We start from the raw sequence: 47,910 nt of genomic DNA, 5'->3' as shown, positions 1-47,910 counted from the left end.
AAAAGATTTAGAATACTAAGTGAACGCTATCGAAATAGACGGAAAAGATTCGGTTTACGCATTAACTTAATCGCTGCACTGGTAAACCGGATGAACTTGCAATAACGACTTTCGCAAGAGATCTATTTAACTGATTTAGAAACAAATCGTTCAAAAGTAAGAAATGATAAGCAATTAATTGCTGCGGAAGATTGTTTAAAATTAATAAAAGTATTTAATAAAACAAATTTCCTGATTCAAATACTAATAAGAATTAATTTTAAAAAAGTATATGCTGAAAAAAGAGAATTAGAATTACAAGGGGTTAGTGAGCAGCTATACCGTGACTGCAACATTGAAAATATTTTAAAAGAAATTAAAGACTTAAATAGTGATTTTATAGACCTTTATTTAGATCATCAAAGTTTAAATAGTTTGCGTATTTTTCAGGGAATAACAGTTACTGCAATAACATTAATAGCGGCTTTTAAAGACAGAACCACAGAATTTTTAAAAAAAGAAGATAAAGAGCTTGTTGAACTAATAATTAAAGACTTACCAAGTACTAAAAGTTCATTTGAGAAATATGGTGACGAGTATATGTTTATTTGGCACGACTATTTTTATGAGAAAACTTTAATCTCATTACGCAGTTTTGTTAGTGGTGAAAAAATCAATGATGATATCGTCAATATTCAAAAAATAACAATGACAACTAGAGAAATTTATAATAATTTACCTGATGATTTAAAAGTGCAAAGAAGTTGAAGTAATCAATGCCCAAACAATCCCGATTCCTCTGTATTGGTGGGTTCCTCAATGGAACCCAAGTCAAAGACCAAGGCGACAGTTTTATCTGTGTCGAAAATGGTAAACAGGTGACTTACCATAAAAAGGAAATCTTCCATCAAGATGCTTGGGATCATGATTATTATGTTTGTGAAAGTACGACAGACCAGCAAGCACACAATTGGGTTTATGATATTCCATCGTATTAATTGAATCTATTTGGGACATAAATTAAACAATTACTAGAAACAATAACTTGCATAACATTTCTAAAATTGATTTTTCATACTGTTTTCCTAAAACTGTATGAAAATAAAGCCAATAGGGAATGTTATGAATTATGAAATCGATGCCTTTGGCACCTTGGTGATTGCGGTTTTTTTTCTGTTTATTGGGCGGTATCTTGTTAGTAAAATTGGCTTCTTTAGAAACTATAACTTACCTGAACCTGTAATCGGTGGTCTAATCGCAGCGATTACAGCTTTTATTCTCTATAAATTTTTTAATATCAGTGCCACATTTGACTCAGAAATTCAAACCATTCTGATGCTGATGTTCTTTACCTCTGTGGGTTTAAGTGCAGACTTTACCAAGCTCAAAGAAGGCGGGAAATCGCTTCTGATCTTTCTGGTCTGCGTCATTCTATTCGTAGTTGTACAAAATGCGGTTGGCATGAGCTTAGCCACAGCACTTGGGCTTGATCCATTGATTGGTTTGATTGTTGGTTCTGTTACTTTAACAGGGGGTCATGGTACTGCCGGTGCTTGGGGTGAAGTGCTTGAAACTCAATATGGAATCCAAGGGGCAATTGTTCTTGGTATGGCCAGTGCTACTTTTGGTTTGATTATTGGTGGGCTTGTGGGTGGTCCGGTTGCCAAATTCCTGATTAAACGCAATCAATTGGCAGAGACAGTAGCGCAAGAGACCAATGAACAACAACTCGATACTAGCATCAACACCGCACCCTTCGAATATCCAAAGAAAACCCGACTAATTACAGCCAGTAATGCGGTGTCAACTTTAGGGATGTTTGCGCTATGTATTTTTGTTGCGAATGAAATGACAGAAATCAGTCAGGGAAGATGGTTTGAACTGCCGACCTTTGTTTGGGCCTTGGGGACAGGGGTAATTGTACGTAACTTCCTGGAGCATGTGCTGAAAGTCGATATCTTCGACCGTGCCATTGATGTATTTGGCAACGCGTCATTGTCCCTGTATTTATCTATGGCCTTACTTTCACTGCAACTCTGGCTGCTGGCCGATTTGGCAGGCCCGCTCATTACCATTTTGTTTGCGCAGACAGCGGTACTGATTTTATTTACCGCAATTGTGACCTTTAGGATTATGGGAAAAAATTACGATGCAGCGGTATTGGTAGCAGGACATTGTGGTTTTGGTATGGGAGCAACACCGACTGCGATTGCAAATATTCAGGCGGTCACAAATAGTTATGGTCCATCACATAAAGCATTTTTAATCGTACCGCTGTGTGGTGCATTTTTTATTGATATTGTGAATGCTGTGGTGATTCAGAGTATCATTGCATTTTTCGGTTAAATTTTAATACGACTTTAAAATCATATAGACATTAAAAAGCCCCATGGTTAGGGGCTAGTCGTATGCACATCTGAGGCACATACTGTAAGAGGCTCATCTCATACTGAGTCTATTAAAGCACATTAACCTCTCAATAGCCATTTAAATCATCTTTAGGCAGATAACTGTTGCTCAATGACTGGCCATAAGTTTTGATGTGACTTCTTGAACATCAGCATATGGCCAATCCCTTTATGACCATATTCTTGGGGTTTTAGTTCAATCATTTCTGTGGCTGCTTTTGGATATAAGCGTAGCAAGTCTTTGACATTTGCTTGAGTGGCAATTTCATCATCTGAAGCCCAGATTGAGGTAATCGGGCAGGTGATCTGGGCATGATAGTCATGTGCTGGTGCGATCTTTTTACCAATCGCATTGATGACATAACCCGGTCTACTACAAAATTCTGCCCATTCACGTGCCACATCTTTTGGCAGGTTTTCACCCATTCCAATGGCTTGGGTTGGGCCATAGCCTTTGGTGATACGTGCCAATGGAAAAATGATATTGAACATCACTGGCGCTAGTAATTTAGTGCGACCCCTTAAACCTTTAACATGACCAGTCGATCCGGCAATGGCCACGACTTTTTCCACTTTGGCATAGTTTGGGACAATACCCAGAAGCTGTCCACCAGCACTATGACCGAGTAAGATGACCTTTGCTGCCTGAGTTTTAGCTAATAGCGCATCAATTGCAGCCGGAATGTCCAGTTGTCCCCATTGCACAATACTGGCTTTAGACTGCTTAACCGAACCTTTTAAAGATTCCCCAATACCTCGAAAATCAAATACCAGCACTGCATAACCCTGAGCTTGCAGCCAGCAGCTAAAACTATGATAAAACTGTTTGGTAATGCCAGTCGCAGGGCAGATTAATATAGGAGATTTCTTGCATTCAGCATCAGTAGCTGGATAAAAACGTGTACTTAATTGATAGCCATCCTGGCACTTTAGAGTCAATGTTTCGAATTCAGACATGGGCTACACTATATTTTTGAATCAGAATGAATGCTTAAATTTACCTGACTTCTTCAAAGAAACTTGTTAAAACAATGACTAAAAAGTCAGTACGATGATAAAAACGGAATGAAAATATGCAGGGAATCGAACTTGATCTGGCAGTAAAGATCGCGATTATTTTTAGTGGAATATTCTTATGGGTGGGGATGTTAACCGGAGTATGGAAGTATTGGCAAATCCGCCAGTCTGTCAATTCACGGGCGCATTATTATGTGGATATTGCGCATCGCAGCAGTCTGCTTTATGCCCCTGCGACATTGATTCTGGCGGTATTGGCTTATTATTCAGCACTATCTTCGCAGATTAATTTGATCTGTGTATTGATCAATATTCTCTTTTTCAGTTTCTCGATTGGCGCTTATATCTTGCATGGGTTTTTGAAAGACACCACTAATCAGTTTAAGCGACCGCATCAACTAGGTAAATTTCAGTTGCCGGGCGTGCTTATGACTTTGGCAATGTTAGGTTTAATTATTGCAGAATTAGGAGGAACAAGTGTGCTTCTTTATGGGGCGGCGGTCGGATTATTCTAATTTTTTAATAGTTGATTTTATTTTTTGAGCTTTAAGCTCAATTTATTTCTTTTTTGCCAGATGGATGACTGGCCAGATCATCCACTGGGGTATAAATTTATTAATAAATTATCGGTATTTCTGGTCAATCACAGCCCATAAGAAAAAGGCTGCCGACACAATCAAGGCATAACCGACGTACTCAAATTTTAAATTGCCTTGAATTAAACAATGCACAATCAAGGTCAGCATAAGCGCAACCGTGGTGCTCAAGAAAGTCACCAGATTGGTATTTGCCTTAAGAGCGTCAATGAAGACTTGCTTTTTGAAATGTACTGATAACATCTCCATCCCTCCCGTTTATTTGTATTATTGAAGAGTAAATCTTATTGATTTAGTCTGAATTGAATATACAGTTGTACTTCTTAATTTCAACCTTTGCAACTATTTAAGTGAACTTTAACAGTTAAAAAAGGCCTCCTTTAGTCGTATTACTGCACTAATCAATGATTGCCTCCGAATCATCATCTTAAACATTTCAGCGAGGGCAGTTCGACTGAAGTGTGCAAGCGATCATTCATTGCTACCATAGGGAAAAGCAAATTCTACGCCAAAGATTTGTAGAGATAATCCAGAGAATGTAAGTCTATGTAGGATGATGAAGGTGAGTTGGTTTCATCAGGAAACAATATGTTTTAAAAACAGTAAAATACAGAGTTGTGTTGATCTTCTGCTAAAGAATGAAAATGGAAGTAAGAAAGAAGATAATTAAAATAATTGATTAAAAGTCTATAAAGCTTTTTAAAATACAATTTAGCTGTGATCATGATTAGAGGATGTAAACAATAAATGTCGGTTTGGGTAAAACCTGACAGTTATTGATCACGCTAAAACCGGATTTTGGGTAAAAATACGATTTTTCTGACCTCTTAGAAAGATTAATTTCTGATGCGATCAATCACAGCGGCAATGACAAGAACAATAAGAGATGGAATCAGCCATGCCATATTTTGTTCAGAAAGCGGTAAGTTCTGTAGCAATTCAGGTAATTCAAGGCCAGCAACTTTAAGGCCATCAAAAACACCGAAAATAAATGCAACCAGTGTGGTCGGTGCAACAACTTGAGCAGGCTTTCTAAAGAAATGACCGCAGAAGCTTAGCAGGATCACTGCAATTGCAGGCGGATAAATCGCGCTCAATACAGGCACAGACACGGCAATCAATTTAGTCAAACCAAGATTTGAAATCACCAGCGAGAAGCCGACCAATACAAAGACAAAGGCTTTATAAGGCAATTTAGTAATAGACGAGAAATATTCAGCACATGCACAGGTTAAGCCAATCGCAGTCACCATGCAGGCAACAAAGATCATGGTAGCAAGGAAATAAGCACCCATATCACCAAAAGCATGTTGTACATAGGCATGCAGAATAATCGCACCATTGGCAGCATTAGGTGCAACATCGTGACTACCTAAGCCTAGTTTAAACAGGCTGAGATAAACTAGAGTTAGACCAATCCCTGAAATGATCGCTGCATTGACTGCATATTTGGTAATCAGCTTGCGATCCGTTACGCCACGAGAAGTAATCGCACGGACAATCACAATACCAAAGACCAATGCACCTAAGGTATCCATGGTCAGATAACCATTAACGATGCCTTCAGTGACTGGACTTGTAACATAGTTACCCACTGCAGCAGGTGGTTTGCCGGCAGGAATCAACACTGCAGCGCCGCCTAAAATGATCAATGCGATAATTTTTACTGGAGACAGGAAGTAACCAACCGTATCCAAAATCTTATTTGGATAAAGAGAAACCAGAGTCACTACAGCAAAATAGATCACACTATAGATCAGCAGGTTGCTAGGTGCATTGCCAAAGTATGAAGAGAAGCCGATTTCATAAGAAACGGTTGCGGTACGTGGTGTCGCGAATAAAGGTCCAACCGTCAGATAACACACAACAGTCAGTAAAAGACTGGCAGCTTTACCTAATGGAGAACTTAAGATCTGGATTGAACCTTCAACACGTGACAATGCCACGATGGTGATAACAGGTAGGCCAACTGCCGTAATCAGGAAACCTAGGGCAGCTAACCATACATGCTCACCGGCTTGTTGAGCCACAATCGGTGGAAAGATAATGTTGCCCGCACCAATAAACAGTGCAAAGGTCATAAAACCTAAGGCCACAATATCTCTTGTACGGAGACTTGTCATAGAGGGAGAACAGATAAATAAAAGAAAGCGATTTTAGTGTATATATGATGATTTTTGGAGTTTAATTTAATGCTGAAAGCCTTGATTTTACTGATCTTGACGATCGGATAATGTGAACTTTAAAAGCTTGGTAGAAATATATCTTTGATATTCAGTTGAAAAAATTATAATTTATTTTTAAATAAATAAATCATTTAGGCTCCATTTCATCATTTTAAGCTTATTGTTTGTATAAATAAGCAGCATTGAGATTCTCTAGAGCAAGTTTTAAGAATTGTCATGCAGAGCGAACAAATGCGCATCTTGGCTGAAAAAGGACTATAATTTCCCGATTCACCTTGAGGATAGATCCATGCGAGCTCCAGCGATTACTCTGAAAACCGAACAAGATATCGAAAAATTACGTATATCTGGGCGTTTGGCTGCACAGGTTTTGGAAATGATCGGGGAGCATGTCAAGCCGGGTGTCACAACTGAATATCTGGATGACATCTGTCATGATTTTATCGTCAATACACTAAAAGTGACGCCAGCTAATATTGGCTATTATGGTTATACCAAAACCACCTGTATTTCACCGAATGAAGTGGTTTGTCATGGTATTCCATCTCCGAATACGGTCTTGCAAGATGGCGATATTATTAATATTGACGTTGCGATCATTAAAGACGGTTATTTTGGCGATACCAGTCGAATGTATTATGTCGGTACACCAACTCCTGAAGCCAAACGTCTGGTCGAAACCACTTATGAAGCTATGGTTGCCGGGATTCATGCCGTTAAACCGGGCGCAACCCTAGGCGATATTGGTTATGCAATCCAGTCTGTTGCACAGCGTGAAGGCTACACCATTGTGCGTGAATATTGTGGTCATGGGATTGGTAAAATTTATCACGAACAGCCAAACATTCTGCATTACGGGCAACCAGGTCAGGGCATCAAACTGGTACCCGGCATGGTCTTTACCATTGAACCTATGGTCAACATGGGTAAAGCGCGTGTTAAAGAGCTGAAGGACGGCTGGACAGTGGTTACTGCGGATAAATCCTGGTCGGCTCAATGGGAACACATGGTAGTTGTGAATGACACAGGTTTTGAGCTGTTATCGCCGTGGCCAGAAGGTACAGGCGAGTATCCGAAAATTTAAATTATTTTTCATGTTATGCATTGAAATACAGTAGCTTACATAAATTACAGCTTGCTTGCTATTGGTGACGAAAGCCTACAAAACACTACATGAAGAAGTGGTTTAACCAGCCAAATTCTCTTAATCTATTTATAGTTAGTTGATGTTTGTTTTGTTAGATGTTTGATTGCTTTATATTAGATTTGGCTTAGTGGTAGTAGTTTCCTTTCGTTCACTTCATGCTGTAGTGAATCGTTTTTATTAGCTCATTTTTCCCCAAGAATGAGCTATTTTTTTGCCGGAAATATGTCTATTTATACAAGATGCAAATGCTCAACCAGATAATCAATAAATACTCTTACAGCTGGTAACAGACCACGACGGGAAGGATAAACCAGATGGAAAATTCCATGTGCCGTTTTCCAGTCTGAAAGTACCCGAACCAGTTCGCCCCGTTCTATATATTGCTGCACGACATTATCGGGCAGTAAGGTAATACCACAGCCTGAAGCTGCCAGCTGTGCCAGCATATTCAGGTCTGATCCCATTACAGTTGGGCTGATCCGGATTTTCTTCTGTTGCTGCTGCTCATTCTGCAACACCAGGAACTGTTCAGTATGTTCCTCAGCCATGCTTAAAATTTTATGTTCAGAGAGTTGTTCAGGCGTTTTCAGATCGCCAAATTCATTTAAATAGCCCTGACTGGCAAACAGATGCTGTTCAATTTTTTCAAACTGACGAATCACCAGATTCGGATCATCATCCAGGCTGGTCCGTACCCGTAGGGCCAGATCAAAGCCTTCATTAATAATGTCTACACGTCGATTGGTGATCATCATCTGGACTTTAATTTCAGGATATTTTTTCAGGAAATCCGGCAGGATTTTTGCCATTTCATTCTGGGCAATGGAGACGGGTAGGCTGACTTTGATGGTGCCACGCGGTTCAGTACTGAGATGATCTACCAGATCGTGTGCAGCCTGTGCTGCACTGAGCATCACTTGTGCATGTCGATAGATATTCATGCCAATATCGGTGACGGCAAAATGGCGAGAACTACGCTGAATCAGGCGGACGCCAAGGCGTTCTTCCAGATTATAAACGCGGCGGCTGAGCTTGGATTTGGGAATATCGGTAGCACGTTCAGCCGCACTAAAGCCGCCATGTTCCACGACCTGCGCAAAACAGTAAAAATCATCCAGATCAGTCAGCATCGTTTAATTCCATTCCTGCAACAATAGGCTGATTAAAAAATGATTGTTGCATACTGTCAACTATAGAATACGAATTTTGAATGATGATTAGATCTTAGACTCAAGTAATTTAAGTAAGGTTTTCATGCCTTCTGTGGCTGTCTGGGAAATCTTGTGAAACTGAACTGGTAAATGCTGTTGATCTGCTTTGGGATCAATATAATAAGCTGTGCAGTGAGCTGTAATCTCATGGATTAAGCCAGCAACAGGATATACTTGCAGACTAGTTCCAATAACCACGAAAATGTCAGCATCCTGTACACAATCTTGTGCTTCTTCATAAGCAGGTACGGCTTCGCCAAACCAGACCACATGTGGACGTAATGGATAGCCCTCCTTACAGAAGTGTTTAGTTAAATCTAATTCAGACCCTTCAATCGGATAAAACTCGGTGGTGTACTGGCAATTCGGGCCTGAGGTTTTGGCTAGGCGGATATTGCCATGCAGGTGAATAACCTTGGAACTTCCGGCACGTTCATGCAGATCATCAATATTTTGAGTAATCACATGGACATCAAAATCATCTTCAAGTTCGGCAATGAGTTGATGAGCTGCATTTGGCTGCGCTTCCAGAATGTTTTTACGTCGGGCATTATAAAAGCGTTGCACCAGTTCCGGATTTTTAGCCCAAGCTTCGGGTGTCGCCACTTCTTCTATACGATACTGTTCCCAAAGCCCATCACTATCACGGAAGGTGTTGATCCCACTTTCCGCACTCATGCCAGCACCTGAAAACACCACCAGTTTTTTCATGATTTCTTCTCCTGAATCTTTAGGCCGCTGAAGAACTGTATTGAGAATTTTCTTTTAGAAAGGTATCGAGCTCCCTGGCAAATTTGAGTGGTTCGGTCAGTAAGGGGGTATGGCCAGATTTCGTGAAAAATACCTGTTTAGCCTGAGGCAGGCTTTGGGCAATTAGGCGCTGACCTTCCACAGGATAAAGTTTTGACTGCACACCGCTAAAGAAAGTTACTGGACAAGTAAGCTTCGTCAGAGCTTCACGATAATCTTCCTGATGATATAAATAATTATTGATGTACCACGCCATATAATCCACCCGGCTAGAAGGAAGGAGCAGACTTTGCAGACGAGGTTGGTTCAGGATGAACTTAAATACTTTCAAACTGGCTGGACGATCATTTTGTAGCTGGATAAAGCGCAGCCATAATGCTGCAATTTGCTGTCGTACTGAATTATCCAGATCCCGAATGAGTTCAATATGCTGATGTTCTGCAAGTAATGTTGAAAGCTGCTGCAAAATTTCAATAAATTCCTGATGGCGTGGACCAAAAAGTCCAAATGCCCAGGCATTATCGACCGGAATCTTCGGTGTTTGGTCAATATGCAAATAAGCTGCTATGTGTTTGGAAAAATCTCCATAGCACAAGCCATGCATGGTAGTGGTTGCGCCCATAGAGTAAGCAATTACAATGAATTGATCTAAATTGAGCTGCTGGATCACCGACTGAACATCAAGCCAGTGACTGGAAATCGCATCCAGGTCTTGCGGGATTTTGCAGTGACTAGACTCCCCAAAACCGCGCCATTCAGGAATGATAAAGCGGAAATTTTTCTGATGTGGATAGAGAAAAGCTGCCCATTGCCAGCTCAACATGCCCAGACCTGATAAGACTAGTACAGGTTGACCCTGACCGTATTCACGTACAAATAACTGTTCGCCATCTGCCATGGTATAGAAGGGCATGCATATCTCCGTATTTATAATTTTTCTACATCGAATTGTTTAAGTCTGGGAATAACCTGTTCCAGCCAGGCAATCCAGCCCAGTTCCTGATCAATACCCAGTTGCAGAATCATTTTATGAATATACAGGGTTCGGTCATTTTCGTCAGCTTGAGCAAAGTCTTTGGCGAAAATATGCTGATAGGTTTTAAGCTTTTCTTTATGTATTTCTAGATGGCGTTCCAGTTCAGGTAAGGTGTTGTTGCCGCCAAGCTGGGCTTCTGCACGCAGACGAACCATCAATTCTTCACGAAGCTGTGCAGGAGAACTATGCTCCAGCATCCAGTTAGCCAGTTCTTCCCGGCCGAGTCGTTCTACCTGATAGGTTTTTTTACGGCTATGAGAATCTTCCTCTTCTATGGTCGAAATCCAGCCTTTTTGCAGCATGGCATTCAATTCACGATAGATCTGCTGATGGGTGGCATTCCAGAAGAAACCCATGGAGCGGTCAAAACGGCGTGCTAGCTCAATGCCGGTACTCGGTTTCTCAATCAGGCTGGTGAGTAAAACATGTGATAAAGACATAAACGTCTCAAAAAAGTGACTCGGGATTATTATGCAACATGTTGCATAAAAATCAATTCTGCACTATAAATTAGTGCAACAAGTTGCATAAGGCTGATGCTTGATGGAAATAAATCAGTCAGCCTGAATAAAAATAGCCAGCACATCTGCACGCTAGGGAGTTGAAATGTCTAAATATCCGAATTTACTTGCCCCACTGGATCTGGGTTTTACCACGCTTAAAAACCGTGTCTTGATGGGCTCTATGCATGTGGGCTTAGAAGAAGCACCAGGTGGTTATAATCGGATGGCCGCCTTTTATGCAGAACGCGCCAAGGGTGGCGTAGCATTAATTGTGACAGGTGGTATCTCACCGAATGATCATGGCGTCACTTTTCAGGGCGGTTCCAAGCTCGACACGATTGAAGAAGCTGAAAAGCATAAAGTGATTACCCAAGCTGTACATGAGGCTGGCGGGAAAATTGCCATGCAGATCCTGCATACCGGCCGTTACTCTTATCAGGCGGAAAATGTCGCGCCGTCTCCAATTCAGGCACCGATTAATCCAGTCAAACCGCATGCTTTAAGCTCTGCTGAAGTGCAGCAAACCATTGATGACTTTGCCAACTGTGCCAGACTGGCTCAATACGCCGGTTATGACGGTGTCGAAATCATGGGTTCAGAAGGTTACCTGATCAATGAGTTCATCGCAGCGCGTACCAATCATCGTGATGATGAATGGGGTGGTAGTTATGAAAACCGTATCCGTTTCCCGATTGAAATTGTACGCCGTACCCGTGAAATGGTCGGTGAGAATTTTATTATTATCTATCGTCTTTCCATGCTGGATCTGGTTGAAGGCAGTTCAACTCTAGAAGAAGTAATCCAACTGGCCAAAGCCATTGAGAAAGCGGGCGCGACGATTATTAATACCGGTATTGGCTGGCATGAAGCGCGTATTCCGACCATTGCTACCAAAGTGCCACGTGCGGCCTTTACTTGGGTTACGCGCAAGCTAAAAGGTCAGGTGAATATTCCTCTTATTACCTCTAACCGTATTAATACGCCGGAAATGGCAGAATATGTCCTGGCTACAGGCGATGCCGATATGGTGTCAATGGCACGTCCAATGCTGGCAGACTCTGAGTTTGTCTTAAAAGCAGAACAGGGCCGTAGTGATGAAATTAATACCTGTATCGGTTGTAATCAGGCCTGTCTGGATCATATTTTCTCGATGAAAATTGCTACCTGTCTGGTGAATCCACGCGCGTGTTATGAAACTGAACTGATCTTTAAAGAAACCAATGTAGCGAAAAATATTGCAGTGATTGGTGCAGGACCAGCGGGTTTAAGCTTTGCCATCTATGCAGCAGGTCGTGGTCATCATGTCACTGTATTCGAAGCTTCAGCGCAGATTGGTGGGCAATTTAATATTGCGAAGACCATTCCAGGTAAGGAAGAGTTTTATGAAACCTTACGTTATTTCAAACGTCAGATTGAGTTGCAACCACGTATTCAATTGAAATTAAATTGCACCGCGACCTTTGATCAGCTGATTTCAGCCGAATTTGATGACATTGTGGTTGCCACTGGGGTGACACCGCGTCAGCTCGATATTCCTGGAATTGATCATCCTAAAGTGTTGTCTTATCTGCAGGTGCTAAGAGAGCGTAAACCAGTCGGCCAGCGTGTGGCGATTATTGGTGCAGGGGGTATTGGCTTTGATACAGCCGAGCTGCTTAGTCATGGGACCGAAAGTGGTAGTGTCAATCCGGAAAAATTCTATGATGAATGGGGAATCGATACTAACTATGAAAATGTTGGTGGACTCAAGACCGCCAATGTAGAACAGCCTGAACGTGAAATTTATTTATTGCAGCGTAAAGCAGCTTCTGTCGGTTCAAGTCTGGGTAAAACCACAGGCTGGATTCACCGTACTGGCTTAAAACACCGTAATGTCAAAATGATTGCCGGTGCAAGCTATGAAAAAATTGATGATCAGGGCTTGCACGTTATAGTGAATGATCAACCTGCAGTATTAGACGTAGATAATGTCATTATCTGTGCTGGTCAGGAATCTTATACTGCCATGTTTGATGAACTAAAAGCTGCCAGTAAAAACGTGCATCTCATTGGTGGTGCGAAAGAAGCTGGCGAGCTGGATGCTAAACGTGCGATCCGTCAGGGTGCTGAATTGGCTGCGGTAATTTAATTGATAAAATTTAAAAGATGACAGTTTTTGCTTTCATGCGAAATTGTCATGAAAGAAAGTTGATTGTTCCCTCTCCTTTGTTAAAGGAGAGGGTTAGGGAGAGGATTCTATTCTGAAACACCAGAATCCCCCTAAATCCCCCTTTAGTAAAGGGGGAAATTTCATTATTAAAACGAAGAAAGCGTATAGATGGAACTCTAAAAATAAAAGGAATCTAAAATGACAATTGAAACAACAAAACAGGCCATTACACGCTGGCATGAAATGTTAGAAACACGTGACATGTCCATATTGAATGAACTCCTCGCGGATAATGTCGTATTCCGCTCGCCCGTGGCTTTTCAGCCTTATCCCGGGAAACAGGTTGTATTTTTTATCTTGACCAATGTGATTCAGGTCTTTGAAAACTTTACTTATCACCGCGAATTTCTTAGTGAAGATGGTAACAATGTTGTACTTGAGTTCTCAGCCAATGTCGGCGATAAGAAACTTAAGGGAATCGACATGATTCAGTTCAATGATGAAGGTCAGATCATTGATTTTGAAGTAATGATACGACCGAAATCTGGACTTGAAGCCTTAGCTATAGAAATGGGCCAGCGGATTCAGGCTTATCAGGCTAATACTTAATTTCCTAAAATTGATTCAAGTCGGCATGAAGTTTGTACATCACTGATAGAAAACTAGAGGGGAATACAGATGAAAATGTGGCTTAAAAAAATGAGTCAACTTTCAAGTGAATATCTGGACCGCTTTAGCGGAGCAGATCTTCCAACACTTTATTATAATCCGAATGGTTTATTTTCTGGTGTGATTGAACGTTTACCACTTTTAAAACAGAAATATCGTCCAACACCGTGGTTATCGAATGCGCATGCGCACATTCTATATCTGGACTTGATAAAAAAACGCACGATTAAGCTGCAATATGATGTACTTGAGCAGCTGAATATGTCCGATGGCGGCATTACTGGCATTGCCTGGTATGGTTTAGATTTACCGCCAAGTACACCTACCATTGTGCTATTGCATACCATTACCGGCTCTCCGGAATCCATGCGGGAGCTGGTGCGTGACCTACATAAATATACAGGCTGGCGTGTTGCTCTGTGTTTGCGCCGTGGTCATGCTGACCTGCCAATGCCTGTGCCAAAAATGAACTTGTTTGGTTCAACCCAAGATCTGCGTGAACAGTTGCTCTATATTCAGGACAAGTTTCCTCAATCCGATCTCTATGGTGTGGGTTCCTCTGCAGGGACAGGATTGCTGGTTCGCTACTTGGGTGAAGAGGGCGAGCAGACCCCGCTCAAAGCAGCCTTTGCCTTATGCCCAGGCTATAATACCGAAACCGGTTTTGCCTATGTGCATCCGTTTTATAGCAAAGTGATGGCTAAAAAACTGATTAAACGTTTTATCCATCCTTATCAGGAAACCTGGCAGATTTATCCTTCATGGAAGCAATTGCTTGAGGTGAAAGACTTATCTGAATTTGAACAACGCTATTATGAGCTGGCAGGCTTTTCAGACTATGAAAGCTATACCAAGGCCACCAACCCGATTTATGTCTTTGAAAATGTCAAAATTCCATTGATGATTTTGAATTCGGAAGATGACCCGGTCTGTCATATCCAGAATCTGGAACCGTATAAGGATGTCATTCGAGCCATGCCAAATATTGTGGTCGTCACCACTAAAAAAGGTAGCCATTGTGGCTTTTATCAGGGCTTAATGCAGACAGAATCATGGGCCACTCGTCTGATGGCAGATTATTTACTGCAACTTTCCGATACTCCAACGGCAGCTTGAAAGAGATTTTTAAACCATAAAAAACCCAGCATAAGCTGGGTTTTTTTGATGAAGGATTATATTAGTTTTCAAGTGCTGGCATAGCAGCAGCAATTGCATCTGCAACTGCATCATCTTCAGACTTATTTGCAGAAGATGAGTTGTTTTTAGGAGCGGCTGGTGTTGCTGCAGGTTTTGCAGGCTGCTCAGTGCTTGAATTTGTTTCAGCTGCAGGCGCAGGCTCTGATTGAGCAGGTTCCGGTTTTTTAACTTCACGGCGAATTTCAGTCGTAGTATTCGCAGTTTGTTCGCGCTGGATTTCAACAGTCGGTGCTGCTGGTGCTTCTTCAACCGGTTCAACTGGTGTTGATTCTAATGGTTCAACAGGCTCAAGTTGTACAGGTTCCGGAGCAACCACTTCAGATGCTGGAGTAACTTCGGTTTGTTCTTCTTCTTTTGGAGCTTCTTTTTTTACACAACCAGTCAGTGTAAGGCCAGTCAGGATCAGGGTACAGATTAAAAGTTTCTTCATCATCATTGCATCAAACAGAATAGTGTAGGGTGTGAATGTTCCTATTATAGCAGCAAAATGCAATATATAAATCATATGAACTTACTGTAATTTTTTTCAGGAATTGCTGTTAGAATAGTCAATTGTTTATTGTTCTTTGATTTGATGCGGATTGACTTTGCTTTATTGGTACAAGGTAAAGTAAAATTGCGCAACATTGCAGGCCGATTTAGGCTCGATTGTACGAGAAACCCAATGACCCATTTTATTTTCGTGACTGGTGGTGTTGTTTCATCACTAGGTAAAGGTATTTCAGCTGCTTCTGTTGCTGCACTTTTAGAAGCCCGTGGTTTAAAAGTGACCATGGTAAAAATGGATCCATACATTAATGTCGATCCAGGGACTATGAGCCCATTCCAGCACGGTGAAGTTTTTGTTACAGAAGACGGTGCTGAAACAGACTTAGACTTGGGTTACTACGAACGTTTCTTGCGTCGTGCGAAAATGACCAAACTGAATAACTTTACATCAGGCCGTGTTTACCAGGATGTTCTGAATAAAGAACGCCGTGGTGACTACCTGGGTGGTACTGTACAAGTTATTCCACACATTACTGACAACATCAAAGAACGTGTACTTCGCGCTGGCGAAGGTTATGACGTTGCGATCGTTGAGATCGGCGGTACTGTAGGTGACATTGAATCTCTCCCATTCATGGAATCTGTACGTCAGTTAATGGTTGAACTTGGTCATAAACGTACGATGCTGATGCACTTAACGTTACTCCCATACATTAAGTCTGCAGCAGAATTAAAAACTAAACCAACTCAACACTCAGTAAAAGAACTTCTGTCTATTGGTATTCAACCAGACATTTTGATCTGCCGTACTGAACATGATGTTGATGCAGATACGACGCGTAAAATTGCCTTGTTCACTAACGTAGAAGCGCGTGCAGTAGTCGTGTGTAAAGATGCACGTACGATCTACCAGATTCCACGTACTTTCTATGAACAGAACGTTGATGATCTCATCTGTGAACGTTTCGGCTATGACAATCTTCCAGAAGCAGACCTGTCTGACTGGGATAATGTGGTAGAAGCTTTACTGAACCCTGAATACACTGTACGTGTTGCGATGGTGGGTAAATATGTTGAACTTCCAGATGCCTATAAGTCTGTGAACGAAGCACTTTTACATGCCGGTATTCAAAACCGCGTGAAAGTTCAGATCGACTATGTCAATGCTGAAGAGCTTGAAAGCCAAGATGTCAATGAAGTATTGAAAGATGCGGATGCGATTCTGGTACCAGGCGGTTTCGGTGAACGTGGTACTGAAGGCAAAATGCAGGCGATCAAATACGCACGTGAAAACGGTGTTCCATTCCTGGGCATCTGCTTGGGTATGCAGCTTGCAGTGATCGAATATGCACGTAACGTGGCGGGTATCACTGATGCGACTTCAACAGAATTCAACCGTTCAACCAAATCTCCATTGATTGGTTTGATCACTGAATGGTTGGATGAACGTGGTGAAGTCCAACAGCGTTCAGTAGATTCTGACCTTGGTGGCACCATGCGTCTAGGTGCACAGAAGTCTGAACTGGTACCGGGTACCAAGACTGCTGAAGTGTATGGTTCGGATGAAATTATCGAACGTCACCGTCACCGTTACGAGATGAACAACCGTTATATCCCAGTGCTGGAAGAAAAAGGCATGAAGATTTCTGGTTATTCTCCAGTGCAACACCTGGTAGAAACTGTTGAAATTCCTGCACATCCTTGGTTTATTGCAGTACAATTTCACCCGGAATTTACCAGCTCGCCACGTGATGGACATCCATTATTTGCCGGTTTCATTGATGCTGCGAAAAAACAGTACCAAAAAACCAAATAATGCGAGTTTAAGACACAACTAGGAAGTTTAAATGTCACAATTAAAACCACAAGAAATTGTACGTTTAGGCGATATACAAATGGCAAACCACTTGCCATTTGTACTATTCGGCGGCATGAACGTACTTGAGTCGAAAGACTTAGCTTTTGAAATTGCAGAGACTTATGTTGATATCTGCAAACGTTTAGATATTCCATATGTCTTTAAAGCAAGTTTTGACAAAGCCAACCGTTCAAGCTTGAACTCATTCCGTGGGCCTGGCCTCGAAAAAGGAATCGAGTGGTTAGCCGACATTAAAAAACATTTTAATGTGCCAATTATCACTGATGTACATGAGCCGTATCAGGCTGCTCCTGTGGCAGAAGTTGCTGACATTATCCAGCTACCTGCATTCTTAAGTCGTCAGACTGACCTGGTTGAAGCGATGGCAAAAACAGATGCCATCATCAACATCAAAAAAGCCCAGTTCCTTGCTCCGCACGAAATGCGCCACATTTTGCATAAGTGTCTGGAAGCAGGGAATGACAAGCTGATTCTTTGTGAGCGTGGTTCAGCTTTTGGTTACAACAATCTGGTTGTAGACATGTTGGGCTTCGACATCATGAAAGAAATGAACGTGCCAGTATTCTTTGATGTAACACATGCATTACAAACTCCAGGCGGTCGTGCTGACTCTGCCGGTGGTCGTCGTGCACAGATTACTACACTGGCGCGTGCCGGTATGGCAACAGGTCTTGCAGGTTTGTTCCTGGAAGCTCATCCAAATCCGGATGTGGCAAAATGTGATGGTCCTTGTGCCTTGCGTTTATCTCAACTAGAACCATTCCTGGCTCAATTAAAAGAGCTGGATACTCTAGTGAAAGGATTTGAAAAATTAGATACCCATTGATGCAGTTTTAAGCATCCTGTTATTAATCAACTGAGGAATTGTTCATGAGCCAAATCGTTGACATTCGTGCACGTGAAATTTTGGACTCTCGTGGTAACCCAACCATCGAAGCAGACGTTATCCTGGCATCTGGCGTAGTTGGCCGTGCATGTGCACCATCTGGTGCTTCAACTGGTTCTCGTGAAGCTTTAGAACTTCGTGATGGCGATAAAGCACGTTACCTAGGTAAAGGTGTTAAAACTGCGGTTAACAACGTAAACACTCTGATTCGTGATGCGTTAGTGGGTAAATCAGTATTCGAACAAAAAGACATCGACAATACGATGATCGCTTTAGACGGTACTGAAAACAAAGAAAAATTAGGTGCAAACGCAACTTTGGCGGTATCTCTTGCTGCTGCGCGTGCTGCTGCTGAAGAAAAGAAAACGCCGCTTTACCAATATATCGCAGATCTTCGTGGTCAAAAGATTTTGACTATGCCTGTTCCAATGATGAACATCCTGAACGGTGGTGCTCACGCAGACAACACTGTTGATATTCAGGAATTCATGATTGAGCCTGTAGGTTTCACTTCATTTTCTGAAGCGTTACGTGCGGGTGCTGAAATCTTCCATTCTTTAAAATCAGTTTTGAAGAAACAAGGTTTGAACACTGCTGTTGGTGATGAAGGTGGTTTTGCGCCAAACCTTCGTTCTAACGAAGAAGCTATTACTGTGATCCTGTCTGCAATCGAGCAAACTGGTTACAAGGCTGGTTCTGATATTATGCTTGCGCTTGACTGTGCATCTTCAGAATTCTACAAAGATGGTCAATATATCCTGGCTGGTGAAGGCAACAAATCGTTCACAAGCAACCAGTTTGCTGACTACCTTGCAGGTCTGGTAAATCAATACCCTATCATCTCGATTGAAGATGGTCTGGACGAATCTGACTGGGAAGGCTGGTCTTACCTGACTTCTATCCTTGGCGATAAAATCCAGTTGGTGGGTGATGACCTGTTCGTTACGAATCCTAAGATTCTTCAACGCGGTATCAACGAGAAAGTAGGTAACTCAATCCTGATCAAGTACAACCAGATCGGTACATTGACTGAAACTTTAGATGCAATCTACCTTGCGAAAGCAAATGGTTACTCTACTGTAATCTCTCACCGTTCAGGCGAAACTGAAGATTCTACTATTGCAGATCTTGCAGTAGGTACAGCAGCAGGTCAAATCAAGACTGGTTCACTTTGCCGTTCTGACCGTGTAGCGAAATATAACCAATTACTTCGTATCGAAGAATTGACTCAAGCTGCATATCGCGGTAAAGCTGAGTTCAAAGGTTTGAACTAAGCGACTTATGTCAATGTTAAATGTATTCGACTCCTTGATGAGTAAAGTACTGTTGGGCCTTGCGATCGTTTTGATCGCAGGGTTTCAATATTTATACTGGTTCGGTGAGGGTGGTTATAATGACCATCAGGCATTGACCCAGAAAATTCAGCAACAAGTAGAATTGAATGAAGAACTGAAAGAACGTAATCGCGTTCTGGCCGCAGAAGTTTATGATTTGAAGAATGGTATTGAAGCCATCGAAGAGCATGCCCGTCTCGATCTAGGTTTGATCAAGCCGCATGAAACCTTTGTGCAAATGAGCACTATTAGTACTCAATATAAACCGATTTATCTTAATCCGAATAAAGTAGACCTGAGAACCAATGAATCAGCTGATGTTCCAACAACACCATAAATTGTGGGTCACTTTACCAGCTGCAGGTTCCGGTAGCCGATTTTCCAAAACCGAACTTAAACAATACCAGATGATTCAGGAACGGACCGTTCTTGAACACACGGTTTCCCGTCTGAATCAATTGCCATTAGCAGGTTATGTCCTTGCGATTGGTGCACAGGATGATGTTGCCAAGACTCTGCCACTTTCTCATCTGGATAAAGCACATTTTTGCTTGGGCGGTGCAGAGCGCGTCAACTCTGTACTAAATGCCTTGGAATATTTATCTGAGATTGCTTCAGAAGAGGATTGGGTATTGGTGCATGATGCAGCCCGTCCTTGTGTGAGTCAGAGCTCTTTGATTGATCTGGTCAATACAGCAATTCAAACCGATCAGGCGGCGATTCTGGGTATTCCGGTACGAGATACCTTAAAGCGTGTCGTAAAGGATCATGGTATTGAAATGACAGTAGATCGTTCGACATTATGGCAGGCGCAAACACCACAAATGGCGAAACTTGGAACCTTAAAACGTGCGATTCAGCAGGCACTCGCAGATGGTGTTACCATTACCGATGAAGCCAGTGCACTGGAACATATAGACGAACCAGTTCAAGTAGTACAAGGTCGCTCTGACAATATTAAAATTACCTATCCAGATGATCTGGAACTGGCCAAGCTGATTCTGGCTGCCCAGCGCTAAATATATTGCAATAAAAATGGAATAAATCGGTCAATGGCGATTTATTCCGGAGCACTTTAACTTATAATTTTGCCATCATGAATTTTCTACCCGTGGGCCAATGATCCCTTCACAGCAGTATCGTTTTTTGCGGCAGTCCGCACGCGATGGACGTAGTATTAATCCCCAGAATGCCTCCCGATGGACCAAGTTGCACCTCGATCCATGGCTGCTTTGTTTCCTGATTTTAAATGCGATCTTGGGTCTGATGGTGGTTTACAGTGCCACCTCTGAAGATTCGGGGATGGTAATTCGCCAGGCGATCAGTTTTGGTGTGGGCTTTGTGGTGATGTTTATCTGTGCACAGGTGCCACCGAAGGTTTATCAGGCTGCCAGTCCATATTTTTATATGTTCGGTATCTTTATGCTACTGCTGGTCTTTGTGATTGGTGAAAAGCGTCTGGGGGCAACACGCTGGATTACATTGCCGGGTGTGGGGAGCATGCAGCCGAGTGAGGTAATGAAGTTTGCCATGCCACTGATGATGGCCTGGTACTTTGCCCGTAAACCTTTCCCTCCAAAGTTTCTGGATATTGTCGGTGCCTTGGTGATTTTAGGCGTGCCTTTCGTACTGGTGGCATTACAACCCGATCTAAATATCGGTCTGGTGATTCCTGGAATCTTTGTACTGTTCCTGAGTGGCATGTCATGGCGTCTAATTGCTGGAGCCTTTGCTGCTTTGGCCGTTGCAGTGCCGCTACTGTGGATGTTCTTGTTGCAGGAATATCAAAAGAAACGGATTCTGACTTTATTCGATCCAGAATCGGATGCCTTGGGCGCAGGCTGGAACATTATCCAGTCCAAAATTGCCATCGGTTCGGGCGGGATTATGGGAAAAGGTTACTCACAAGGTACGCAGTCTCATCTAGGTTATCTGCCTGAACATCATACCGACTTTATTATGTCGACTTATGCAGAAGAATTTGGCTTTATCGGGGTGTTTCTGCTATTCAGCCTGTTTACGGCCATTATTATTCGCTGTTTGATTATTGGCATGAATAGCTTTCATAACTTTGGCCGTTTGTATGCCGGTGCGATCGGACTGACTTTTTTCTTCTTTGTATTTTTAAACTCAGGCATGGTCAGTGGGATTTTACCTGTGACGGGTGACCCTTTGCCATTGATGAGTTATGGTGGTACAGCTGTGATTTCCATGTTGGCAGGGATGGGTATTGTGATGTCAATTCATACTCATCGGTAGAAAATTCAATGAAGTAAGTTTTCAAAGCCGGACCAGTTCTGGCTTTTTTATTGCTCGTATTTATTAAAAGTAGCTTTATGCTATAAATATTCAATAACTTAGATAAATCGTATGTAATTTTTATTGTTGAGGGGAAAATGCATAAATTAATTATAGCCATTGGAATTTTGGGCTTATCTGTTTCAGCTTGGGCCAAACCACTGAGTCAGGCTGAATTTAAGGCGCAAACCAAACAAAAATATGATGAGTTAGAGCTAAAACTTGCCGTGTTGAACTCATCGGTAGACCGACGTGAGCATCCTGCACTTATGATTGCTAAAGCCTGTGAATATGCAACCGGTTTAAAGCAGTTAAAGTATCTATCAGAACAGAATCTGCATCTTGCGACAGCGCAGGATGAATTCCGGTTTGTGAGTACACTGGATAATCAGTTTACTCAATCCCTTCAGGATTTGGGAACTACCTATGAAACAGGCTGTGTTTCACAAAAGAAATAAAGAACAAAAAGCCCTCAAATGAGGGCTTTGTTTTTGGCTGTTTAATACCTAATTAAGAAACCAGGTGTAATAACCCCATAGCATTAACGGCCAAGCCAGAAACGGACTAAATAGCCATTTCCAGAACCAGTGCTGAGGGATAAAGCCAACCCCGTGAATAAAACCGCCTGAAATGCCGATCATGATAAACATCATGGCGCGGTGGCTATATTCCCCGTTGGCATCCAGCATTGCAGCAGGATGAACCAGCAACACCGCTGCGAGTGGAAAAGCCAATAGGCAAGAAATCACCATTGCAAAAGGGTTAGATTTTTTTTCTATCTTTACTTGTTCAACTGCAGCGTCTGTCATCTCTTATTTCTCATCCAGGTCTTGATGATTTTCAATATATAGTGCACTGAGTACACCAGCGAAACAGGCCATCAAAATGCCGAGAATCCATGCGAAATACCACATAATTTTATCTCCTAAGACACAGCCTTAGTACAGGCTGTGTGAATTCTCTTGAATATGTTTTTTGGTAATCACGCCCCACATCTTGTAGTAACACCAAGTGGTGTAGCACAGAATCAGTGGAACGAAGATGCATGCAGCCACAGTCATCACAGTTAAGGTATTTTGGCTGGAGACCGCATCCCACATGGTTAAGCTTGCAACCGGATTAATGCTTGAAGGCATCAGGAATGGGAACAGGGCAAAACCGGCAGTCAAAATTGCACCGATCACTGCCAGGGATGAACCCAGGAAGCTCAGGCCTGCTTTATTTTTACCTGCTGCCAGTACAATGATCAAGCCACCCAAAATGCCGGCAATTGGAGCAGCCATTGTGATTGGATAAGTCGAATAGTTGTTCATCCAGCCTGGATTGGCATTGGTCATCACTTCTTTGGCAAGCGGGTTGGCAACACCATTGGTATCAAAAGGTGTAACCAGGGTGTAGCCTTGAATACCACCAAAGTACAGCCAAGCGCCTGCAGCCAGGAAAGCTACCAGATAAACAATCCCCATGATTTTGGTTGCTTTGGCAGAACGTTCACGTAAATCGCCATCTGTACGTAGCATCAACCATGCACCACCGTGTGCACACAGCATAGATAAGCTGACAACACCACATACCAGTGCAAATGGATTGAGCAGGGCAAAGACGCTGCCAGAATAAGTCGAACGAACTGTTTCGTCTAATGTAAATGGAACACCCAGGAACATATTGCCGAATGCGACACCGAAAACCAGTGCAGGCACAGCACCACCAACTGCCAGGCCCCAATCCCAGGCATTACGCCATTTGGTATTTTCCAGTTTGGAGCGATAGTCGAATCCTACTGGACGCAGGAATAAGGCAAACAGAACAAGCAGAAGTGCCCAGTACATACCAGAAAAGGCAGTTGCATAAACCATTGGCCAGGCAGCAAACAGGGCACCACCCGCAGTAATAAACCAGACCTGGTTACCATCCCAATGCGGGGCAATCGTATTGATTGCCGCACGACGTTCTTCATCATTCTGACCCACGAATGGCATGATCGCCATGGAGCCCATATCAAAGCCATCAGTCAGGGCGAAACCAATCAGCAAGACGCCAACCAGTACCCACCAGATTATTTTGAGTAATTCATATTCGATCATGCTTGAGCCTCCTCATTTGCCTTTTTTGCAGCTTCAAGTTTCTCGAAGTGGTATTTACCAGTATGTAGAGAACTTGGGCCAAGGCGTGAGAATTTAATCATTAAGTACATTTCAATGATCAGCAGTACAGTGTAGAACGCTGCTAATGCAATGATTGAACCCCATACATCGCCTGTGCTTAAGCTTGAAGTCGACAGGTGTGTAGGCAGAACCTCACCAATGGTCCAAGGTTGACGACCTACTTCAGCGACAAACCAGCCAGTTTGTGCCGCAATCCATGGAAGTGGTAGTGCAAATAATGCAAATTTTAATAACCAAGGTTTGTTTTCTGCATTGCGTTTAGCCACCGCAAAAGTTGCAAGAACAAATAGAACCAGCATCAGGAAGCCAGAAGCGACCATGGCACGAAATGCCCAGAACAGGCTTGGTACATGTGGAATAGTATCTTTTGCCGCTGCCTTAATTTGCTCGTCAGAAGCATCTACAACATTTGCAGTATATTTTTTCAGAAGCAGACCGTAGCCCAAATCTTTTTGAGTTTCTGCAAATGCAGCTTTCAGCTCAGGAGACTGATCGCCAGCACGTAGTTTTTCCAGTTGTTCATAAGCCACCATACCGTTTCGGATACGACCTTCATGTTCTACCAGCAGGTCTTTAATACCGGTAACAGGAGTATCTACAGAACGTGTGGCGATGATCCCCATAACATAAGGAATTTTCACAGCATAATCGGTAGACATGGTTTCTTTATTTGGGAAGCCAAATAAAGTAAATGCTGCAGGCGCTGGTTCAGTTTCCCATTCTGCTTCAATCGCAGCCAGTTTGGTTTTCTGTACATCACCAATTTCATAACCAGACTCATCGCCCAGCAGGATCACTGAAAGTGTAGACGCTAAACCGAAAATGGCAGCAATCGCAAATGAACGGCGTGCAAATGGCAGGTCACGTTTTTTCAGCATGTAGTAACTTGAAATTGCCAGTACGAAAATGGCACCAGTCACATAACCTGCAGAAACAGTATGTACGAATTTAACCTGTGCAACAGGGTTAAAGATCAGTGCTGCAAAGTCCACCATTTCCATACGCATGGTTTCATAGTTGAATGCTGAACCGACCGGGTTTTGCATCCAGCCATTGGCAACCAGAATCCACAGTGCAGACATGTTAGATCCCAATGCTACTAACCAGGTCACGCCCAGATGCTGTACTTTGGATAAACGGTCCCAACCGAAGAAAAATAAACCAATGAAAGTAGATTCAAGGAAGAAGGCCATCAAACCTTCAATAGCCAATGGTGCACCGAAAATATCACCCACATAATGCGAATAATATGCCCAGTTGGTTCCGAACTGGAACTCCATGGTCAAGCCTGTGGTTACCCCTAAGGCAAAGTTAATCCCGAACAGTTTTCCCCAAAACTTAGTCATGTCCTTGTAAATTTCTTTGCCGGAAATCACATAGGTGGTTTCCATGATGGCAAGCAGAAATGCCAGGCCTAAGGTCAGTGGAACAAAAATAAAGTGATACATCGCAGTCATAGCGAACTGGAACCGCGAAAGATCGACCACGCTTTCAGAAATCATCAACGTGTCTCCTTGATTTGGGAAGGATTGCCGGCGATACGCTCGGCGACTTGAGTGTCAAAATCTTTTGGAATAGTAGGCGCATCAAACCAAATATTTTTAATTACCAGAAGTAGAATGATCTTGATAATTAAAATCGCAGTAATCTCTCTTACTGTTTTTTGGTTTAAGTTTTTAGAAACTAAGCTCATGTGAACAAGCCTATTATGTGGTTTGTTATATATTATTAATCGATTGTAACTAAAAAATAAATAGACTAAATAGTTTAAATAAACATATATTTATAAGTTATTGAAAATATTAATAATATACTATTAAAGGTTTGATAATTATTCTAAATATTTGTGATTATTTTGTGTAAAAAACAGATTATTTAAATCTGACTAAAATGCTTATATTTATATTTTTAAAGTGGATTAATTTGCTTGGTTTAATTATTAAATAGATAAAATTAATCTGATTAAAATGGTTGGGATTTATTTTTTAATCTTATTAAATCTGACTATTTTGCTGGGGTTTTTATTTGGTTTTTATTCTAATTAAAATAGTCAGGATTAATTAAAAAATAAAAAAGAACCAGCATCAGGCAGGCTCTCTTCTAATATGAAATTGGGGAGGTTTTAGAAGTCGTAACGCATACCTAGAGAAAGACCTAGGCTGTCTTCACCGCGTACGCCACCTACAGCATTGGTACGAGCTTGTGCCCAAGGGGTAAGGTTTGAGTTTTCATCATTTAATACAGTTGCTATGTTGCCATAAACGCGAACTGTTGGATCTAAACGGTGCTCAAGTCCGATTGCCAGTAAAGTTGCATTCGCATCGTCCGCATCGACATCGCGGTGGAATACTTCACCACGGAATGAGGTTTTTGGTGCAAATTTATACTCACCGGCTATACCAAATACTTGTGCATCTGGGTTTGCTTCAGAATTATCGTGTTGAAGGAATTGGTATAAACCACCCAAGTTGAATTCAGGTGTGATTTTGTAAGCACCTGCGATACGGAAACCATCGCGCTCACCACGGGCAGCTTCTTCTTCATAGTGTTCATATGCAGCGGCGAAATCAACTTTACCTTCTTTATAGGTTAAAGCGAGGTCATAAGCCTTATCTTTATCTTTTTCACCATCCTTAGATGCATCCGGGCTGTTGGCTTCATGTAGGGAAAGTGCACCCAGAACATTAAATCCGTTGCCGAATTTTGGTGATTTATATTCAATCGTATTGGCATTACGTTCATCAAAACGCAGGTTGCCTACACGCGTGACGTTACGAACGTCACCAACCATATCACCAAAGAAGTTGACCGGGCCACGTGCTACTTTGAATGGGCTGTCAAAACGGCCGATACGCGCTTGACCGAAATCACCTTTTAAACCAACAAAAGTATCACGAGTTGCAAATTCAACATCATCGTTTGCAGAACCACTTGCAAAGTTAATTTCCTGTTCGATTTGACCAAATACGGTCATACCATTTTCTAGTTTTTGTTCAGCTTTAAAGCCTAGGCGTGAAGAGTTTGAAGAAAGACCTACTTCGTTATAATCCTGGCCATCATCCAGATAATCTAAAGAAACGTGTGCACGACCATACACTTTAACATCAGCAGCAGCTGCCATTACTGGTGTTAAAATTGTTGCCCCGATTGCTAATGCAGATAACGTTTTTTTCATGTGTTGCTCCAATAAAGACTTTTTTATTCATCGTCTTAAAAACAAGTTTCAGTATTGTTTTGAAACATCTACTGCTCTATTGGTGCCAAGTATTCATTACAAATAAGTCAATATGATTAAGGAAATATTTCAGAAATATTAAAGACAATCATTGTCTTATTTTTTTATAGAATTGTGAGTGGGATAAGCAGGATTGATACAAATACAACTAGGCTCGGTGTTTGCTGTAAAACCTAAAAATAGGCTAGGTGACTTTTATTAATATTTTAGTGGCTTAATTCAAGGTGAAATACATCAAACATAAAAAATGGAGCCGAAGCTCCATTTTTAAATATTAAGAATAGCTTACAGGGCAGCTTTAATTTTCTCTGCCAGTTGCTTGATTTTTTCCTGATCGCCCATTTGTGCAGCATGTTTGCCAAGGTTGTGCAAAGAAGTAGGTACCAGATGGAAATGGACATGCGGAACAGTCTGACCCGCCGCAGCGCCGGAGAGCTGCATCAGTACAATGCCATCTACACCTAAACCTTTTTCAATCGCTTTGGCAATTTTTTGCACCACCTGAATGGTATAGGCTGCAATTTCAGGATCCAGGTCAAGCAAGGTAATTGCGGGTGTTTTAGGAATGACCAGAGTATGACCATCGGCCTGTGGCATGATGTCCATAAATGCAAGAACTTGGTCATCTTCATACACTTTAATTGCTGGAAGTTCACCACGCAGAATTCGTGCAAAAATATTTTGGTCATCGTAAGTCATAAGTGCATTCCTTGAGCAGAATTGAATTGTATTATTTACAGTTCAATTCTTTCTGACGTTCTTTGATCGCGTCAAGACGTTGCTGCTCTTTTTCTGAAAATTTTGGCTTGGTTGTGTAGCAATTGTCATTAAACTTTGCTTTTGCTTCAGGATCCTTGAAACAGAAACCTTTTGATGCATAAATGACATCATGGTCATTTTTTAATTTTTTGCATTCCTGTTCAGATGCAAGAACCGATGTTGAAGCCCCAAACAATGTTACAGAACCGACGAGTGTTGCAACAAATAACTTATTCATAAGAGTTTCCTCAGGTATCACTGCATGTGGCTAGTCTATAGTCACAATATTAGGTTTGTTTATTATTATTCAATGGCGAGATATTACTCAATAGTAATATTACTCCATGATTCATACATTTTTACAGCACTGGAAAAGTCACTGTTTTTATCCGACAGATTGCTAGCGGCTTGCACTAGACTTTGACCTAAAGCAAGAAGTGGCACTGCCAGTTTGGCATCACGCGCAAGATCAAGTGCAATACCGGTATCTTTGGCCAAGAGAGGCAGGGCAAAGGTAACAGGGAAGCTACGGTTCAAAACACGCTGTGGTAAAACGGTTTCAGTCACATTGCTTTTGCCGCTTGATGCATTGATACAATCCAATGCTTCATTCAGGTCAACACCGTGCGCTTTCAGTGTGGTAAAGCCTTCTGCAGCCGCACACAGGTTTACAGCCAGTAACATATTATTTACCGCTTTTACCGCAAAGCCAGCACCTGATGTGCCCACATGCTTGATCAATTTGCCAAAAGCCTGCATTGCTGGCAGGGCTTTTTCAAAGCCTTCCGCATTACCGCCGACCATCACAGTCAATGTGCCATTTTCCGCACCAATGGTCTGGCCACTCACAGGCGCATCCATGAAAATCACACCCTGTTCAGCCAGTGCTTCCTCTAAACGTCGAGCCGCGTCAGGAACACCACTGGTACAGTCTACCCAGATACTGCCAGCTTTAAGGCTGAGACCTTGAACTAATGCTTCAACATCGGCACTGGTCGGCAGGCATGAAAAAATAATATCTGCCTGAACTGCCTGTTCCAGTGCAACAGCCTGTGTGCCATATTCAGCAGCATGTTCTTCAGCTTTGGCGAAAGTACGGTTCCAGACATAGACTGTCTCAAAATGCTTGGGTAAATGCGCTGCCATGCGATAACCCATTGCGCCTAAACCAATAAATGCCACTGACTGAATCATGTCATACCCTCTGAATAAAATAATAAATACCTGAAAATTGCCGGCTCTTCCTGAATTAAGCATCTATCCGGGTTGAGCGTTGTGCCAGCCAGGTGGTCAGTTTCGGCCAGAATGTATTGGCTGTTTTCTGATTGGACATCAGTCCAAGATGACCACCCGGTATAAGAGTAAACGTCTTATCGGTACTACTTGTCAATTCCATCAAAGGTTTAGCTGATTGTTCCGTAACAATCTGATCGGTTTTCCCAGCCCCGACCAGTAAGGAACAATTAATATTTTTTAGGTCAATCGTTCGGCCGTTTAAAGTCATTGAGCCATTTTTTAAAGGATTTTGCAGCCATAAGTGCAGCACCATGTCCTGATTGATTCCGCCCGGATAATCAATCATCTTGTTCAGAAAATTGCCCATGGTGGCATGTTCATAAACATGTTCAACATTTTCTAGGTTCATCAAAAACTGCTTCTGGCTTTTAAACCAGCCAATCGGATCAAGCAGCTTAAATCCCAATGCATTGATGATGCCGGGCGAATGAATATATTCCTTGGGAATCAATCCTTGGTGAATGGCCTGTTGCAGGTTTTTATTTTTAGAAATGAGCTTATTGGTGGTACTAAATAACTTGCCGACTCGACCTGAAGCATAACTGTCAATCGGACTGCCCAGCACAATCAGGTTTTTAACATGTTCAGGCGAATGCAATGCTGTATAAAGCGTGACGAAAATTCCTGCCATGCTCCAGCCATGCAGGGAAATAAACTGACTGCCTGAATGCGAGCAGATCCGTTCAATCGCCTGAGGAATCGTGCCGTCAATAAAAGACAGAAAGTTCAAGTGACGGTGTTTATAACGGAAACGTTTCCATTCCACTAAATAGACATCAAAACCGCTATGCTGAAAATGCTTGACCAGTGAACGGTAAGGATACAGATCATAAATATCCATATTGATCGCAAGAGGGGCAACAAAGACTAACGGCTCACGGTACTTTTTTTCAGGTGCTGCATAATAGCGAATTTTGCAGAACTCAGTCGCAGCAATATATTCAAAGGGTGTTTTTTGCGAAAGAATCAGGGAAGACGAGTTAAATAACCGTGCATTCAGGTGTTTTAATTTTTTCTTCTGGCGTTGAATATTTTGTTTTAACTGAATCATGTAAATAATTTATCCGTATACAAAGGAGAATTGGTCGAAGTCTAAGCAATAATTGCTTATTATGCCTTGACCTGAAATAGCTTAGACGCTCAAAATGTTGGCAATTTTTTACAAAAGGCAGCCTTTGGGCTGAAGTAAAGTGATGAGCCAGCAAGACGATTTTAACTATCAATTGGAAACTTTAGCCATCCGTACCGGTCACACCCGCAGCTTTGAGGGTGAGCATGGTGAACCGATTTTTCTAACATCGTCATTTGTTTATGAAAATGCGGCTGAAGCTGCAGCGAAATTTTCAGGCCAAGAGCCGGGTAATATTTACTCTCGCTTTACCAATCCAACTGTTGCCATGTTTGAAAAGCGTCTGGCTGCTTTAGAAGGCGCAGAACGCGCTGTTGCGACCAGCTCTGGTATGGCTGCGATTATGGCGGTGGCGATGGCTTACCTGAAAGCAGGTGATCATGTCATCTGTTCACGTGCCGTATTTGGTTCAACAGTTTCTCTATTTGAAAAATACGTGGCTAAATTTGGTGTCGCAGTTGAGTTTGTCGATCTGACGGATCTGGATGCATGGAAAAATGCCATCAAGCCAGAAACCAAATTACTCTTTGTTGAATCTCCATCAAACCCACTGGCTGAAGTGGCAGATATTCAGGCTTTGGCAGATATTGCGCATGCCAATGATGCATTGCTCGCGATTGACAACAGCTTCTGTACACCAGTGTTACAACAACCACTCAAATTTGGTGCAGACTTAGTCGTATATTCTGCGACTAAATATCTGGATGGCCAGGGCCGTGCACTCGGTGGCGCTGTGGCAGGTAACCATAAATTGCTTGAAGAAATCTTCGGTTATGTACGTACCACTGGTCCTTCTATGAGCCCGTTCAATGCCTGGGTATTCCTGAAAGGTCTGGAAACTTTACGTTTACGTATGCGTGAACATTCTGCCAATGCACAAAAACTGGCTGAGTTCTTAAATGCACATCCGAAAGTAGAAAAAGTTTACTATGCTGGTTTGCCTGAACATATCGGTCATGAACTGGCTGCAAAACAACAAACCGGTTTCGGTGGTATCGTATCTTTCGAAGTGAAAGGTGGCCGTGAAGGCGCCTGGAAAGTAATTGACAATACCCAGTTCATTTCAATCACTGGTAACTTAGGTGATGTGAAATCAACGATTACTCATCCGGCAACAACCACGCATGGTAAATTGTCTCCAGAAGCCAAAGCAGCAGCGGGTATTCGTGAAGGTTTAATTCGCGTTTCTGTTGGTTTGGAAGAGATTGATGATATTATTCGCGACATTACACGCGGTTTAGATCTAATCTAATTTTATAAATATATGTTCGGAGATCTTTATGAACATTAATATGTTGATGCAGCAAGCACAGCGCATGCAAAAAGAAGTCGAAAACAACATGAAAAAAGCCAAAGAAGAGCTTGCGCAAACTGAAGTGCATGCTGAGGCTGGTGGCGGTCTGGTGAAAGTCACCATGACTTGCCGCAATGTGGTGAAACGTATCGAGATCAATCCTGAACTGTTACAGGACGATCCAGATATGATCGAAGATCTGATTGCAGCAGCGATGAATGATGCAGCGCGTCAAGCAGAAGCGATCTCTGAAGAGAAAATGAAGTCTGCAAACTCAGGTATGGGCTTACCACCTGGTCTGGCTGGTTTATTCTAAGGAAGTATGCGCAATGTTTAGTGATCGTTTTGATCAACTGGTTCAAGCATTACGCATTTTGCCAAGCGTTGGGCCGAAATCGGCCCAGCGTATGGCTTTGCATTTAATCATGAAAAATCGTGAAGGGGCGATCGGTCTGGCACATGCTCTGACTGAAGCAACCGATCACATTCATGAATGCTCGATCTGTCATTCATTGACGGAAGATGAAGTCTGTAATATCTGTACCTCACTTGAGCGTGATGATGAACTGCTTTGTGTCGTGGAATCACCGGCAGATGTAATGGCAATTGAGCAAAGCGGCAGTTTCCGCGGTAAATATCATGTTCTGGGTGGTCATCTGTCACCTCTAGATGGAATCGGGCCTGAAGAAATCGGTATTCCCTATTTACTGCAACGCTTAAGTCAGGGACAGATCAAGGAAGTGATTCTGGCTACCAATGCGACTGTTGAAGGACAAGCAACCGCACATTATCTGGTTGAAGCCAGTAAACATTTACCGGTGCAAATGACGCGTATCGCTCAAGGGGTGCCTCAAGGCGGAGAACTGGAGTATGTCGATAGTCATACATTGAGTCAGGCAGTGCATAACCGGATGCGAATTAAGTGAAATATTAATTATATTCTCTTAATATAAAAAATATATTATTAAAAATATAAACTAGATAAGCTATATTCGAAAAATATGGAACAAAAAGTGTGATTTGGTTGTCATATTTTTATATAAAAATTCTATATATCGGGTAATATAGCTTCATCGAGCATCTAATTTTAGACTCAGTCTTTATGTTTCAATTTATTCAACATCAGCACGACTTAAATCATGTCCTGAATCTTATGGATCAAAATCCGGTCTATGGCCTGGATACAGAATTCATTAAGGTAGACACCTTGTGGCCAAAACTTGGTGTTTTTCAAATCAATGTCAATAACAATGTCTATTTGCTGGATGGAACAACACTGGATCTGAGTGAATTTCTGAACAAGATCTTTAATGCTCAACAGAATATTTTCCATGCCTGCAGTGAAGATATTGACCTGATTTATCATTACACCCAGAAAAAAGCCCTGAGCAATGTCTTTGATACACAGGTCGGCATGTCATTCCTCGGACATGGTTTGCAGGTCAGCTATCAGAATGCCTTGAAACAGATGCTAGATGTCGATATTGAAAAAGATCAGACCCGCTCTAACTGGCTGGCACGGCCTTTAAGCTCTGAGCAGTTGCTGTATGCAGCCAATGATGTGCATTATCTGGTGCAACTGTCGGATAAAGTCAAACAGGATCTGGAAAGCAAGTATCTGCTCGATTTCGCTCTTGAAGATTGCCGTTTTTTGACCCATGAAATTGGTGAAGAAACACCGACTGCCTTGCTTTATCAGGACGTCGGTAATTATCGCCATTCACGCCGTCAATTAATGCAGTTACAACAACTGGCTGTATGGCGTGAGCAGATTGCCAAGGCTCTGAATCAGCCACGCAGCTTCATTTTGAAAAACTCGACCATGATTGATCTGGTAGAGAAATTCCCGCGCAATAATTTCCAGCTCAGTCAGATGAAAGACATCCGGGCCAATATTGTCCGTGAACATGGCAAGACTATTCTGGATCTGTTGAAATTCCTGCCTGATCAAGCCGACTGGCCATTGCGTCTGGCACGTCCAATCCGCCATTCATCCAGAGAGATTGGCGAGAAGGTCGAAACAATGATCCAGAATATATCCCATGAAATCTCTGTACCGAAAGAAGTGCTGATGCGCAAGAAATGGCTGAATGCCTTATATCAGCATGTGGTATGTCATAAGGATGAACAGGATCTGCCAAACTACTTGCTCGGCTGGCGCTATGAGTTATTAACTCTGCCTCTAATTAAGGTATTGCATCAGGATGAGTCTTATCTGTCGACCCAGATGAAAGTAGTCGATTGATTTTTACTGGATTGATTAAAGATAAAGCAATTATACAAAATCACGACTGATGCATTTGAAGCGGCTAATGTTTCTGTCGTTTTTTTGATGTATCCTTGCGATTGTTTTTTCAGAAAAGTCGTTTGAAACATGCAAGTGTCTATCTACAAATCTAGCAAAAAAGATGAAATGTATCTTTATGTGGCGCGTCCTGCAGATGAGAACGAAGCCGAAACATTTGAACCACTAGAGGTATTGGCTGAACCGGTACGTGTTGCGTTTGGTCGTGCGACTTTTGTCATGCATCTTGAATTGAGTGAATCGCGTAAACTGGCTCGTGCCAATGTTTTACATGTGATGGATTCGATTTCTACCCGTGGTTTCTTCCTGCAAATGCCACCAGAAGGTTTGATTAACCCGAATGCGCCAGCACCAGAAGGTCTTCGTGGGGCTTAAGCTCAGTTCAGGAGTTGTGAAATGAATGGTTTTGTAGCTGTATTGGACTCAATTCCTGATCAGAGTATTGCGTTTGCAGTGTATCTGCTGGGCAGTCTGATTGCGTTAGCCTGCTGGTATGGCGTGACCAAGCGCATGCCAAAAGCAATGGGCGGTTTTTTATGGCTATTGGCCTTTGCCGTGCTGTTGACTCCAACCGTTTCTGAAGGCAGCAATGCTTCAGTTGCGCCCGCTATTTTCGGGCTGCTGTTTGGGATTCTGACCAAGGAATATGAACTCGTTTGGATTAATGCGTCACTTATTTTATTTGTCATTGGTATCGGGTCTGTGATTGGCTATTGCTGGTCGACCTATGCATCCAGTAAAACGGGTCTTGGGTCAAACAAGAAAAGTTCACCGCTGTAAATAAAAAAATAAGGTTCAATCATGTCTGCTGATATTCAACAATTCTCAGGTACGGATCAGTACATTGCCACTGACAGTTTAAAACTGGCTGTGAAAGCTGCGCGTAGTTTGCAAAAACCCTTGCTAGTTAAAGGTGAGCCGGGTACAGGTAAAACCCTGTTGGCTGAACAAGTGGCACAAAGCCTCGGACTGAAGCTGATTACTTGGCATATCAAATCAACGACCAAGGCACAGCAGGGCCTGTATGAATATGATGCGGTATCACGCTTACGTGATAGTCAGTTAGGAGATGATCGCGTTTATGACATCAAGAACTACATCAAGCCGGGTAAACTCTGGGAAGCGTTTACCAGTGAAGAACGCTGTGTATTGCTGATTGATGAGATTGATAAAGCAGACATCGAGTTCCCAAATGACTTGTTGCATGAACTCGACAAGATGTCTTTCTTTGTTTATGAAACGGGTGAAACCATTACTGCGACCCAGCGTCCGATTGTCATCATCACTTCAAATAACGAGAAAGAACTTCCAGATGCCTTTTTGCGCCGTTGTTTCTTCCACTATATCGAGTTTCCGGATGAAGCGACCATGCGTGAAATTATCGATGTGCATTTTGAGAATATTTCAGCAACGCTGGTGAATGAAGCTCTACAAGTCTTCTTCAAGTTACGTCAGATTCCAGGCCTGAAAAAACCACCTTCAACTTCAGAACTGATCGACTGGTTAAGCCTGTTGATGGCAGATGATATGCCGGAAGACATTTTAAGAAATACCGACAAGTCCAAAGCGATCCCGCCTTTGTACGGCGCGCTGATCAAAAATGAGCAGGATGTGCAGCTGCTTGAACGTCTAGCCTTTATGTCGCGTCGCTAAGGGAGAAACACGCATGTTTGTGCGATTGTTTTATACCCTCAGAAAATATGGCGTACCAGTCTCCACCCGTGAGCTGATTGATCTGAATCAGGCGGTAGCGGCAGGCGTGGTTTTTGCCGATCAGGACGAGTTTTATCAGCTTGCTAAAACTGTGATGGTCAAAGACGAGCGCTACTTCGACAAGTTCGATCGCGCCATGAAAGATTACTTTGATGGTATCGCGACTTTTGATCTGGATGAACTGCTGAATCAGGTGCATAAACTGCCCAAAGACTGGTTTGATCTGGAACTTCTGGAAAAGCATTTAACTCCTGAACAGCGTGAAGAACTGAAAAAAGCCGGATCGCTTGAAGAACTAATGAAAATGCTGGAAGAGCGTCTGCGTGAACAGCATAAAAAACATCAGGGCGGTAACAAGATGATTGGTACTGGTGGCACGTCGCCATTTGGTGCCTATGGTGATCATCCTGAAGGTGTGCGCATTGGTGGGCCGGGGCGTAAACGTTCCGCAGTCAAAGTCTGGGAACAGCGTCAATACCGTAATCTGGATGATGATCAGATTCTTGGTAGTCGTCAGATGCAGATGGCATTGCGCCGTTTGCGTAAGTTCGCCCGTCAGGGTGCGGCTGAAGAGCTGGACATTGATAGCACTATTCGTGAAACCGCCAAACAGGGCATTCTGGATGTGCAATTGGTGCCGGAGCGTCGTAACCGCATTAAAGTACTAATGCTGTTTGATGTCGGCGGATCGATGGATGCGCATATTGCTCAGTGTGAAAAACTGTTTAGCGCCGCCAAGACCGAATTCAAGACTCTGGAATATTTCTATTTCCATAACTGTCTATACGACTATGTCTGGAAAGATAATGTTCGTCGTTCTAGCTCGCGCATGAATACCTGGGATCTGTTCAATACCTATGGAAGGGATTACCGGGTGATTGTAGTGGGTGATGCCAGCATGGCACCCTATGAGTTGAACTCCGTCGGTGGTTCGGTCGAATATATGAATGATGAGGCAGGACAGGTCTGGTTACAGCGTCTGCGTCAGCATTTTGATAAAACCGCTTGGCTCAATCCTGAAGAAGAAAAATACTGGCATTACACGCATACTATTGGCCTGATTAAGCAAATCTTTGAAGATCATATGTTTCCAATGACCTTAAAAGGCATTGAGGATATGACTAAATATCTGGCGCGTTGATTCCATTTATCTATAAGTGACTTTATCTATAGTTATTAGTGCTTTAAAACGAATTATTCTAGTATAAAGTCACTTGTTATACCTTATTCCAATATTCAGGAATTATTATGGCTCATCAAATTAATGGTATTGCGTTGCCCAATGAAGAGGGTTTCTTTGGTCAATATGGCGGTCAGTTCATTCCACCAGATCTAAAACAGGCCATGGATGACATCAATGTTGCCTATCAGGAAATCCGTCAAACTGAAGAATTTCAAAATGAATTAAAAGACCTGTTTGCTAACTATGTCGGCCGTCCTAGCCCTTTGTTTCATGCTAAACGCCTTTCTGACCAGTTAGGTGGAGCACAGATCTATTTAAAACGTGAAGACCTGAATCATACCGGTGCACATAAAATAAATCACTGCCTTGGTGAAGCACTGCTGGCGAAATATATGGGTAAAACCAAAGTCATTGCAGAAACCGGTGCAGGTCAGCATGGTGTAGCATTGGCTACTGCATGTGCTTTGGTGGGTATTCCATGTGAAATTCATATGGGCCAGGTGGATATCGAAAAAGAACATCCAAACGTCGTAAAGATGAAAATCTTGGGTGCTAAGCTGATTTCTGTGACGCGTGGTACTGCGACCCTTAAAGATGCAGTCGACAGTGCTTTTGAAGAATACTTGAAAGATCCGAAAAACTATATCTATGCGATTGGTTCGGTGGTAGGACCGCATCCATTCCCAATGATGGTGCGTGATTTCCAGTCCATTATTGGCGATGAAATCAAGGTTCAAACCAATGAACGCTTCGGTGCAAACCCAGACTTTGTGGTGGCATGTGTGGGTGGTGGTTCAAATGCCATAGGGGCATTCACGGCATTCCTGAATGATCCAGAAGTGAAACTGGTGGGGGTAGAGCCTGCAGGTCATGGCTTAAATACTGATAAGCATTCCGCAACGCTGACTTTGGGTAAACCAAGCCAGTTGCATGGTATGGCCTGTTATGTACTCGAAGATGAGCAGGGTGAGCCTTTACCTGTGCATTCGATTGCTTCTGGGCTGGATTATCCAGGCGTAGGGCCACAGCACAGCCTGCTGAAAGATCTAGGTCGTGTGGAATACACTACAGCAACAGATCAGGAGTGTCTGGATGCCTTTATGACCCTGTCACGCGTTGAGGGAATTGTGCCAGCATTAGAAAGTTCACATGCAGTGGCTTGGGCAATTCGTGAAGCGGGTAAACTGCCTAAAGAGACTAAGATTGTAGTGAATCTTTCAGGTCGTGGTGATAAAGACTCTGACTATGTCGCAGAGAAACTCGGTCTTTAATTTGATTTATTGTCATGATCAAAAAAATCCCAGTCTTAAGACTGGGATTTTTTATATCTGATCTGGTTTTGATATGGCATTATCATTTCTTTGTAATGACATTTTGAGTTTGAATCTTAATTTACGTATTTAACTAAGAAAGAATTTTAGCCTGAAATATACTGTTGTAACTGATCAATCAGCTTACGTTGATCTTCCATTGCAGCTTTGACCAAGTCACCAATCGAAATCAGGCCGATCAGTTTGTCATTTTCAACTACAGGTAAGTGGCGTAAATGGCGGTCAGTCATTAATGCTAAGCAGTCTTCAACAGAAGTTGCAGAAGTCACGGTTATGACTTTAGGTGTCATAATTTCATTGACCGTGGTATCAAAAGAGGTTCTTTGCATCAATGCGATTTTACGGGTGTAATCACGCTCTGACAAAATGCCGACCACACTATCTTCGTGGGTAACGACCAGCGCCCCGATTCCTTTTTCTGCCATCAGGCTAATTGCTTCTAAAACTGTAGAGTCTGGACGGATGGTATAAACTGCCTGATGTACTTTATCACCGAGCACTTGTGCTACGTTGGTCATTCTATTGAGTCCTTTTTATCTAATTATTATTAGTCCTAGAGTATGTATCCAGCTGAACATCTCTAGGTGTCTATTTTATGTCTTTATAAATAACATGTTTTTAGGCAAAGTGCAGTCTTTGTTGTGAAAAAAACAGGTGACGCATCTGTGGAATGGATAATTTTAGTTTAGTGCCATTGCCGCTACATAAAGTAGGTGTCACGGCTAGTCGGGACAGTGTAGGTAACAAGTTGTTTTCGAAATCTTCCGGGTTGATTCTACGGGGTACATAACCTGGCCAATGTTCCTTGGCATAATTTTTGGCATCCAAGGAATTCAGCCAAAATGGAAAAATATAATCTTCCTGATCGCGCATCATCGCCCAACCCTGATGATAGACGCCCCACAAAACGCCGCAATACATCATAGATTTGAGGATGGTGAGCCTCAAAAGAAAGTTTTTACAAATCGGGTCGTATTGAATAATTTTTCGCATTGTCGTTAAAATAAAGTGCTATTAGAGTTCAGCTCTATTCTAGAAAGTTCCAGTGAAATTACTGTTTCAGCTTTGCAAGCAATCGTAATAAATTATGTCTTAATTGCAGTATTTCGAAAAAATGGCATAAAAAAACGTCACCGAGGTGACGTTTCTTCAGGCTTGCATGGTGGCCATGTTCTGCCAGTATTGTGCTTTGAGTGAATCTCGTTCTACACGAAAACCCTGATAATACAGTTCAGCTAAAAAGAGAGCTGCTTTACCGTGACCGGCGCGCGCTGCATCTTCTAATTGTTTTACTGCATCGACAAAGTTCATTTGCGATTGAATGGTATTCACTGCATCTGCATACAGATGTTCCAAATCATGTTGAGAGATATTCTGCATAATATAAAAACTCCTTAATTTTAATTATGATTTCGGATAGACTTTTAAGTCTAAATACAAATATAACTTACTATTATTAAACTAATATTACAGAATAATGGAAAAGTCAACTATATCAGCTTTCCCGTTTACTTAATTTATAGTTTGTACGATCAAACTATACACACATGAAAGTGCGGTTGGTATAGATTTTAACAATAGAACAAAAGAAAAGGAGAACAACATGATGCAAAGAACTCTTGAAGGGCTCAGTTTTGATATGCCCCCAACAGCCAGTCAGATTACAGAATTGGCGCATGTACACCGTAAAAAACTGGATGAGGCAATTTATGACAAATATACCCATCTAGGTGATTACAGTCTGGCTCAACGTAAAGAAGTTTATGATTTTACCCGCGCTCTGGACGAAACCCAGCGTGCAGAATTTTATAGTCACTATAATGATGAATTAGTCCGAATTGCAGATGAAGATCGACTGCATCCACCTGAAGCAGAAGCCGGCTTGAGCAAGTTTGCAATTTTACTGGTCTTAGGTCTGGCGGCAATGGTCATTGCCTGGAGTGTGTACGAATTGTTGAAATCCTAACCGATTTATAGTCATATCGAGATGTGTATTTATACTGGTCATTCAATCTTTGACTTGAACTTCATGGGGCCCAGCCATACACTAGCTGCAACTTGAGGTAGTGTATGGCTATAGATAGCAAAAAATTAAGCGATTTTCTGAATAAAATTAAGCTTGAACAGATTTATAATGCGGTTGTTATTTTCATTGTGGCATTAATCTTATGCCTGGCTACATTTGCCATTTATCGTCCACTGACGACTTCCCAATTTAATTTACTTCAGCAACTTGCAGAACAGCAGAGCTTACCCCAAACCCAGGATATGGCTCAGACTTTGCTGCAACAGCAACGAATCCATCGCGGTCAATATCTTAAATTGATGCAGGCGTATCAGCAGGAATCTCTACGGGCTCGTCAGCTTCCGCCGGTTTCTGTGGATATGCCTTAGGTATTGGAATCGTATTCGGCAGTGGTGTAGAAGGATCTAACAGGTTCTGTTCCAGTCGTAGTTTTAATGCTTCTTTATCTAATTCTTGACTTACCACGACCAGTGTCAAGCGTTCTGGATGCAGATGTTTGCGCACGGCATTTTGCACATCTGCTGCGGTAATTTTGGCTAGACGTTCTGGATAGCGTGACAGATAGTCGGCTTGCTCTGCATAAAAGCCCATCGTGCCTAACTGGGCATTGATCGTGGCATTGCTGCTGTAATTATTCGGAAATGCTCTTAACATCCCGGCCTTGGTTTCTTCCAGTCGCTTAGTATCAATCGGCTGATTTACAAAGTTGATAAAAGCCTGATGTGCGACCTGAATGCTATCCAGTAATTGATCTTGTCTAGTGGAATAACGGAAGCTAAATATACCGGGTGCCTGACTAAAGCTGAATGTACTATAGGCACCATAGGTATAGCCACGTTTTACCCTTAATTCCTGCATCAGTACTGCATTAAAGCCGCTACCACCAAACATGCGGTTGGCTACTTCCAGAGCAAGCCGATCTTCAGTAAAACGGTTTGGTCCTAAGTGGCCGAAGGTCACATGTGCTTGAGACGAGTTATAAGGCAAATGCACAATATCAAAACCCGATTTTTCCTCAGGATTAGCTAATGCAACTGCTTTGTGTCCTTGAGGCAAATTGCCTGCAATTCGTTCAGAAAGTTCCAGTGCCTGTTTAGGACTGAGTTTGCCGGTAATGGCAATATTCATGTTTTGTGCCACCAGAAACTGGTCGCGGAATTTTTTCAGTAAATCAGCTGTGATTTTTTTGGTACTGCCAATCGTGCCAGTAATGGGTTCGGCATAAGGGTGTTGGCCATACAATGCCCGATAAAACCGGATATCCATCAGCTTACTTGGATTTTCCTGAAGCTGTTTTTGTCCTACTTGAGTATTGCTGAGTGCTAGCTGAATGCTGGAAGGCTTGAATGTGGCATTTTTGAGAACTTCCATCATCATGGCCAAAGCAGGTTCCATTTTCTTGGGATCTGACAAAGTTCGCAGGCGAACGACAAACATATCGCGATAAGCCTGTACGCTAAATTGTGCGCCCGTGGCATCGAAGACGGAAGCCACCTGTGCAGCCGTATATTTATCTGTTCCTTCACGCATCAGTTTGGCTGCTGTGCTGGATAAGCCAAATAGACCTTTAGCAATTTCCTGATCTCGTGCTGATCCGGCATTAAAGGTCAGTTGAATATCGACCATAGGTAAATCACGGGTTTCAACAAATAAGGTACGAACTTTGTAGCGATTGTTCAAGTCATGAATAAAAGGTGCTTGGAATGCCTGCTTTTGATTAATATTTTTTAAACTTTGCAGGAGAGGGATCGCTTGTAACTGACTGGGATTATCATTCAGATCAGGTTGGGTATCTAAATAATTTTCTGCCCAAAGGCTTGAACTGAGGCTTAAGCTGGTTAAAAGGATAAGAGAGCGAACTTTAGACATTGTAATAACCATTATTGAGCTTTCTGTTCAGGCAAAAGGTAGAGCGTACTTAAATTTTCACGGACAAAATAGGCATTAGCAACCCGCTGAATATCCTCTGCACGGACACTGGCATAATGCTGAGGCAGTTCATCCATCAGACGGTAACTCAATCCGTTTACTTCAAGGTTTCCAATCATTTTGGCCTGTCCGCTCAGACTGTCCTGACTATAAATCAGATTTGAAATAAAGCGTGTGCTGATCCGTGCCAGTTCATGCTCAGAAATAGTTTCAGTTTTTAGTAAATCAATTTCTTTCTGGATGGCCGTTTGTGCTTCTGCCAGGTTAACGCCTGGAGCCGGAAGTGCGGAAATACCAAACAGGCTATCTCCACGGTTATAAGGATCATAGGATACACTCACAGAAGTAAGCACTTTGCGGTCGCGAACCAGACGATCCTGCAACCGAGAAGAAATCCCACTATCCAGCAGGCTGCGAATAATGGTTAGAGCATAGGCATCTTGAGGATTCTTGGCGGTAGCTAGAGATTTCACATTCCAGGTCATATACAGATTAGGCACCTGAACATTGCTCTCAATTTCCATATGACGATAGCCTAAGCGCTCAAACTCGAGTACATCATTACGTGAGGGTGTGGGACGCGCCGGAATATCACCGAAATATTTCTGTACCTGAACGAGAGCTTCTTGCACATCTAAATCACCGACAATCACCAGAATGGCATTATTCGGGCTATACCAGTCTCGATACCATTTTTTAACATCACTCAGCTGAATATTATTAAGCGTTTTCATGTGACCAATCACGGGCTGACGATAGTGACTGGTGGGATAACTGATCCATCTAAAGCGTTCAAATGCCTGGGCACGCGGATTATCATCAGTACGCTGACGCCGTTCTTCCATTACCACTTTAATTTCCGGATCAAAATCTTGCTGGCGTAACAACAGGTTGTTCATACGGTCAGATTCAAGTTCTAGCGCCATCGGAAAATAGGCTTTGGGATAGAGCTGATAATAGTTCGTGTAATTGGTAAAGGTTGCGGCATTAATACTGCCCCCATAAATCCGGCTCAACCGGGTAAATTCATCATTGGGAACCTTGCTTGTGCCTTTAAACATCATATGTTCCAAAGCATGAGAGACACCGAGAATATTGCCGGACTCATCACTACTGCCGACTTTATACCAGATCTGTGTCATCACCATCGGGGAGCGATGATCTTCCCGGATAATGACTTTTAAGCCATTACCTAAATATGTTTCGATGGTGGTGCGGGATAATTCACTCTGGGTTGCGGCATGTACGGGGTTAAAACCGAAACTCAGGATGAGTACTGCGACTGGAGAAATCCGTTGTTTAATGATTCTGGATAAGGAGGAGATAGCAAAAAAAGATAGGGACACAAAGTCTTCCAATGAATAGATATTTGTATTTAGGATTATTTTTCAGAAATCTTGTATTGAAAGCAACCAAACACTGTTATTTTTTGGTTGTTTATTCATGGATTGGATTGCCCGCTCAAAACCTTGCAAGTTATGCTAGAATTCAATTTTTTAACGCAATGCTTTTCAAGGATTCGGCATGCAACAGCAATCTAATGGGCAAAACAAATTTTTGATTGATGCTGATATCGGAGATGATGATGTCACATTACCGAGTTTACCTGCGGTTAATGTGCCGATTGTAGAAACATCAAGCGCCACTGCTGAAGTTTCTGCACCTGTAGCGACAGAAGCTCAGGAAGAAGAACCTGCTACAAAAGGCGGTTTCTTTAGCCGTATGAAAGAGGGTTTAACCAAAACCCGTAAAAATCTTGCCGATGGGATGGTCAATATCCTGATTGGTGGCAAAGAAATTGACGATGAATTATTAGAAGAAGTTGAAGAACAGCTTTTGGTTGCAGACATCGGTGTTGATGCGACTAAAACGATTATTGCCAATTTGACTGAACGTACCGCACGTGGTGACCTGATTTATTCTCACTCGCTGTATAAAGCGCTTCAGGAAGAACTGGTGGCTCTGCTGGCTCCGCGTGTAAAACCACTGCATATCGATCCAAACAAAAATCCGTATGTGATTCTGGTGGTGGGTGTAAATGGTGTAGGTAAAACCACGACCATTGGTAAACTGGCAAAACGTCTGCAAGGCGAAGGTAAAAAAGTCATGCTGGCTGCGGGTGATACTTTCCGTGCTGCTGCAACTGAGCAGTTACAGATCTGGGGTGAACGCAACAATATCGCCGTCGTAGCCCAAGGTCATGGTGCTGACTCCGCTTCAGTCATTTTTGATGCTTTCGAAAGTGCGCGTGCCAAAGGTGTGGATGTTTTAATTGCGGATACTGCAGGCCGTTTGCATAACAAAGGTCACCTGATGCAGGAATTGACCAAAGTTAAACGTGTCATGCAGAAGATTGATGCGACTGCGCCACATGAAGTGATGCTGGTGGTGGATGCCGGTACAGGACAGAATGCCATTAATCAAGTTGAAATGTTTGATGAAGCAGTAGGTTTAACGGGTTTAACCATTACCAAGCTGGATGGTACTGCAAAAGGTGGTGTGCTGTTTAATATTGCCAGCCGTACGCATGTACCGATTCGCTTTATCGGTGTAGGTGAGAAAATTGATGACTTACGTCCATTCTCAGCAAAATCATTCGTTGCGGCATTGTTTGAAACTGAAAAATAATTAATGCGACTTGCATCACATAAACTCCGCTAAATGCGGAGTTTATTGTTTTAAAGGGCTTAAATGTTCTAAAAAAGCAGCATGAAAAAAACAGCAAATCCTGCCTACCTGAATAAACCCATTGTAATTGTATGGGATTTGCCTGGTGATTGAAGTTCAGGCGATATGTAGAGGGTAGAAAATGGCATTACTCAATAAAATTGGGCAGGTATTAACAAGTGACCTTACTAAGGATTTTAAATTTCCTAAAAACAGTAAAGCAGTTGAACATTTAGAATTCACTTTTGTTGAGAAATTAAAAAAGTTCCGTGGGGCTTATCAGCTAGGTAAGCGTGTGCATTATAGTCAGGCTTATCTGACCGAGCTGATTCAGGAAGCAGTGCATAGCTGTTCTTCAGCCTATAATTCACAAAGTGCACGCATTATCGTGTTATTTGCCGATTCACATCATCAATTCTGGAACATTGTGAAAGATGTTCAACGCCAGCATGTGCCGGCATCGGTCTATGAAGGGATTAGAATCAAACTGGATCAATGTGAAAATGCCTATGGCACGATTTTATTCTATGAAGATCAGAATGCTATTCAGCAATTACAGAAAAAGATTCCATTTAGTGCCGATGATTTTCCACTGTGGTCAGAGCAGACTTCCGGCATGGTACAGTTTGCTGCGTGGACTGCGCTGGCTGATTCCGGTCTGGGGGCTTCTTTGCAACATTATAATGCACAGATCAATCACCCTGTAGCTGAGCATTTTAAAATTGATGAAAACTGGTTGCTACGTGCTCAGGTCTGTTTCGGTTCAATTGAAGAAGCAATAGAAGACAAAATTGAGTCTGTAAATCCAGACAGCTTCCAAGTATTTAGCTAAGACCGGCGATTTTTGAAATTAGCATGCGCTAAGGTGATTGATACAAAGTATCAACCTTAACATCTTTGAGAATGTTCTATAAATAAAACACATTGTTATCGAAATAAGACTGTTTTGGGCAGTGAAAATGCTTAGGATGATCTTATCGGTTTTTAAATCAGAATAGAACGAGGTGAGATCATGGCATTTCTAGATCATATTAAAAAACGCCGTAGTATTTATGCCATTGGGAAAAATGTCAGCCTGGATCAGGCAGAAATTGAGCACATCATTAAAGAGGCGGTGAAACATAGTCCATCATCTTTTAACTCACAATCTTCACGCGTAGTGATTTTGTTTGGTCAATCACATGATACTTTCTGGCATATTGTGCGTGAAACTTTACGTGACTTGGTGTCAGCAGATGCTTTTGAGGCTACCAATAGCAAAATAGATGGTTTTGCGGCAGGTTATGGAACTGCACTGTTTTATGAAGACCAGAATGTCATTAAAGGAATGCAAGAAAAATTTGCGCTGTATGCAGATAATTTCCCGATCTGGTCAGAGCATGCTAGCGGTATTGCGCAGTTTGCAACCTGGACAGCTTTGGCTGAACATAATATTGGCGCATCACTACAGCACTACAATCCGATCATTGATGAAGAAGTAGCGCAAACTTTTAGTATTCCATCAAACTGGAAGCTTCGTGCTCAATTGGTATTTGGTTCAATCGAAGCGCCTCCAGGTGAAAAAACCTTTATGGATGATGCAGAACGATTTAAGACCTTCGCATAATCGATTTAGAGATGAGAAAGAAGTACTGTTAAGTACTTCTTTTTTTATATGCAATATAGCAGAAATCAGAAAATAGATAGTCTGATAAATGCTGAGTAAATTGCTGTAGAGGCAAAGTATTTGTCATAGAATTGTCATTTGTACACGGCATAGTTCAATGAAAATTTTATATATTAACCAGAATGAGTGAGAGACATGGATTTACGTATCACAGCAGCTGTAGTTGCATTATTGGGCAGCACATCAGTTTTTTCAGCCGTGACATTAACTGTACCTGAAGAAATCAAGATGATTGCAGTGAATGATCAGGAAGTACGTTCAGGTCTATTACGCTCAGATCAAACTTATAAACTGGATGCTGGTACAAATGCGATTAGTGTTCGTTATACTGAATTTTTCCAGCACAATGACAATTCACATGATATTTTAAAATCTAGCGTAGTAACTGTAAAAACTCCAGAACTTAAAGATGGTGAAGCTTATAAATTGGGTTTAATTAACGCGCCTAAAAATTTTGATGAAGCGAAAAAATATAAAGATCAGCCAATTATTGGTTTATATGATGCAAAAAATCAGCTTCTGGTTCAGCAGGTAGGAGCAAAAGATGCAGCGAAACCATTACTAGGGCAAAGTATTTTAGGAAAATCTGTGGATTTGACAACGAATAAAGTTGTAACTCCAACAAATCAGCCGGCAGCGGTCTACACTCAAACTGCAAGCACACCGAATGTGGCTACTGCAAACGTTCGGGAAAATGTATCAGTTGGTCAGCTTGATCAGCAATTAATTCAGTTGTGGAAACAGGCATCTAAAGCTGAACGACAAAAATTTATGAATTGGCTTGGCGAGCAGGCAAATTAAAATTTATTGTTCAATATTAAAAGGGATCGTATGCAACGATCCCTTTTAATAAAAACTAAACTAGTAGAAATTCACATTTGCTTAAACTTTCGGGCTAAAAATGACTGGAAAAAAGCATTAAAACTGCTAAAAATAGCAATTCAGATTAAAAAATAAACGTACGATGCGCTTTTTTGAATATTTTTAAGAAAAGCTCTTGCACTGGTTCTGAAACTGTATAGAATACGCAGCACACCAATGCAATGCATGAAACGAAACGTTAAGTGATTGGGTTGGAGCTTAAAACCGACGAGGTTTTAAGTAAGATCATTAAGAGATTATGAAGAACAACTTGTGTGGATTTTTACTGGTTGATTGATCGAAATTATTTTCATTGATTGATTGGTTTGAATTACTCGAAGTTTATTTGAGCGAAATTTAAGTCAGAAAATTGATGAGCCAAGTTTAAGAGTTTTACTTATAAAACTCGAAATGATTTTAACTGAAGAGTTTGATCATGGCTCAGATTGAACGCTGGCGGCAGGCTTAACACATGCAAGTCGAGCGGGGGTAGGGTGCTTGCACCTGATTCCTAGCGGCGGACGGGTGAGTAATGCTTAGGAATCTGCCTATTAGTGGGGGACAACGTTCCGAAAGGGACGCTAATACCGCATACGTCCTACGGGAGAAAGCAGGGG

53 protein-coding genes, 1 rRNA gene and 1 pseudogene are annotated in these 47,910 nt (G+C 42.2%); 32 read left to right on the top strand and 23 right to left on the bottom strand.

Features of this window, described 5'->3' with window-relative positions; all coding sequences use genetic code 11:
• The 4 genes and pseudogenes from ACEWB7_RS10465 to gltS form a co-directional block, all read left to right on the top strand.
• A pseudogene (locus ACEWB7_RS10465) lies at positions 1-105 on the top strand (IS5/IS1182 family transposase); the annotation flags it as partial.
• A 309-nt stretch (positions 106-414) separates the two neighbouring features.
• On the top strand, positions 415-747 hold the full coding sequence (locus ACEWB7_RS10460; protein WP_411580736.1) for a hypothetical protein: 333 nt from the start codon (positions 415-417) through the stop codon (positions 745-747).
• 8 nt (positions 748-755) lie between these two features.
• Positions 756-977: a hypothetical protein gene (locus tag ACEWB7_RS10455; RefSeq protein ID WP_278362964.1), complete on the top strand. Its 222-nt coding sequence runs from the start codon at positions 756-758 to the stop codon at positions 975-977.
• Between the two features lie 124 nt (positions 978-1,101).
• Positions 1,102-2,325, top strand: coding sequence for a sodium/glutamate symporter (gene gltS / locus ACEWB7_RS10450; RefSeq protein ID WP_104484060.1), 1,224 nt, complete (start codon positions 1,102-1,104; stop codon positions 2,323-2,325).
• Between the two features lie 152 nt (positions 2,326-2,477).
• Here the strand turns inward: gltS and ACEWB7_RS10445 are convergent, their stop codons facing one another.
• Positions 2,478-3,344, bottom strand: coding sequence for an alpha/beta fold hydrolase (locus tag ACEWB7_RS10445; RefSeq protein WP_180054049.1), 867 nt, complete (start codon positions 3,342-3,344; stop codon positions 2,478-2,480).
• Positions 3,345-3,460: 116 nt separating this feature from the next.
• On the opposite strand from ACEWB7_RS10445, the gene ACEWB7_RS10440 reads away from it, so the two are divergent.
• Positions 3,461-3,919, top strand: coding sequence for a hypothetical protein (locus ACEWB7_RS10440; protein WP_312157423.1), 459 nt, complete (start codon positions 3,461-3,463; stop codon positions 3,917-3,919).
• A 108-nt stretch (positions 3,920-4,027) separates the two neighbouring features.
• Here ACEWB7_RS10440 and ACEWB7_RS10435 read toward each other — a convergent pair whose 3' ends face one another.
• Positions 4,028-4,243 (bottom strand): hypothetical protein, encoded by a 216-nt coding sequence (locus ACEWB7_RS10435; RefSeq protein WP_004783783.1) that lies wholly within the window; start codon positions 4,241-4,243, stop codon positions 4,028-4,030.
• 593 nt (positions 4,244-4,836) lie between these two features.
• A complete protein-coding gene (brnQ, locus tag ACEWB7_RS10430) occupies positions 4,837-6,123 on the bottom strand; it encodes a branched-chain amino acid transport system II carrier protein (protein WP_312308580.1) in 1,287 nt (428 codons plus the stop codon).
• Between the two features lie 352 nt (positions 6,124-6,475).
• On the opposite strand from brnQ, the gene map reads away from it, so the two are divergent.
• Positions 6,476-7,270, top strand: coding sequence for a type I methionyl aminopeptidase (map, locus tag ACEWB7_RS10425; protein WP_312308579.1), 795 nt, complete (start codon positions 6,476-6,478; stop codon positions 7,268-7,270).
• A 293-nt stretch (positions 7,271-7,563) separates the two neighbouring features.
• Here map and ACEWB7_RS10420 read toward each other — a convergent pair whose 3' ends face one another.
• The 4 genes from ACEWB7_RS10420 to ACEWB7_RS10405 all read right to left on the bottom strand — a co-directional run bounded on the left by ACEWB7_RS10420 (position 7,564) and on the right by ACEWB7_RS10405 (position 10,770).
• On the bottom strand, positions 7,564-8,463 hold the full coding sequence (locus ACEWB7_RS10420) for a LysR substrate-binding domain-containing protein (RefSeq protein ID WP_312308577.1): 900 nt from the start codon (positions 8,461-8,463) through the stop codon (positions 7,564-7,566).
• An 87-nt stretch (positions 8,464-8,550) separates the two neighbouring features.
• Entirely contained in the window at positions 8,551-9,255 is a 705-nt protein-coding gene (locus ACEWB7_RS10415; protein WP_312308574.1) for an NAD-dependent deacylase, read from the bottom strand.
• A 19-nt stretch (positions 9,256-9,274) separates the two neighbouring features.
• Positions 9,275-10,207: an alpha/beta hydrolase gene (locus ACEWB7_RS10410; protein WP_312308572.1), complete on the bottom strand. Its 933-nt coding sequence runs from the start codon at positions 10,205-10,207 to the stop codon at positions 9,275-9,277.
• A gap of 14 nt (positions 10,208-10,221) precedes the next feature.
• Complete coding sequence (locus ACEWB7_RS10405; RefSeq protein WP_125279125.1) at positions 10,222-10,770, bottom strand: PadR family transcriptional regulator; 549 nt, start codon at positions 10,768-10,770, stop codon at positions 10,222-10,224.
• A 166-nt stretch (positions 10,771-10,936) separates the two neighbouring features.
• Here ACEWB7_RS10405 and ACEWB7_RS10400 point away from each other — a divergent pair, with 166 nt between their 5' ends.
• From ACEWB7_RS10400 to ACEWB7_RS10390, 3 genes are all read left to right on the top strand, one after another.
• Complete coding sequence (locus ACEWB7_RS10400; RefSeq protein ID WP_312308570.1) at positions 10,937-12,961, top strand: NADPH-dependent 2,4-dienoyl-CoA reductase; 2,025 nt, start codon at positions 10,937-10,939, stop codon at positions 12,959-12,961.
• A 219-nt stretch (positions 12,962-13,180) separates the two neighbouring features.
• Positions 13,181-13,591 carry a nuclear transport factor 2 family protein gene (locus tag ACEWB7_RS10395; protein WP_312308569.1) on the top strand — a complete coding sequence of 137 codons (411 nt, stop codon included), beginning with the start codon at positions 13,181-13,183 and terminating at the stop codon, positions 13,589-13,591.
• A 69-nt stretch (positions 13,592-13,660) separates the two neighbouring features.
• On the top strand, positions 13,661-14,767 hold the full coding sequence (locus ACEWB7_RS10390; RefSeq protein ID WP_166134882.1) for a YheT family hydrolase: 1,107 nt from the start codon (positions 13,661-13,663) through the stop codon (positions 14,765-14,767).
• 61 nt (positions 14,768-14,828) lie between these two features.
• On the opposite strand, the gene ACEWB7_RS10385 is transcribed toward ACEWB7_RS10390, so the two are convergent.
• Entirely contained in the window at positions 14,829-15,284 is a 456-nt protein-coding gene (locus ACEWB7_RS10385; protein ID WP_373684945.1) for a hypothetical protein, read from the bottom strand.
• Between the two features lie 228 nt (positions 15,285-15,512).
• Here ACEWB7_RS10385 and ACEWB7_RS10380 point away from each other — a divergent pair, with 228 nt between their 5' ends.
• From ACEWB7_RS10380 to ACEWB7_RS10350, 7 genes are all read left to right on the top strand, one after another.
• Complete coding sequence (locus tag ACEWB7_RS10380; protein ID WP_180070220.1) at positions 15,513-17,153, top strand: CTP synthase; 1,641 nt, start codon at positions 15,513-15,515, stop codon at positions 17,151-17,153.
• A 31-nt stretch (positions 17,154-17,184) separates the two neighbouring features.
• A complete protein-coding gene (kdsA, locus tag ACEWB7_RS10375; RefSeq protein WP_004783756.1) occupies positions 17,185-18,042 on the top strand; it encodes a 3-deoxy-8-phosphooctulonate synthase in 858 nt (285 codons plus the stop codon).
• A 44-nt stretch (positions 18,043-18,086) separates the two neighbouring features.
• Positions 18,087-19,376: a phosphopyruvate hydratase gene (gene eno / locus ACEWB7_RS10370; RefSeq protein WP_034171067.1), complete on the top strand. Its 1,290-nt coding sequence runs from the start codon at positions 18,087-18,089 to the stop codon at positions 19,374-19,376.
• Positions 19,377-19,383: 7 nt separating this feature from the next.
• The gene (locus ACEWB7_RS10365; protein WP_004783752.1) at positions 19,384-19,773 is read left to right on the top strand and encodes a septum formation initiator family protein; all 390 of its coding nucleotides are present in this window, start codon (positions 19,384-19,386) and stop codon (positions 19,771-19,773) included.
• On the top strand, positions 19,742-20,455 hold the full coding sequence (gene ispD, locus ACEWB7_RS10360; protein ID WP_411580731.1) for a 2-C-methyl-D-erythritol 4-phosphate cytidylyltransferase: 714 nt from the start codon (positions 19,742-19,744) through the stop codon (positions 20,453-20,455). Before ACEWB7_RS10365 ends, ispD begins: the two co-directional genes overlap by 32 nt.
• Positions 20,456-20,555: 100 nt before the next feature.
• Entirely contained in the window at positions 20,556-21,695 is a 1,140-nt protein-coding gene (rodA, locus tag ACEWB7_RS10355; protein ID WP_125279132.1) for a rod shape-determining protein RodA, read from the top strand.
• A gap of 137 nt (positions 21,696-21,832) precedes the next feature.
• Positions 21,833-22,192 carry a hypothetical protein gene (locus ACEWB7_RS10350; protein ID WP_227607366.1) on the top strand — a complete coding sequence of 120 codons (360 nt, stop codon included), beginning with the start codon at positions 21,833-21,835 and terminating at the stop codon, positions 22,190-22,192.
• 48 nt (positions 22,193-22,240) lie between these two features.
• On the opposite strand, the gene ACEWB7_RS10345 is transcribed toward ACEWB7_RS10350, so the two are convergent.
• The 10 genes from ACEWB7_RS10345 to ACEWB7_RS10300 form a co-directional block, all read right to left on the bottom strand.
• Positions 22,241-22,543 carry a cyd operon YbgE family protein gene (locus ACEWB7_RS10345; RefSeq protein WP_159123153.1) on the bottom strand — a complete coding sequence of 101 codons (303 nt, stop codon included), beginning with the start codon at positions 22,541-22,543 and terminating at the stop codon, positions 22,241-22,243.
• Positions 22,544-22,546: 3 nt separating this feature from the next.
• Entirely contained in the window at positions 22,547-22,648 is a 102-nt protein-coding gene (cydX, locus tag ACEWB7_RS10340; RefSeq protein ID WP_004783742.1) for a cytochrome bd-I oxidase subunit CydX, read from the bottom strand.
• Positions 22,649-22,672: 24 nt separating this feature from the next.
• A complete protein-coding gene (cydB, locus tag ACEWB7_RS10335) occupies positions 22,673-23,818 on the bottom strand; it encodes a cytochrome d ubiquinol oxidase subunit II (protein WP_312308563.1) in 1,146 nt (381 codons plus the stop codon).
• Complete coding sequence (locus ACEWB7_RS10330; RefSeq protein ID WP_125279135.1) at positions 23,815-25,401, bottom strand: cytochrome ubiquinol oxidase subunit I; 1,587 nt, start codon at positions 25,399-25,401, stop codon at positions 23,815-23,817. The genes cydB and ACEWB7_RS10330 overlap by 4 nt, the downstream gene beginning before the upstream one ends.
• The gene (gene cydP, locus ACEWB7_RS10325; RefSeq protein WP_004783737.1) at positions 25,401-25,592 is read right to left on the bottom strand and encodes a cytochrome oxidase putative small subunit CydP; all 192 of its coding nucleotides are present in this window, start codon (positions 25,590-25,592) and stop codon (positions 25,401-25,403) included. The genes ACEWB7_RS10330 and cydP overlap by 1 nt, the downstream gene beginning before the upstream one ends.
• 429 nt (positions 25,593-26,021) lie before the next feature.
• Positions 26,022-27,074: a porin gene (locus ACEWB7_RS10320; protein ID WP_104426033.1), complete on the bottom strand. Its 1,053-nt coding sequence runs from the start codon at positions 27,072-27,074 to the stop codon at positions 26,022-26,024.
• Positions 27,075-27,419: 345 nt separating this feature from the next.
• Positions 27,420-27,833, bottom strand: coding sequence for an HIT family protein (locus ACEWB7_RS10315; RefSeq protein WP_034171073.1), 414 nt, complete (start codon positions 27,831-27,833; stop codon positions 27,420-27,422).
• A 31-nt stretch (positions 27,834-27,864) separates the two neighbouring features.
• Positions 27,865-28,131, bottom strand: coding sequence for a YARHG domain-containing protein (locus ACEWB7_RS10310; RefSeq protein ID WP_125279136.1), 267 nt, complete (start codon positions 28,129-28,131; stop codon positions 27,865-27,867).
• 83 nt (positions 28,132-28,214) lie between these two features.
• Positions 28,215-29,087, bottom strand: a complete 873-nt coding sequence (locus tag ACEWB7_RS10305; RefSeq protein ID WP_125279137.1) for an NAD(P)-dependent oxidoreductase — start codon at positions 29,085-29,087, stop codon at positions 28,215-28,217.
• A 55-nt stretch (positions 29,088-29,142) separates the two neighbouring features.
• Entirely contained in the window at positions 29,143-30,240 is a 1,098-nt protein-coding gene (locus tag ACEWB7_RS10300; protein WP_125279138.1) for an alpha/beta fold hydrolase, read from the bottom strand.
• A 142-nt stretch (positions 30,241-30,382) separates the two neighbouring features.
• Here ACEWB7_RS10300 and ACEWB7_RS10295 point away from each other — a divergent pair, with 142 nt between their 5' ends.
• The 9 genes from ACEWB7_RS10295 to trpB all read left to right on the top strand — a co-directional run bounded on the left by ACEWB7_RS10295 (position 30,383) and on the right by trpB (position 38,084).
• A complete protein-coding gene (locus ACEWB7_RS10295; protein ID WP_125279139.1) occupies positions 30,383-31,570 on the top strand; it encodes an O-succinylhomoserine sulfhydrylase in 1,188 nt (395 codons plus the stop codon).
• Positions 31,571-31,598: 28 nt separating this feature from the next.
• On the top strand, positions 31,599-31,928 hold the full coding sequence (locus ACEWB7_RS10290; RefSeq protein ID WP_125279140.1) for a YbaB/EbfC family nucleoid-associated protein: 330 nt from the start codon (positions 31,599-31,601) through the stop codon (positions 31,926-31,928).
• Positions 31,929-31,941: 13 nt separating this feature from the next.
• On the top strand, positions 31,942-32,538 hold the full coding sequence (gene recR, locus ACEWB7_RS10285; RefSeq protein ID WP_125279141.1) for a recombination mediator RecR: 597 nt from the start codon (positions 31,942-31,944) through the stop codon (positions 32,536-32,538).
• 176 nt (positions 32,539-32,714) lie between these two features.
• Positions 32,715-33,857 carry a ribonuclease D gene (locus tag ACEWB7_RS10280; RefSeq protein WP_125279142.1) on the top strand — a complete coding sequence of 381 codons (1,143 nt, stop codon included), beginning with the start codon at positions 32,715-32,717 and terminating at the stop codon, positions 33,855-33,857.
• A 129-nt stretch (positions 33,858-33,986) separates the two neighbouring features.
• Positions 33,987-34,292, top strand: coding sequence for a YcgL domain-containing protein (locus tag ACEWB7_RS10275; RefSeq protein WP_004783715.1), 306 nt, complete (start codon positions 33,987-33,989; stop codon positions 34,290-34,292).
• Positions 34,293-34,313: 21 nt separating this feature from the next.
• Entirely contained in the window at positions 34,314-34,697 is a 384-nt protein-coding gene (locus tag ACEWB7_RS10270; RefSeq protein WP_180003755.1) for a hypothetical protein, read from the top strand.
• 21 nt (positions 34,698-34,718) lie between these two features.
• A complete protein-coding gene (locus tag ACEWB7_RS10265) occupies positions 34,719-35,570 on the top strand; it encodes an AAA family ATPase (RefSeq protein ID WP_104426039.1) in 852 nt (283 codons plus the stop codon).
• A 13-nt stretch (positions 35,571-35,583) separates the two neighbouring features.
• The gene (locus tag ACEWB7_RS10260; protein ID WP_312308556.1) at positions 35,584-36,771 is read left to right on the top strand and encodes a vWA domain-containing protein; all 1,188 of its coding nucleotides are present in this window, start codon (positions 35,584-35,586) and stop codon (positions 36,769-36,771) included.
• A gap of 107 nt (positions 36,772-36,878) precedes the next feature.
• Complete coding sequence (trpB, locus tag ACEWB7_RS10255; protein WP_312308554.1) at positions 36,879-38,084, top strand: tryptophan synthase subunit beta; 1,206 nt, start codon at positions 36,879-36,881, stop codon at positions 38,082-38,084.
• A gap of 146 nt (positions 38,085-38,230) precedes the next feature.
• On the opposite strand, the gene ACEWB7_RS10250 is transcribed toward trpB, so the two are convergent.
• The 3 genes from ACEWB7_RS10250 to ACEWB7_RS10240 form a co-directional block, all read right to left on the bottom strand.
• Positions 38,231-38,662: a CBS domain-containing protein gene (locus tag ACEWB7_RS10250; RefSeq protein WP_125279146.1), complete on the bottom strand. Its 432-nt coding sequence runs from the start codon at positions 38,660-38,662 to the stop codon at positions 38,231-38,233.
• 100 nt (positions 38,663-38,762) lie between these two features.
• Positions 38,763-39,137 carry a DUF2750 domain-containing protein gene (locus ACEWB7_RS10245; RefSeq protein WP_034171083.1) on the bottom strand — a complete coding sequence of 125 codons (375 nt, stop codon included), beginning with the start codon at positions 39,135-39,137 and terminating at the stop codon, positions 38,763-38,765.
• 156 nt (positions 39,138-39,293) lie between these two features.
• Positions 39,294-39,527, bottom strand: a complete 234-nt coding sequence (locus tag ACEWB7_RS10240) for a hypothetical protein (protein ID WP_034171084.1) — start codon at positions 39,525-39,527, stop codon at positions 39,294-39,296.
• A gap of 220 nt (positions 39,528-39,747) precedes the next feature.
• Between ACEWB7_RS10240 and ACEWB7_RS10235 the strand changes: the two genes are divergently transcribed.
• Together ACEWB7_RS10235 and ACEWB7_RS10230 are read left to right on the top strand one after the other, a co-directional pair.
• The gene (locus ACEWB7_RS10235; RefSeq protein WP_411580726.1) at positions 39,748-40,110 is read left to right on the top strand and encodes a hypothetical protein; all 363 of its coding nucleotides are present in this window, start codon (positions 39,748-39,750) and stop codon (positions 40,108-40,110) included.
• 104 nt (positions 40,111-40,214) lie between these two features.
• A complete protein-coding gene (locus tag ACEWB7_RS10230) occupies positions 40,215-40,538 on the top strand; it encodes a hypothetical protein (protein WP_125279147.1) in 324 nt (107 codons plus the stop codon).
• On the opposite strand, the gene ACEWB7_RS10225 is transcribed toward ACEWB7_RS10230, so the two are convergent.
• Together ACEWB7_RS10225 and ACEWB7_RS10220 are read right to left on the bottom strand one after the other, a co-directional pair.
• Positions 40,462-42,039: a M16 family metallopeptidase gene (locus ACEWB7_RS10225; RefSeq protein ID WP_284879585.1), complete on the bottom strand. Its 1,578-nt coding sequence runs from the start codon at positions 42,037-42,039 to the stop codon at positions 40,462-40,464. The genes ACEWB7_RS10230 and ACEWB7_RS10225 overlap by 77 nt on opposite strands.
• 11 nt (positions 42,040-42,050) lie before the next feature.
• Positions 42,051-43,391 carry a M16 family metallopeptidase gene (locus tag ACEWB7_RS10220; RefSeq protein ID WP_376745835.1) on the bottom strand — a complete coding sequence of 447 codons (1,341 nt, stop codon included), beginning with the start codon at positions 43,389-43,391 and terminating at the stop codon, positions 42,051-42,053.
• 232 nt (positions 43,392-43,623) lie between these two features.
• Between ACEWB7_RS10220 and ftsY the strand changes: the two genes are divergently transcribed.
• From ftsY to ACEWB7_RS10195, 5 genes are all read left to right on the top strand, one after another.
• Positions 43,624-44,727 carry a signal recognition particle-docking protein FtsY gene (gene ftsY / locus ACEWB7_RS10215; RefSeq protein ID WP_312308549.1) on the top strand — a complete coding sequence of 368 codons (1,104 nt, stop codon included), beginning with the start codon at positions 43,624-43,626 and terminating at the stop codon, positions 44,725-44,727.
• Between the two features lie 181 nt (positions 44,728-44,908).
• Positions 44,909-45,598 (top strand): nitroreductase family protein, encoded by a 690-nt coding sequence (locus tag ACEWB7_RS10210; protein ID WP_312308548.1) that lies wholly within the window; start codon positions 44,909-44,911, stop codon positions 45,596-45,598.
• Positions 45,599-45,778: 180 nt separating this feature from the next.
• Positions 45,779-46,372 carry a nitroreductase family protein gene (locus ACEWB7_RS10205; RefSeq protein WP_004783692.1) on the top strand — a complete coding sequence of 198 codons (594 nt, stop codon included), beginning with the start codon at positions 45,779-45,781 and terminating at the stop codon, positions 46,370-46,372.
• A 195-nt stretch (positions 46,373-46,567) separates the two neighbouring features.
• Positions 46,568-47,233, top strand: coding sequence for a DUF2057 domain-containing protein (locus ACEWB7_RS10200; RefSeq protein WP_312308547.1), 666 nt, complete (start codon positions 46,568-46,570; stop codon positions 47,231-47,233).
• A gap of 478 nt (positions 47,234-47,711) precedes the next feature.
• Positions 47,712-47,910, top strand: a 16S ribosomal RNA gene (locus tag ACEWB7_RS10195); the annotation flags it as partial.

It is taken from the genome of Acinetobacter sp. NIOH-H-8 (assembly GCF_046635365.1).
Lineage (GTDB): Bacteria > Pseudomonadota > Gammaproteobacteria > Pseudomonadales > Moraxellaceae > Acinetobacter.
This window is presented reverse-complemented; position numbering and strand designations above follow the sequence as displayed.

Excerpts from the sequence above, each read along its gene's own strand:
- ACEWB7_RS10455 (WP_278362964.1), top strand. The coding sequence starts at position 756 with ATGCCCAAACAATCCCGATTCCTCTGTATTGGTGGGTTCCTCAATGGA.
- gltS (WP_104484060.1), top strand. The coding sequence starts at position 1,102 with ATGAATTATGAAATCGATGCCTTTGGCACCTTGGTGATTGCGGTTTTT.
- ACEWB7_RS10445 (WP_180054049.1), bottom strand. The coding sequence starts at position 3,344 with ATGTCTGAATTCGAAACATTGACTCTAAAGTGCCAGGATGGCTATCAA.
- ACEWB7_RS10440 (WP_312157423.1), top strand. The coding sequence starts at position 3,461 with ATGCAGGGAATCGAACTTGATCTGGCAGTAAAGATCGCGATTATTTTT.
- ACEWB7_RS10435 (WP_004783783.1), bottom strand. The coding sequence starts at position 4,243 with ATGTTATCAGTACATTTCAAAAAGCAAGTCTTCATTGACGCTCTTAAG.
- brnQ (WP_312308580.1), bottom strand. The coding sequence starts at position 6,123 with ATGACAAGTCTCCGTACAAGAGATATTGTGGCCTTAGGTTTTATGACC.
- map (WP_312308579.1), top strand. The coding sequence starts at position 6,476 with ATGCGAGCTCCAGCGATTACTCTGAAAACCGAACAAGATATCGAAAAA.
- ACEWB7_RS10420 (WP_312308577.1), bottom strand. The coding sequence starts at position 8,463 with ATGCTGACTGATCTGGATGATTTTTACTGTTTTGCGCAGGTCGTGGAA.
- ACEWB7_RS10415 (WP_312308574.1), bottom strand. The coding sequence starts at position 9,255 with ATGAAAAAACTGGTGGTGTTTTCAGGTGCTGGCATGAGTGCGGAAAGT.
- ACEWB7_RS10410 (WP_312308572.1), bottom strand. The coding sequence starts at position 10,207 with ATGCCCTTCTATACCATGGCAGATGGCGAACAGTTATTTGTACGTGAA.
- ACEWB7_RS10405 (WP_125279125.1), bottom strand. The coding sequence starts at position 10,770 with ATGTCTTTATCACATGTTTTACTCACCAGCCTGATTGAGAAACCGAGT.
- ACEWB7_RS10400 (WP_312308570.1), top strand. The coding sequence starts at position 10,937 with ATGTCTAAATATCCGAATTTACTTGCCCCACTGGATCTGGGTTTTACC.
- ACEWB7_RS10395 (WP_312308569.1), top strand. The coding sequence starts at position 13,181 with ATGACAATTGAAACAACAAAACAGGCCATTACACGCTGGCATGAAATG.
- ACEWB7_RS10390 (WP_166134882.1), top strand. The coding sequence starts at position 13,661 with ATGAAAATGTGGCTTAAAAAAATGAGTCAACTTTCAAGTGAATATCTG.
- ACEWB7_RS10385 (WP_373684945.1), bottom strand. The coding sequence starts at position 15,284 with ATGATGATGAAGAAACTTTTAATCTGTACCCTGATCCTGACTGGCCTT.
- ACEWB7_RS10380 (WP_180070220.1), top strand. The coding sequence starts at position 15,513 with ATGACCCATTTTATTTTCGTGACTGGTGGTGTTGTTTCATCACTAGGT.
- kdsA (WP_004783756.1), top strand. The coding sequence starts at position 17,185 with ATGTCACAATTAAAACCACAAGAAATTGTACGTTTAGGCGATATACAA.
- eno (WP_034171067.1), top strand. The coding sequence starts at position 18,087 with ATGAGCCAAATCGTTGACATTCGTGCACGTGAAATTTTGGACTCTCGT.
- ACEWB7_RS10365 (WP_004783752.1), top strand. The coding sequence starts at position 19,384 with ATGTCAATGTTAAATGTATTCGACTCCTTGATGAGTAAAGTACTGTTG.
- ispD (WP_411580731.1), top strand. The coding sequence starts at position 19,742 with ATGAATCAGCTGATGTTCCAACAACACCATAAATTGTGGGTCACTTTA.
- rodA (WP_125279132.1), top strand. The coding sequence starts at position 20,556 with ATGATCCCTTCACAGCAGTATCGTTTTTTGCGGCAGTCCGCACGCGAT.
- ACEWB7_RS10350 (WP_227607366.1), top strand. The coding sequence starts at position 21,833 with ATGCATAAATTAATTATAGCCATTGGAATTTTGGGCTTATCTGTTTCA.
- ACEWB7_RS10345 (WP_159123153.1), bottom strand. The coding sequence starts at position 22,543 with ATGACAGACGCTGCAGTTGAACAAGTAAAGATAGAAAAAAAATCTAAC.
- cydX (WP_004783742.1), bottom strand. The coding sequence starts at position 22,648 with ATGTGGTATTTCGCATGGATTCTCGGCATTTTGATGGCCTGTTTCGCT.
- cydB (WP_312308563.1), bottom strand. The coding sequence starts at position 23,818 with ATGATCGAATATGAATTACTCAAAATAATCTGGTGGGTACTGGTTGGC.
- ACEWB7_RS10330 (WP_125279135.1), bottom strand. The coding sequence starts at position 25,401 with ATGATTTCTGAAAGCGTGGTCGATCTTTCGCGGTTCCAGTTCGCTATG.
- cydP (WP_004783737.1), bottom strand. The coding sequence starts at position 25,592 with ATGAGCTTAGTTTCTAAAAACTTAAACCAAAAAACAGTAAGAGAGATT.
- ACEWB7_RS10320 (WP_104426033.1), bottom strand. The coding sequence starts at position 27,074 with ATGAAAAAAACGTTATCTGCATTAGCAATCGGGGCAACAATTTTAACA.
- ACEWB7_RS10315 (WP_034171073.1), bottom strand. The coding sequence starts at position 27,833 with ATGACTTACGATGACCAAAATATTTTTGCACGAATTCTGCGTGGTGAA.
- ACEWB7_RS10310 (WP_125279136.1), bottom strand. The coding sequence starts at position 28,131 with ATGAATAAGTTATTTGTTGCAACACTCGTCGGTTCTGTAACATTGTTT.
- ACEWB7_RS10305 (WP_125279137.1), bottom strand. The coding sequence starts at position 29,087 with ATGATTCAGTCAGTGGCATTTATTGGTTTAGGCGCAATGGGTTATCGC.
- ACEWB7_RS10300 (WP_125279138.1), bottom strand. The coding sequence starts at position 30,240 with ATGATTCAGTTAAAACAAAATATTCAACGCCAGAAGAAAAAATTAAAA.
- ACEWB7_RS10295 (WP_125279139.1), top strand. The coding sequence starts at position 30,383 with ATGAGCCAGCAAGACGATTTTAACTATCAATTGGAAACTTTAGCCATC.
- ACEWB7_RS10290 (WP_125279140.1), top strand. The coding sequence starts at position 31,599 with ATGAACATTAATATGTTGATGCAGCAAGCACAGCGCATGCAAAAAGAA.
- recR (WP_125279141.1), top strand. The coding sequence starts at position 31,942 with ATGTTTAGTGATCGTTTTGATCAACTGGTTCAAGCATTACGCATTTTG.
- ACEWB7_RS10280 (WP_125279142.1), top strand. The coding sequence starts at position 32,715 with ATGTTTCAATTTATTCAACATCAGCACGACTTAAATCATGTCCTGAAT.
- ACEWB7_RS10275 (WP_004783715.1), top strand. The coding sequence starts at position 33,987 with ATGCAAGTGTCTATCTACAAATCTAGCAAAAAAGATGAAATGTATCTT.
- ACEWB7_RS10270 (WP_180003755.1), top strand. The coding sequence starts at position 34,314 with ATGAATGGTTTTGTAGCTGTATTGGACTCAATTCCTGATCAGAGTATT.
- ACEWB7_RS10265 (WP_104426039.1), top strand. The coding sequence starts at position 34,719 with ATGTCTGCTGATATTCAACAATTCTCAGGTACGGATCAGTACATTGCC.
- ACEWB7_RS10260 (WP_312308556.1), top strand. The coding sequence starts at position 35,584 with ATGTTTGTGCGATTGTTTTATACCCTCAGAAAATATGGCGTACCAGTC.
- trpB (WP_312308554.1), top strand. The coding sequence starts at position 36,879 with ATGGCTCATCAAATTAATGGTATTGCGTTGCCCAATGAAGAGGGTTTC.
- ACEWB7_RS10250 (WP_125279146.1), bottom strand. The coding sequence starts at position 38,662 with ATGACCAACGTAGCACAAGTGCTCGGTGATAAAGTACATCAGGCAGTT.
- ACEWB7_RS10245 (WP_034171083.1), bottom strand. The coding sequence starts at position 39,137 with ATGCGAAAAATTATTCAATACGACCCGATTTGTAAAAACTTTCTTTTG.
- ACEWB7_RS10235 (WP_411580726.1), top strand. The coding sequence starts at position 39,748 with ATGATGCAAAGAACTCTTGAAGGGCTCAGTTTTGATATGCCCCCAACA.
- ACEWB7_RS10230 (WP_125279147.1), top strand. The coding sequence starts at position 40,215 with ATGGCTATAGATAGCAAAAAATTAAGCGATTTTCTGAATAAAATTAAG.
- ACEWB7_RS10225 (WP_284879585.1), bottom strand. The coding sequence starts at position 42,039 with ATGTCTAAAGTTCGCTCTCTTATCCTTTTAACCAGCTTAAGCCTCAGT.
- ftsY (WP_312308549.1), top strand. The coding sequence starts at position 43,624 with ATGCAACAGCAATCTAATGGGCAAAACAAATTTTTGATTGATGCTGAT.
- ACEWB7_RS10210 (WP_312308548.1), top strand. The coding sequence starts at position 44,909 with ATGGCATTACTCAATAAAATTGGGCAGGTATTAACAAGTGACCTTACT.
- ACEWB7_RS10205 (WP_004783692.1), top strand. The coding sequence starts at position 45,779 with ATGGCATTTCTAGATCATATTAAAAAACGCCGTAGTATTTATGCCATT.
- ACEWB7_RS10200 (WP_312308547.1), top strand. The coding sequence starts at position 46,568 with ATGGATTTACGTATCACAGCAGCTGTAGTTGCATTATTGGGCAGCACA.